The sequence below is a fragment of the Nonomuraea sp. NPDC050202 genome, assembly GCF_040656115.1.
In the GTDB taxonomy this organism is placed as follows: Bacteria; Actinomycetota; Actinomycetes; order Streptosporangiales; family Streptosporangiaceae; genus Nonomuraea.
In genome coordinates, this window is the sequence record NZ_JBFALF010000025.1 from 111745 (window position 1) to 167526 (window position 55782).

Sequence of the window (55782 nt, forward strand, 5' to 3'; positions counted from 1 at the left end):
GTCCCGTCGTGGGCGCACCGCGAGGCGTTCGCCAGGCCCGCCAGGCGCACCCACATCACCCGCCACCCGCTGCTGATCCGCGACCGCATGTTGTGGAACAAGGTCTACCGCCGCTCCTTCTGGGACGCCCTGGGCCTGAGCTTCCCCGAGCGCATGTACGAGGACCAGCCCGTGGCCATGGCCGCGCACATCGGCGCCCGCTCCGTGGACGTGCTGGCCAGGGTCGTCTACCACTGGCGGCACCGCGACGAGCCGGACGCCTCGATCACCCAGCGCCGCCTGGAGCCGGGGAACCTGCGCGACCGGCTGCTGTCCGTGCTGCAGACCGCCGACCTGCTGGCCGCCGGCGCGCCGAAGCTCAAGCCCGACTTCGACCGCGACACGCTGGACATCGACATGTCCGTCGCCGTGGAGGCGCTGGCCACGATGGGCGGCTCGGCCGACCCCGGCCTGGTGGACCTGGCCGTGCGCTACCTCGACGGCGTGTCGCCCGAGGCCTGGCAGAGCCTGCCGTTCGAGCAGCGGCTCCTGGTCCACCTGCTGCACGAGCGCCGCCTCGGCGAGCTGGCGGGCGTCCACGCGCAGGCGGGTGACGGGCGGCTGCGACCCAAGATCGGCTCGGTCGGGCTGCTGCGCAAGCGCTGGTACGGCCGCCACCCGGCGATGCCGGGGCACCTGTCCGAGGTCTCCGACGAGCTGGCGCTGCAGACCAGGCTGGTGAGCGTCGACTGGAGCGACGGCGTGCTGCACGGCTCGGGACGGGTGGCCGTGGGCCGGTTCGACGTGGGGGAGCTGCGCCGGGTGCGGGTGCGTACCTACATGCAGGAGCGGGGGACCGGTGACGTGGTGCCGCTGTCCGACGAGGAGAGCGTGCCCGTCTGGGAGAGCGTGGAGCAGGAGGACGGGGGGCGGCTGCCGGAGCACGCGTTCCCGTTCAGGTTCGCCTTCGACCCCGGCGCCCTGTCGCGGGGGCAGCTCGCCCGGCACGGCCACTGGGACCTGAAGGTGCAGCTCAGGGGGCACGGCCTGCGGCTGGACGGGCGGGTGGCAGGGCCGCGCTGGCTGCCGCCGCTGATCCCGGTGCCGCGGCGCAAGGCCGGGGTGTGGCTGGTGCCGGCGCGCAACGCGAAGGGCGCCTGGGGCGTGCGGCTGCGTACGGCCGACGCGGTCATCGGCGAGTACCGCGTGGACGGCGGCGAGCTGATCTTCTCGGGGGAGATGTCCGACGTCGGCGACGGCGAGCCGGTGCTGCGGCTGCAGCGCAGGAGCGACGGCGAGGAGATGTACTTCCCCGTGGCGCTGGCCGGGCAGGACTTCCACGCGCGGGTGCCGCTGGCCGACATCGACGAACGCGTGGGGCACGAGTCGTGGTGGGAGGTGGTGATCGATCAGGGCACCGCCATCCGGCCCCTCGTGCGGACGAGGCAGCGGGCGGTCGCGACGGTGGACGAGCGGCGCTTCCTGATCGACCGCGGCGAGGACGGCTGCCTGCTGCTGGCCGAGCGCTAGCTACCGGAGGATGCCGGTCAGCGTCTCCACGACGTGCTCCTGCTGGGCGTCGGTCAGGCCGGGGAACAGCGGCAGCGACAGCTCCTCGGCGTAGTACGCCTCGGCGTTGGGGCACAGGCCGCGCCGGTAGCCGAGGTCCTCGAACACCGGGTGCCAGTACGCCGGCACGTAGTTCACCTGGACGCCGATGCCGGCGGCACGCATGCGCTCGTACACCTCGCGCCGCCGCCCGTCACCGACCCTGACGGGGTAGAGGTGCCAGCTCGGCCGCACGTACGCGCGCTGGGCCGGCAGCGTCAGCCCGGGCACGCCGCGCAACATCGCGTGGTACCGCTCGACCAGCTCGGCCCGCCGCTCACGGAAGCGCTCCAGCCTGCGCAGCTGGCTGACGCCGAGCGCGCACAGCACGTCGGGCAGCCGGTAGTTGAGCCCGAACTCGTGCACCTCCTGGTGCCAGCCGCCCTCGCCGGGGTGTCGCTGCTCGGCCGGATCCCTGACCAGGCCGTGGTTCCTGAACCGGGCGGCCCGCCGCAGCAGCGCGGGGTCGGCCGCCGCCACGGCGCCGCCCTCCGCCGTCGTCACGGTCTTGGTGGGGAAGAACGAGAACGTGGTCAGGTCGGCCAGCGAGCCCACCGGCCGGTCCTTGTACGCCGACCCGATCGAGTGCGCGGCGTCGGCCACGAGCACGGCACCGGCCTCGTCGGTGACCTGCCGCAGCTCGTCGTAGTCGGCGGGATGGCCGGCGTAGTCGACCGCCGTGATCGCCCGCGTCCTGGCGGTGACCAGCGCGGCTGCGGCGTCGGGGTCGAGGTTGCCGGTGTCGGGGCGCACGTCGGCGAAGCGCACGCGGGCGCCGAGGAGGGCGGCCGTGGCGGCCGTGGCCACGAACGTAAGCGGCGAGGTGACCACCTCGTCGCCCGCTCCGACCCCGGCCGCCACGTAGGCGACGTGCAGCGCCGCGGTGCCCGACGTGACCGACACGCATGGCACGCCGCCCGTCCAGCGGGCCAGCTCCGCCTCGAACCGGCCGACCGCGGGCCCGGTCGTCAGCCAGTCGCCGCGCAGCACCTCGGTGACCGCCTCGACGTCGGACTCGGCGATCGACTGCCGGCCGTAGGGCAGCATCAGCCGGCCACCATGTCGCGCAGGTCGTCGACCGACAGCCAGTGCTCGTTGGTGTCGGAGCGGTAGGAGAAGCCCTCGGGCAGCAGCTCGCCGGTGTGCGGCGGCTTGTAGCCCCAGGTCGCGATCGTGGGCTGGACGACGTAGCGGTCCTCCAGCCGCAGCGTCCTGCGGCCGTCGTCGGGGCCGATCATCTCCTCGTGCAGCTTCTCGCCGGGCCGGACGCCGATCTCGTAGATCGGGCTGCTGGGGGCCAGCGCCTCGGCCAGGTCGGTGATGCGCATGCTGGGGATGCGCGGCACGTACAGCTCGCCGCCCTGCATGAGGTCGAAGGAGTCGACCACGAACCTGACTGCCTGCTCCAGCGTGATCCAGAACCTGGTCATGCGCTTGTCGGTGATCGGCAGGCTGCCGCCCTGCTGCGCCAGCCGCTGGAACAGCGGGATCACCGAGCCCCTGCTGCCGACGACGTTGCCGTAGCGGACCACCGAGAAGCGGGTCTCGTGGGCGGCGGCGTAGTGGTTGGCCGAGACGAAGAGCTTGTCGGCGACCAGCTTCGTGGCGCCGTAGAGGTTGATCGGGCTGGACGCCTTGTCGGTGGAGAGCGCGACGACCTTGCGCACGCCGCAGTCGATCGCGGCCTCCACGACGTTCTGCGAGCCGGCCACGTTGGTGCGGACGTACTCGAACGGGTTGTACTCGGCGGTGTCGACCTGCTTGAGCGCGGCGGCGTGCACGACGTGGTCGATGCCGTGCATGGCGCGGGTGAGCCGGTCGCGGTCGCGGATGTCGCCGATGAACCAGCGCAGCCGCTCGTCGTCGCCGAAGAGCTGCCTGGTCTCGTACTGCTTGAGCTCGTCGCGGGAGAAGACCACCAGGCGGCGGACCGCGAGCGAGTCGAGCGCGTGACGGATGAACGCCTTGCCGAAGGACCCCGTTCCTCCGGTGATCAGAATCGACGATCCACTGAGAATGCTCACGTGGCCCCCTGGAATCGCGCTTTACGCGCTGTAGTCGTCGTGGCAGGCGGTAGCATAGCGCGATCGGATAATCACGCGCTGTCACACGGGGGAATGGGGCTTCGGTGCGTATTGTCGGGATTGTTCAGGCTCGCATGGGCTCAACACGTCTACCCGGAAAGGTGCTGCGAGAGCTGGGTGGCCGCTCCGTATTGGGCTGGGTGGTCCGCGCCGCGCGCGAGGCGGGAGCGCTGGACGACCTCGTCGTGGCCACCACCACCGAGCCGGCCGACGACGCGGTCGTCGCCGAGTGCCACCGGCTGGGCGTCGCCTGCCACCGGGGGCCCGTCGACGACGTGCTGACGCGGTTCGCGCAGGCGCTGGCGGGGCGGCGGTGGGACGCCGTCATGCGGTTCACCGCCGACTGCCCGCTGCTGGACCCGGAGGTGATCAGGGAGGCGGCCCTGGTCTTCCGCGCCGTGCCGGGGCTCGACTACCTGAGCACGAGCCTGGCGCGTACGCTGCCGCGCGGGATCGACGTGGAGCTCGCGAGCCGGGCCGCCTTCGCCCGGGCCGACGCCGAGGCCACCGGCTACCACCGCACCCACGTCACCTCCTACCTCTACGAGCAGCCGGGCGAGGCGCGGCTGCTCGGGCTCGCCTACCGGCCCGCCGCCGACGACCTGCGGGTCACGCTCGACACCGAGGACGACTGGCGGCTGATCTCGGCGGTGGTGGCCGAGCTGGGCGACCGCTGCGTGCCGGTCAGGACACTGGTGAGCTGGCTGCGCGAGCGGCCCGAGGTGTGCGGGCTCAACGCGCACGTGCGGCAGAAGGCCCTGCAGGACGCGTGAGCGGCGTGGCACGCCCGGCCCGGGTGGGCTTCCGCTGCGATGCCGGGGCGAAGCGCGGGGTCGGGCACCTGGTGCGCTGCGTGGCACTGGCCGAGGAGCTGTGCGCGCGGGGCGCCGGGGTGGTCTTCCTCGGCGAGGTGTGCGGCTCGGCGTGGGCGCGGGCGCAGCTGCGCGAGCGCGGGTTCCCGCTGGTGCCCGCGCCGCGCGAGCCCGACAGGCTGGCCGCGCTGGCCTGCGAGCTGCGCCTGGACGCCGTGGTGCTCGACTCCTACGACCTGCCCGCGCGGACCGGGGCGGTGCTGCGGGACGCCCGCTTCGCGGTGCTGGCCCTGGTGGACGGCGACCCGCTGGGCCAGGAGGCCGACCTCTACCTCGACCAGAACCTCGGCGCCGAGCGGCGGCCCTTCCCGCTGCCTGCCAGGCGGCTGGCCGGAGCCCGGTACGCGCTGCTGCGCGACAGCGTGCGCCGGCGCACCCGGCCGGTCCCGGGCGGGAGCGCGGTGCCCAGCGTGCTGTGCTTCTTCGGCGGCACGGACAGCGGCGGCGTCGCCCCGGCGTGGGCGCGGGCGCTCAACGCCACCGGGCGGCCCTTCCGCGGCACGGTCGTCAGCTCGGCGCCGTTCGAGGCGGGCGGGCCGATCACCGTCATCCCGCCGACGGACCGGCTGCCGGAGCTGATGGCGGCGGCCGACCTGGTGGTGACGGCGGCCGGTTCGGCCATCTGGGAGCTGCTCTACCTGGGCGTCCCGACGGCGCTGACGTGGGTGGCGGACAACCAGCTCATCGGGTACGAGGAGCTGGTGGGCAGGGGCGCGGCGGCCGGGCTCGGGCGCGCGGCGGACCCGGCGGCGACCGGCTTGCTGGCCCGCCTGCTCGCCGACCCCGCCGCCCGCGAGGAGCACGGCCGCCGGGGGAGCGGCCTGGTGGACGGCAGGGGCCGCGAGCGCGTCGCCGACGCCCTCCTGGAGATCTGCTAGATCAGGTCCCAGGTCAGCGGCGTGCCGAACGGCGTGTCGCGGGTGAAGCGCCGGCCCATGACCGCCGCGGCGGCGTCGGGAGGCAGGCCGCCCGCCGGCCGGATCGACCGTACGTTCTCCGGCGTCACGGGCTCGCCGGCGCGCACGTCCCGCACCACGTACAGCGAGCGGCGGAAGCGCAGCCCCTCCCGCTCGGACGGCCGGGGCCCGATCGCCACCTCGCCCAGCGACTCCCAGGCCCGCTCGCTCTCCACCACCAGCGCCGCCAGCTCGGCCGGCTCCAGCGAGAAGGCCGAGTCCACCCCGCCGTCGGCCCGCGACAGGGTGACGTGCTTCTCGATCAGGCAGGCCCCCAGCGCCACCGCCGCCAGCGCGGCGCCGAGCCCGGGCGTGTGGTCGGACAGTCCCACGACCTCGCCCGTGACGGCGGCCAGCAGCGGCAGCGCGCGCAGGTTGCTCTCCGACGGGGAGGCGGGGTAGGACGCCGTGCACGACAGCACGGCGAGCTGCGTGCATCCGGCCTCGCGGGCCGCCGACACCGCCGCCTCGATCTCGGAGACGGAGGCCATCCCCGTGGAGATGATCAGCGGCTTGCCGGTGCCGGCGGCCAGCCGGATCAGCGGCAGGTCCACGATCTCCGAAGACGCGATCTTGTACGCCGGCGCGTCCAGCTTCTCCAGCAGCTCGACCGCCGTCGGATCGAACGGCGCCGAGAACGCGACCAGCCCCCGCTCCCGCGCCCGCGCGAAGATCGGCTCGTGCCACGCCCACGGCGTGTGCGCCCGCTCGAAGAGCCGGTAGAGGCTCTCCCCGCCCCACAGCTCGTGCTCGTCGCCCACCCGGAACGGCGGAGCGTCGCAGTCGATGGTCAGCGTGTCGGGCGTGTACGTCTGCAGCTTCAGCGCGTGCGCCCCCGCGTCGGCCACCGCGTCCACGATGGCCAGCGCCCGCTCCAGGCTGCCGTTGTGGTTGCCGGACAGCTCGGCCACGACGAACGGCGGATGCCCCGGCCCGATCGCCCGTCCTCCGATGGAGATCATCGTTCTTCCTTCCTGATCTCGAAGGTCACGGCCTCGCGCGGCACCCCGTCCACGACCTGCTTGCGCCTGCCCACCTCGACGAACCCGAACCGCCTGTGCAACCGCATGACCGGCTCGTTGCCGTCGAGCACCTCGCCGCGCAGCCTGCTCAGCCCGAGCGGGCCGAAGGCGTGCCCGACGGCCGCCTGCTCCAGCCCGATCCAGGCCCGCAGCAGGCTGCCCTGCCGCTCCAGCGTGTCGAGGTCGAGGTAGTAACCCCAGGTGGCGCTCTCCGGTGTCAGGTCTGAGTAGGTCACCACCCCCGTGGCGACCCCGTGGTGGTCGTAGATCAGCACGCGTCTGCCCGGGTCGGTGCGGACGGCCTCCCACCAGCGCAGATGCTCGTCCTCCGTGATCTCGTGCGTGGTGAAGCTGGCGGCGCGCACGCGCGGATGGTTGCGCCAACGGCGCATATCCGCCAGATCGTCGCCCTGGACCTCCCTCAGCACGTTCCCCCCTTACTCTTTGTGCTTGATCTCTTGCACAACGTAGCGGATTACGCGTCCGGTAAAGAGCTCATCAGGGACAGCCATCGGACACGGAATCCGGTCGACCACCGAGGCATGCTGCCCTCGACCCGGTACCGAGCCAAGGAGCGAATCCGGCATGATCCCCCTGCTCAGCGTCATCGTCCCGATCTACAACGTGGAGCCGTACCTCGCCGAGTGCCTGAAGTCCCTGGCCGCCCAGACCCTGGAGGACCTGGAGGTGGTCCTGGTGGACGACGGCTCCGTGGACGGCAGCCGGCGCATCGCCGAGGACTTCGTGGCCAGGGACGAGCGCTTCGTCCTGATCGGCCAGCGCAACCTGGGGCCGGGGCCGGCCCGCAACCAGGGGATCAGGCAGGCGCGGGGCACGTACCTGGCGTTCGCGGACGGTGACGACGTGGTGCCGCCCGAGGCGTACGAGCTGCTCGTCGGCAAGCTCGCCGAGACCGGCTCCGACCTGGCGTGCGGCGCGGTGCGGCGGCTGGTGGACGGCGAGCTGGAGGAGTCGATCCTGCACGAGAAGGTGTTCAGGCGCCCGCAGCTGTGCACGCACATCACCGACAAGCATGTGCTGGTCAGGGACCGCACGGTGTGGAACAAGGTCTACCGGCGCGACTTCTGGGAGCGCGCGGGCCTGGCGTTCCCCTCGGGCATCTACGAGGACGTGCCGGTCGCCATGCAGGCCCACGTGCTCGCGACCAGCGTGGACATGGTGGGCGAGGTCGTCTACCACTGGCGCAAGCGCGAGGAGGGGGAGACCTCGATCACCCAGCGCCGCTCCGAGCTGCCCAACCTGAGCGAGCGGCTGGCGGCCATCCGCTCGGTGCGCGCGTTCCTGGACGACCGGGCGCCCGAGCTGCTCGACGGCTTCGACGCGCTCGTGCTGGAGAAGGACACCGTCTTCCTGTTCCAGGCGCTGGAGCACTGCGAGGGGGATCCGGGGCCGCTGCTGGAGCTGGCGCACTCGTGGCTGGCGACGCTGGGGCCGCACGTGCTGGACTCCGCGCCGTCGCTGCGCCGGCTGGAGCTGCACCTGCTCAGGCGCGGCCTGATCGCGGAGCTGCGTACGGTGCGCGAGTTCCGGCGCGGGCGCGAGGACGTCACGCGCGTGGTGCCGCGCGGGATGCGCACCACCCACTGGTACGGCGACTACCCCTTCTTCCGCGACCGCCGCCTGCGCATCCCCGACGAGGTGTTCGACGCCCGCGAGGAGCTCAAGCTGATCGCCAGGGTCGAGTCGTGCGAGTGGACCGGCGCCGAGTACCGCCTGCGCGCGTACGTGGCCATCCACCGCGTCGATCGCAAGATCGCCAAGGTCGGCCTGTGGCTCAGCGACGGCCGGCGCCGCGTTCCGCTGGAGACCCGGCGTCGCGGCCGCTACGGCGTCGTGGCCGCCGTCGATCCGGACCGGCTCGAAGGCGGCGGCCCCTGGAGGCTCCAGGTGCGGGCCGAAATGCGCGGGCTCGTCCTCAAGTGCTGGTGCCGGGACGCCGCGGACGGCGCCGTGTGGCGGTTCTCCGTGCCGGGTTGGTCAAGAAGCGGCATGGACATCCCCCAGTAGTTCCAGACAGTAATCGTTCCGGCGCGTCGCGTGGTCATGCTGGGAGGCATGAGGACCTATTCGCTGGATGACGTCTACGAGACACGCAAGCGGAGAGACTCCTGGTGGACCGTGTATTTCGTGGACCCGGTCGCCTGCCGGGTCGCACTTCCCGTCGCCAACCGCACCCGGATGACACCCAACGGACTCACGGTGCTCTCGCTGGTCCTCGGCATGGTGTCGGCCGTCTGTTTCGCGACGAACCACCTCATAGCGGGCGCAGGCTTCTTCTATCTGAGCTTCATGATCGACTGCGTGGACGGCAAAATCGCCCGGCTCAAGGGCACGGGGACGCCGTTCGGTCTCTGGCTCGACTACGTGGGCGACCGGATCAGGGTGGTCCTGTGCGCGGGGGGCCTGGCCTACGGGCAGTACGCGCTGACCGGCGATGTGCGCTACGTGGTGCTCGGCGCGGCGGTGGCGGTCCTGGACCTGTTCAGGTACGTCAACGCGCCGCAGATGAAGCGCGTGCGCGAGGCCGTCAGGGAGGAGCGCCAGGAGCCGGATCCCCTGTCGGACCCGGATCCCCTTCTCGGCCCGGATCCTCTCCTGGGCCCGGATCCGCTTCTCGACCGGGATCCCCTTCTTCACCCGGACCCTCTCACCGGCCCGGACCCTCTTCCTGGTCAGGAGCCCGAGCGGGCAGCGCTGGGGCGGACCTCCCGGCCGCGCGCCTTCTTCCGGCTCTTCAGGCGGGTCAACAGGTTCCTGGCCCGGCACCGCGTGCGATCGCACCTGGTGAGCGGCATCGAGTTCCACGCGGCGGTGTTCGTCATCGCGCCCATAGCGGGGGCATGGGCGCTGATCCCGCTCGCCGCGCTGTCGGGGCTCCTGCTGCTCACCAACGAGGTCTTCCTTGTCTACCGGATGTGGCTCTTCACGCGCAGGCACGGCGCGGGCTCGCCTCAGGAGAGCCGAGAGCACGTTCTCGTCTAGATTTTCGGGGGTTACTACGTCATGTCCGACCGACCAGTCTTCGTCATCGGATGTCCGCGGTCCGGCACCACGATGCTCCAGCTCATGCTCCACTCGCACCCCCGTCTGGCGGTGCCTCCGGAGACGCGCTTCCTCGTTCCCGCTTATTACCGCCGCCGCACGTGGGGCGACCTGCGGGTCGCCCAGCGGCGCCGCGCCCTGGCGGAGTGGATCGCGACCGACCGCAGCACGAAGTTCCGCGAGCTCAAGATCGACAAGAACGAGTTCGTCCGGCAGGCCGTCGAGGGCCCCGGCTCGCTCGGCTCGGTCATCGGCACGGCCTTCCGCATGTACGCCGACCGCTTCGACAAGGCTCGCTGGGGCGACAAGCGGCCCAGCTACGTCAAGCAGGTGGACCTGCTGCTGCGGCTCTTCCCCGACGCCCAGTTCATCCACCTCATCAGGGACGGCCGCGACTGCGTGGCCTCCCTGAAGGAGATGCCCTGGTACACCCTGGACTCCTTCCACGCCGTCTCCACCTGGGCGGAGGCCATCGACGCGGGCGGCCGGCTGAAGCGCACGCTGGCCGCGGACACCTACTACGAGCTGCGCTACGAGGACCTCACGGACGACCCCATGACCGAGCTGAAGAAGCTCTGCCACTTCCTGGAGGAGGACTTCTCGCCGGCCATGATCTCGCCGCGCGAGGCGGCCAGCGTGGCGGTGCCGCAGCACAAGGTCTGGCACAGCAACACGCACCGCGAGGTCACCCGCAGCCGCGTCGGAAGCTGGGCGAACCGGCTCGACGACTGGGAGATCGCGCTGTGCGAGCACATGCTGGGGGATCGGCTGGAGTCGATGGGCTACGAGCTGAGCGGCGTGCCCAAGCCGTCCAAGGAGCACGTGGTGGCGTGCCAGAAGACCATGCAGAAGCGCAAGGCGTCGCGCATGCGCAAGAGCATGCGCGACCGCTTCAACCGGCTCCGCGAGCCCAGCCCGGTCGCCGCGCTGCTCACCACCCGCCAGCGGTCGCTGGCCGGTGTCCCGCAGCAACGCAAGGAGCTCACCGAACCCGTCTGACAGCCCTGTGAACGCCGGCGCTGGGAGTCAGCGTTCGATGTGCGCGAACAGCGACTCCCAGCGGTCCAGCACGTGTTCCAGGCGGAAGGCCTCGACGCGGGCGCGGGCGTCGGCGCCCAGTCGGCGCCGCTCCTCCTCGTCGTCCACCAGCCGCCCCAGCTCCACCGCGAACGCGTCCACGTCCCCCGGCGGCACCAGCACGGGCCCGGCCGACCGCACGCCCCCCGACACGTCGAAGGCCACGGCGGGCAGCCCGTGCGCCGCCGACTCCAGCAGCACCACGGGCAACCCCTCGTACTCGCTGGTCAGCCCCAGCACGGAAGCGCGCAGGTACTCGGCGGGCATGGCGGCGGCAGGCACCCGCCCCCTGAACACCACCCGGTCCTCCACCCCCTCCGCGCGGGCGTGCGCGCGTAGCCGGTCGAGCTCCCCGCCGTCCCCGATGAGGTGCAGCTCCCACGGCTCGGGCGCGCCCGACCGGGCGAACGCGGTGATCAGCCGGTCGAAGCGCTTGACGCCCTCCAGCCGCCCCACCCCCAGCACCCGCGGCGACTCCAGCACGGACATCTCCTCGGGCCAGGCCGCCAGCGGGTTCGGCAGCGCGCTGGCGTTGGGCAGCAGCGCGTGCTCCGAGAACAGCCGGGCGTCGTCCTCGCTCAGGAAGACCGCCTGGTCGAGCCCCGGGTAGTGGCGCCTGATCGAGGCCAGGTGCCAGCAGTCGCGGGCGTGGTCGTACGACCCGTGGTACTGCCCGATCGGCCGCAGCGAGCCCGGCAGCAGCCGCGCGGCCCTGGCCACCACGGACGGCGAGGTCATGACCGCGTAGCCGGGCCCGATCTCCCCGAGCAGCGCCTTGAGCCGCCGGTCGGCCCGCCTGCGCGCCAGGCCGCCCGCCACCGGCCGGCTGCTGATCACGTGATGGTGGTAGAGCGGCCGGTCCACGTACCGGAACGGCGCGGCGGCCCGCTGCAGCCCGATCACGTGCACCTCGTGACCGCGCCGCGCCAGCCCCTGGGCGAGGGTGTGGGTGACCTGCTGGATGCCGCCGAGCGTGTCGGCGTCCAGGCAGGTGAACACGACGGTCATCGCACGGCCTCCCCGAAGAAGTCGGAGACGATCCTGGCCGCCGCGTCCCCGCGCTCGTCGGCGCACCACAGGTCGCGGAAGGCCGCGTACCGCTCGGCGTACGCCTCGCGCACGGCGGGCAGCGCGCGCAGCACCGCCACCAGGTCCTCGGTCGTCGTCAGGCACGGGCCCGGCGCGATGGCCGGCAGGTCGTGGTAGACGCCGCGTTCCGAGAGCCGGTAGTCGTCCCAGTCGTCGATGAAGAAGACCATCGGCTTGCCCGTCAGCGCGTAGTCGCACATGACGGAGGAGTAGTCGGTCAGCAGCGCGTCCGAGGCCAGCATCAGCTCGTTGATCTCGGGGTAGGACCCGGCGTCGCGGACGAAGTGCCGCAGGTGCTCGGGCGGGCTGTACCGCTCGACCGGATGCGTGCGCAGGACGACCACCCACTCGTCGGCCAGCTCCTCGGCCAGCAGCTCCAGATCCACCCGTACGGACTTGCCGCTGTTCTTCGCCCGGTCCCGGTAGGTGGGCGCGTAGAGCAGGACCTGCCGCCCGGGCGGCACCTCCAGCCGCCGCCGCACGTCGTCCGACTGCCGGGCCTGGACGAGCGCGTCGCACCGCGGCGTCCCGCACCGGTACACCTTGCCCGAGTACCCGTTCGACGGCAGGAACACCCGGGAGAACTCCGCGCTCGGCGACACCAGCGCGTCCCACCGCGCCACGGCGGCCCGCCACCGCGCGCGCGGCCCGTCGAAGTCGCCGCGCAGGTCCGGCGCGTCGAACCCGATCGACTTGATGCCCTGCCCGTGCCAGGTCTGCAGGTAGCGGGTGCCGCGGGGCTTGGGGTAGTCCAGCGGGAAGCCGTGGCTGTCGACCCAGATCCCGGCCCTGGCCATGGTGTAGACGTAGCGCCAGCTGCCCCGGCGCACGAGCCGCGCGTCGGGGGGGAAGTTCCCGCGCCCCCTGGCCACCGACCAGACGGCCTCGATCGGCAGCCCGCGCCGCCGGATCTCCTCGTAGATGGCGCGGGGGCTGCCGCTGTACCCCTTGCCGACGTCCGACTCGAACAGCGCCAGGTTCCGGCGCCGCGGCAGCACCCTGATCAGCACCTTGTACGCGCGGAGCTTGTTCGCGGGCGTGCTGACCCGCTTGATCAGCCGGCGCCTGACCCGCCGCCACAACGACCGGGGGGCGGGGTCGGGCCGCACGCACAGGTACGCGGCGTACCCCTCGACCCTGAGCGTGCACCCGGGCAGCTCGATCGGCTCGGTGCGCGGGTCGGCGATGATCCGGTCGGTCGTGGTGTGCCCGTCGGAGGTCCTGGTGAAGCCGATGCGCGGGTCGCACCTGCCCTTGGGCGTGAACGTGACGTCGCTGACGTACCCGCCCTCGCCCGACGGCGCCGGCGAGATCGGCACGCGTTCCCTGCCGAGCTGCAGGAACGCCGTCCAGTCCACCGGCAGCGCGCCGAACGGGTCGTACGTGCGCACGGTCATCCGCACCCGCTCGCCGTCCGAGGACAGGGCCGCGACCTCGTGCCGCAGTCTGGAGGCGCTGAAGGGCAGCTCGGCCAGCCGCAGGGCGGTGATGTCCAGGCGGGGCGAGACCGACGTGCCCCAGTACGTGCGCCCGTCGAGCTGCACGGCCGCCCGGGGCGCGGCCCGCGGTCCGGTCAGCGAGCTCGCCGCGACCCGCAGGTCCTCGGTCCGGTCGTCCAGGATGAGCTGGCAGCAGACCCGGTCCAGCGGGTCGACGCGCTCGAACACCTCGCCGGGGATCTCCTCCAGGTACGGCCGCACGATCGCGGCGAACTCCTTGACCCACACCGCGTCCCGCAGCGGCAGCGGGTTGAGGTAGACCCGCAGGTCCTGGCGGAGGAACCGGTACTGCCTGTGCGGCACCAGGTCCGCGGCCCCGTGGTCGCGCAGGAGGTCGTCGCTCAGGCGGGCCGCGATCACCCGCTGCCGCACGTTCGCCAGGTCGTCGATGCTCAGCGAGATCGAGTCGTTCGTGGCGGCCCGGTGCCAGTGGTAGACCGTCCACGGCACGACCGCGAACCTGCGCGCGACCGCGTACAGCTCGGCGGCGAAGACGTGGTCCTCGTAGTGGATGTCCTCGGGGAAGCGCAGCGCGTGCCTGCGCAGGAAGTCCACGCTGTAGAGCTTGTTGGTGCTGAAGCAGTCGAGGAACAGCTCGGGCTCCTGCCTGATGCCCTCCACCACCCGCCGCCGCTCGAACAGCGACGGGTAGTACGGCCGCAGCCGCCCGCTCGGCTCGAACAGCCGGGAGATCTGTCCCGAGACGAAGTCGGCCCCGGTTCGCTCGATCTCGGTGAGCAGGCTCTTGCACGCGTGCCTGGGCAGCTCGTCGTCGCTGTCCAGGAACATCACGTACGGCGCGGCGGCCGCGTCGATCCCGTCGTTGCGCGGCGCCCCGCAGCCGCCGCTGTTGACCGGCCTGCGCAGGTACCGCACGCGCGGGTCGGCCCGCGCGAGCCGGCGTGCCACTGCCGGCGTGCCGTCGGTGCTGGCGTCGTCGGAGATGATCACCTCCAGGTCGCGCAGCGACTGCCGGAGCACGGAACGCACGGCCCTGGGCAGGCGGTCCGCGTCGTTGTAGGTGATGACGACAACGGTGCAGTCGGGCATCCCGGAAGTCCTCCCCCTAGTTCCCCAGCGGGAGTGACACTTCCCCCAGGGCAGGGGAACCGTCCGGACTTTAGGGAGTATTTGCTGAAAATCAGCGCATAAGCCGACGTATGACCCAAATAAGGACAAGTAGCAGAGCGAGCCCGCCCGCGACGGGCGCCAGCCGCTTCAGCAGCGGCTGCCCCGCGATCTCCAGCAGGTCGAGCGCCTCCTCGTCGGGCGAGCGTGAGGTGCGCAGCGTGCCCGCCGGCCTGGCGTCCTGCTCCGGCACCGCGCTGAGATGCCGCTCCTCCTCCTGCTTGTCCTGCTTGTCCTGGGCGGGCGCCGCCGGCTCGACCATGGGCTCCGAGAGCAGGTCGGCCAGGTTCCCCGCGAACTTCTCGATGAGCCTGCCGCCGACCTCGGCCATCACGCCCCGCCCGAACTGGGCGGGCCTTCCGGTCACGTTGAACGACGTCTCCACCGTCACCAGCGTGGCCTCCTCGCGCGGCTCCATGCGCGCCCTGACCGTGGCGGAGGCCGTGCCCGAGCCCCGGGCCTCCTTGCCCGACGCCTGGATGGTGAGCGAGTAGGAGTCCTTGTCCACGTCCTCGAATCGGGCCGAGCCGCGATAGGTGACCGTGATCGGGCCGACCTTGACCTTCATCCTGCCGGTGAACTCGTCACCCTCGAAGACGTCCAGCGTCGCCCCGGGCAGGCACGGCGCGACCCGCTCGACGTCGAGCAACACGGCCCAGGCCTGCTCGATCGGTACGGGAACAGTGAACTCGTGCTCGAACCGCATCGCCATCGATCCGCTCCTTCTCCGATGCCAGTGACCCTACGACGGCTCGGGGGCGCCCCGGAAGAGGCGCCCCCGACACAGATCAGGGCGATCCGGCCGCCGCCCGTACCGCGCGGTCGGTCAGCACCTTGGCCAGATGCCGCCGGTAGTCGGGCTGGGCGTGCAGATCGGCCGGCGGCGAGGTGTCAGCCGCCGCCTCCGCGCACGCCCGGCGCACCTGGTCGCCCAGCTCCACGCCCTCCAGCGCCGACTCGGTGGCACGCGCGCGCAGCGGGGTCGGGCCCATGTTCGTCAGCCCGATCCGGGCCTCGGAGATCGAGCCGTTCGAGCGCCTGACCGCCGCCGCCACGCCGACGATCGCCCACGCCTGCGCGGTCCGGTGGAACTTCTCGTAGTGGAAGCCCCAGCCCTCGCCCAGCTTCGGGATGCGCACCCCGGCCAGGATCTCGCCCTGCCGCAGCGACGACTCCAGGTAGTCGACGAAGAACTCCGCCGCCGGGATCTCCCGCTCGCCGTCCGCCGAGGCCGCCACGAACACCCCGTCCAGCGCCAGCACCACGGCCGGCAGGTCACCGGCCGGGTCCGCGTGCGCCAGCGAGCCGCCGAACGTGCCCCGGTGCCGGATCGCCGGATCGGCCACGTGCGCCGCGGCCAGCGCCACCAGCGGGCAGCCCGCCGTCACCACGGGGGAGCGCATGACCTCGTCGTGCGTGGTCATCGCGCCGATGTAGACGTGGTCGCCGCGGTCGTGCACGCCCCTCAGGCCGGCCAGCCGGCCGATGTCCACCAGCTTCGACGGGTAGGCCAGCCGCAGCCGCAGGAACGGCAGCAGCGACTGCCCGCCCGCCAGGACCTTGGCGTCCTCGTCCGAGCCCAGCTCCCGGCACGCCTCGGTCAGCGAGCCCGGCCGGACGTAGTCGAACTGTGCGGGGATCATTGCCTGACTCCTTCCAGGGCTCGCCAGACGCGCTCCGGCGTGCACGGCATCCGGACGTCGTTGACGCCGCGCGGGCGCAGGGCGTCCACGATCGCGTTCACCACGGCCGGGGTCGAGGCGATCGTGCCCGCCTCGCCCACGCCCTTGACGCCCAGCGGGTTGCTGGTCGCCGGGGACTCGGTCCTGTCGAGGGCGAAGTCCGGCAGGTCGGCGGCCGACGGGAGCAGGTAGTCGGCCATCGTGGTGGTCAGCAGGTTGCCGTCGGCGTCGTACACGGCCTCCTCGAACAACGCCTGCGCGATGCCCTGCGCGATGCCGCCGTGCAGCTGGCCGTCCACGATCAGCGGGTTGACGACCTTGCCGACGTCGTCCACCGCCACGTACGAGCGGATCTTCACCATGCCCGTCTCGGTGTCCACCTCCACGGCGCACAGGTGGGTGCCGTGCGGGAAGGAGAAGTTCTCCGGGTCGAACGTGACGTCGGAGTCCAGCCTCGCCTCCACCCCGTCGGGCAGGTCGTGGCCCGCGAACGCGGCCAGCGCCAGCTCCTGGATGGTCTTCCGCGAGCCGGTGCCCCGCACCGTGAACGCGCCCGCCTCGAACTCCAGGTCCTCCGGCGAGCACTCGAGCACGTGCGCGGCCAGCTTGCGGGCCTTGTCCCTGACCTTGTCACACGCCTTGAGGACCGCGATGCCGCCGATGGCCAGCGAGCGCGAGCCGTAGGTGTCCAGGCCCTTGGGCGAGATCGCCGTGTCGCCGTGCAGCACCGTGACGTCCTCGAACGGCACGCCGAGCGCGTCGGCCACGATCTGGCTCCACGCCGTCACGTGGCCCTGCCCGTGCGGCGAGCTGCCGGTGACGACCTCCACCTTGCCCGTGGGCAGCAGCCGCACCGAGCCGTGCTCCCAGCCGCCCGCTCCGGCGTTCTCGCTGCCGAACCACCTGGACGGGCCCAGCCCGCACATCTCCGTGTACGTGCTGACGCCGATCCCGAGCTGGACGGGGTCGCCCCTGTCACGCCGGTCGTTCTGCTCCGCGCGCAGCTTGTCGTAGCCGAACAGGGCCATCGCGCGGTCCGTCGCCGCCTCGTAGTTGCCCGAGTCGTAGGTCAGGCCGGAGATCGTGGTGTAGGGGAACTCCTCGTGCCTGATCCAGTTGCGCCGCCGCACCTCCAGCGGGTCCATCCGCAGCTCGGCGGCCAGCTCGTCCATCATCCGCTCGATGCCGAACGTGGCCTCGGGCCGTCCCGCGCCGCGGTAGGCGTCCGTCGGCATCTTCGTGGTGAACACGCCCGTGCAGGCGAACTCGTAGGCGTCCATCTTGTAGATGGCGTTGAACATCTGCGCCCCGAGCAGCGGGACCGCCGGCGTCAGCAGCACCAGGTAGGCGCCCATGTCGGCCAGCAGCTCCACCTGGAGCCCGCGGACGCGCCCGTCGGCGTCGGCCGCCAGCCGCAGGTGCTGGATCTGGTCACGGCCGTGGTGCACCGTCAGGTTGCCCTCCGAGCGCGACTCCACCCACTTCACCGGCCTGCCCAGCCTGCGCGCCAGCAGCAGGCACAGCACCTCCTCGGCGGTGACCTGCAGCTTCGAGCCGAACCCGCCGCCCACGTCGGGCGCGACCACGCGGAGCTTGTGCTCGGCCACGCCGGTCACCAGCGCCAGCATGGTGCGCAGGATGTGCGGGATCTGGGTGGAGGTCCACATCGTGAACGAGTCGCCGTCGGTGTCGCACAGCACCGCCCGCGGCTCCATCGCGCTCGGGATCAGCCGCTGCTGCACGAACGTGCGGTCGATCACCACGGGAGCGTCCCTGAACGCGGCCTCCAGGTCACCCGAGGCCGCCCTGTAGGTGAAGGCCCGGTTGCCCGTCTCGTGCACCTTGGCGGCGGACTCGCCGAGCGCCTCGTTCATGTCGAGCACCGCGGGCAACTGCTCGTAGTCGACCTCGATCGCCTCCAGGGCGTCCGCGGCGCGGTACCGGTCGGTGGCCACCACGCAGGCCACCGCCTCGCCGACGTAGCGCACCTCCGAGACCGCCATCGGCGGGTGGTCGGGGACGACCGTGTCGCCGCTGCGTGGCCACGCGCACGGCAGGCTGCCCTGCTCGGCCCCGAAGTCCTGGCCGCTGAAGGCCGCCACGACTCCCGGCAGGCCGCGTGCCCCCGACACGTCGACCCTGGTGATCCTGGCGTGCGCCATCGGGCTGCGCAGGAACATCACGTGCAGCGTGCCCGGCCGCGAGAGGTTGTCCGTCCACTGCGTGCGCCCCGTCAGCAGCCTGGCGTCCTCTTTCCGCTTGCGCGGCCGGCCTACCTCTTGCGTGGTCATGGCGTGCGCACCGCCTGACCCATCTCCTGCGCGCCCCTGCGTACCGCGCGCACGATGTTGCAGTATCCGGTGCAGCGGCAGAGGTTGCCCTCCAGCCCCCGCCTGATCGTCTCCTCCGACGGATCGGGGTCCTCCCTGAGCAGGTCTATCGCGGCCATGACCATGCCGGGCGTGCAGTAGCCGCACTGCAGCGCGTGCTCTTCGTGGAAGGCCTGCTGCATCGGATGCAGGGAGCCGTTGGCGCCCAGGCCCTCGATGGTGACGACGTCGCAGCCGTCGGCCTGGACGGCGAGCACCGAGCAGCTCTTGACGCTCTTGCCGTCGAGCATGACCGTGCAGGCGCCGCAGTTGCTGGTGTCGCAACCCACGGGGGTGCCGGTCTTGCCCAGGCGTTCTCGTAGCAGGTGGACGAGCAGGAGCCGCGGCTCGACGTCCTCCTCGTACTGGATACCGTCGACAGTGACGGTGATTCGGGGCATACGTCCTCCCTCAGGAGCAGGGGGAAAGGCGGACACTCCGAACCTACGCCGGTGTTTTTCCCGGTCAAGGGTTACTTACCGCGGACCACCCGAGCGACGATCGCCACCAGCCCCGCGGAGGCCAGTCCCAGCACCATCACCCCGACCAGGACCAGCGGATCCCTGATCGCGCGTGTCACCACCAAAATGCCCAGAACGACGAAGAGCACGCCGCTCAGCAGGGCCATCCAGTCCGTCCGGTGCAGGCGACGGGGCCGCTCGACGTCACGCGGCACGCCGCACCTCCATGTCGCCGAGGCCGCCCTTGAGGTTGAGCACGAGGGTGGGGACCTTGCCGCTCGGCTTCACCACCGGCTCCAGCACCTTGGACGTACGCACGTCCACGCCGCCCCTGAGCGACTGGTCGATCACGATGTCGCCGATCTTGTTGCTCGCGTGCACCTCGACCCGCGCCGTCGGCGGCACGATCACCACCAGCTCGCCGGCCGAGATCGCGGCGTTGACCGTCACGTTCGAGCCCGGTGGCAGCGCCAGCTCCGACAGGTCCAGCGTGCCGTCGCCCACTCCGACGTCGAAGACCCGGCCGACCTCCGCGAGGCTGGTCGGCGCCCACTCGGCCGGGCCGATGTTCCTCGGCATGCCGCCGAGCATCAACCCCATGCCCACGATCAGCGTCACCGCCGTGCCCGCGGCCACCAGCCCCGCGCCCCGGCCCCACCAGGCGGCCACCAGCAGGCCGGCGCCGATGGTGATGAGCATGGCGCCGCCGACGATGGTCGGGCTCACTCCCGCCGCAGACCTTGCTTGGACGGCCACGACGATCCCTCCGATGATCAATGTGAGCAGGATGGTGATGAGGCCGATGACCGACCTCGGACGCCGCCGTTTCTGGACGGGACGGGCGTACATGCTCGGGTCGTACGGCGAGTAGCCGCCTGGCCTCCTGGCCGGGTCCAGCGGCTGGTAGGGGCCGTTCGGGGCGAACGGCTCGCCGTAGCTGCCGTAACTCACGGTGGTCGGAGGGCTGGGGCGGTAGGGGGGAGGTGGCTCGTGCGGGGGCACCGGGTGCTGCGCGGTGATCGCGAACGGGGAGACCGGCTCCTCCTCCCGCTGCTCCTGCTTGTGGACGGCCGCTTCGGGGACGTCCTGCTGGGCGGGTGCGTGCTGCTCGGCGGGGAGCTCCGCCGCGCCTGCCGACGTCACCGGCTCGTCGGCCGTGGCCGCGTCAGGGTCCCGCGCGGGCTGCCCGGACTGCCCAGGCTGCCCGGACTGCGCGGGCGCCGGTGTCTCGGCCCGGGGCACGAAGGCGGTCGGCTGCGCCGGTGCGGCAGGCGCCGGCGTCTGCTCGGGTGCCTGCGGTGGCTCGGGTGCGGCGGTCGCCGCCATGGGCGGCGCCGTCGCCTGGGGCGGCTCGGGAGCGCGTACGGGGGCGGCGCTCTCGTAGGAGGCGGCGGGCCGCTCCGTGCCCGGCCGGCGGCTCAGCCGCTCGGGCATCGACCGGGCCAGCGCCCGCAGGTCCACCCCGCTGGAGTGCGCGGCCAGCAGCGACACGGCCAGGAACACCCCCACCACCAGCGTGCCCGTGTCCAGCCACACCGTCGCCAGGTTGATCGCCAGCCCGAACCCCAGCACCGCCGTCAGCAGCGCCATCACGGTCTCGGCGTCGAAGTCGCGCCGCGTCCACTGCTCGATGATCCCCGGCCGCCCGTTCGGCTCCTTCATCAGCAGGAACGCCGCGAGATAGAGGAACAGCCCGATGCCGGAGCCGAGCAGGAGCACCGTGAAGCCCGCGCGGAACACCACGGGGTCGATGCCGGTGCGCCGCCCGAGGCCCGCGCACACTCCCATGAGGAAGCGTCCCTCGCTGCTGCGTCGCAGCTCCCGGGGAGGAGAGGCCGGCTGCCTGGGCGGAGCTTCTGTCATGCGTACCATCGTGGACCTACACGTAGTGTGCTCGCATCCGGGACACCCCTGAGCCGACCCGGGGGTTGTTCCCTGATGCCCGCATGGCCCCCGACATGTGACTATGGCCATGTTATGGCTGACCAGAAGACACTCGCCGAGCAGAGCGGCGACAAGCCCTACCGCCGGATGATGCGCCCCATGGAGGGGCGCCTGCTCGGCGGTGTCGCCCAGGGGCTGGCGGCGCAGCTCAAGCTTGATCCGGTGGTGATCAGGCTGATGTTCGTGCTGCTCACCGTCCCCCAGGGGGCCGGCGCGGTGGCGTACGCGGTGTTGTGGATGGTGACGCCGCGCCAGCCTTACCAGGGGCAGGCGCCGCAGCGCGACTGGAGCCAGCTCGCCGCGTTCAGCGCGATCGGGGCGGCGCTGTTCTCGTTCGGCTGGCTGACCGGGGCCAACCAGGGCGGCATCGGCATGTTGCCGTTCGCGGTGGGCGGGATCGGCGCGCTGATCCTGTGGCAGCAGGCAGACCCCGAACGCCGCAGCAGCTGGGTGAGCGGAGCCTCGCGCAGCATCAGCAAGAACAGCGTGCGCACGCTGCTCGGCATCATCCTGGTCGTGGTCGGCGCGACCGGCTTCCTGGCCGCGGAGGGCGAGCTGCCCCAGATCAGGGACAGCCTGCTGTTCACGGTCGTGGTGGTCGGCGGCTTGCTGGTCATCGCCGCGCCGTGGCTGGCCGGCCTGTGGAAAGAGCTGCAACTGGAGCGGCGCGAGCGCATCAGGCAGGAGGAACGGGCCGAGGTGGCCGCCATGGTGCACGACTCGGTGCTGCACACGCTCACCCTGATCCAGCGCGTCGCGCACGACCCGCGCGAGGTCTCCCGCCTGGCCCGCTCCCAGGAGCGCGAGCTGCGCAACTGGCTCTACCAGCCGAAGCAGGACGCCGACGCCACGGTGGCGGCCGCCGTACGCAGGATCGCCGCCGAGGAGGAGGACGCGCACGGCGTGCCCATCGAGGTCGTCTGCGTCGGCGACATCGCGCTCGACGCGTCCGGCAAGCTGGCGGCGATGCTGAAGGCGTCCAGGCAGGCGATGGTGAACGCGGCCAAATACTCTGAGAGCCCCTCTATTTCGGTTTATGCGGAGGTAGAGGGTGAAGAAGTCACGATTTTCGTGAAGGATCGGGGCAAGGGGTTCGACCTCGAGGCGGTGCCGCTCGACAGGATGGGGATCAGGGAGTCCATCATCGGGAGAATGGAACGTCACGGAGGTACGGCCCGGGTGCGTACCGAGCCCGGTGAGGGCACGGAAGTGATGTTGACGATGAAGGTGGAGAAGGCATGACGCGCGTACTGATCGTCGATGACCACCGGTTGTTCCGATCGGGCGTGCGCGCCGAACTGGGCGACTCCATCGAGGTCGTCGGCGAGGCCGAGGACGTGGAGACGGCGGTCCAGGCCATCGCCGCGCACCAGCCCGACGTGGTCCTGCTCGACGTGCACATGCCTGGGGGCGGCGGCCAGGAGGTGCTGCGCCGGGTCCTGGGCTCCGGCTCGCAGGTGCGGTTCCTGGCGCTGTCGGTCTCCGACGCGGCCGAGGACGTCATCGGCGTCATCAGGGGCGGGGCCCGCGGCTACGTGACCAAGAACATCAGCGGCAAGGAGCTGACGGACGCCATCAACCGGGTGGCCGAGGGGGACGCGGTGTTCTCGCCGCGGCTGGCGGGCTTCGTGCTCGACGCGTTCGCCTCGTCGGAGGCGCCGTCGATCGACCCCGAGCTCGACTCGCTGACGCAGCGGGAGCGTGAGGTGCTGCGGCTGATCGCCCGGGGGTACGCGTACAAGGAGATCGCCAAGGAGCTGTTCATCTCCGTCAAGACGGTGGAGACGCATGTCTCGTCGGTGCTGCGCAAGCTGCAGCTCTCCAACCGCCACGAGCTGTCCCGCTGGGCGACCGCGCGCCGGCTCGTCTGAGCTTTCACGCGCTGCCCGGCCGCCGTTACGCGCGCCCAAAGTTGCCCGCTTATGCGGGTTTTTGGACCGTTACAGGATAGTTATCAGCATTTCGCGCACGAATCACCGCTCACAGTTGTCACACAAGGAGGTAGTCGAAGCACAAGTCCAGGAGTAACCCCTTGATGCGCGTCACCCGGATGCTTCCGGCACTGGTCGCACTGATCGCCGCGACAGCGTGCGCGGCGGAGAGCGCCCCCGTCCCCCAGGCCACGGCCCAGGTCACCACCGTTCCCGCTGCCGCCGCAGTGGCTCCCACGCCGTCGCCCACCCCGACTTCTTCCGGGAAGAAGATCAAGGTCGGCATCGCCGACATCACCCCCATGGGGGAGAAGACCGAGAAGGTGGGGGTCGGGTTCCCGATCATCGTCACCTTCGACCGGGACGTGAAGGACAAGGCGGCCGTCGAGGCGGTGCTGGGCGTCGAGTCCGAGGAGGCGCACGAGGGCGCGTGGCGCTGGGTGTCCGCCCGCAAGGTGATCTACCGGACGAAGACGTACTGGAAGCCGTACCAGAAGGTGCTCTTCACGGCGCGGCTGTCGGAACTGCCCGGCAACACCGGCGCCAAGAACGTCTCCCGCAGGTTCGCCGTCGGCGCGAAGAACATCTCCGTGGTCGACACCCGCAAGCACCAGATGAAGGTGTACCGGAACGGGAAGCTGGCCAAGAAGATCCCGATCAGCGCCGGCAAGGGCGGCCTGATCAGGAACGGCGTGGACGTCTACCTGACCACCAGCGGCGTGCACCTGACCATGGGCAAGAAGGCCGTGGAGACCATGACCTCCTCCTGGATGGGCGTGACGGACCCCAAGGACCCGCGCTACTACAAGGAGGAGATCCCGTGGGCGGTGCGCATCTCCGACAGCGGTGAGTACGTCCACCAGAGCGCCGGCTACTACCAGTACCTCGGCCGCTCCAACCAGAGCCACGGCTGCGTCCGCGCCACCCCGGCCGGGGCCAAGTGGTTCTACACGATCGCCCAGCGCGGCGACGTCGTGAAGATCACCGGCACCAAGCGCAAGCTCCAGTGGAACAACGGCTGGAGCTACTGGCAGCTCAGCTACAGCCAGTGGAAGAAGGGCAGCGCGCTGAAGGGCTGACCCTTCGGGAAACGACGAGGGCCGCTCACGGGGTGAGCGGCCCTCGGCCGTTCTAGAGCTTCTCCAGCGGCGCGTACGCCAGCAGCAGCGTCTTCTCCCCGCCGCTGCCGAAATCGATCTTGACCTTGGTCTTCTCCGCGACCCCGTCCACGGACACCACCGTGCCCAGCCCGAACGCGTCGTGCGAGACCCGGTCGCCGGGCGCCAGCGAGGGCACCTTGCGCCCGCCGCCCGAGGCGCTCTTGGCGGGGGTGGCGGGGCGGGCGGGCTCGCGCCGCGTGGCCGCGCTCCAGGCCGACTTCTCCGGGTCGGTGCGCCACTCCATGAGCTGGCCCGGCACCTCGTTCACGAAACGGGAGGCGGGGTTGAACGACGGCGCGCCCCAGGAACTGCGCACGGCCGCCCGCGTGAGGTAGAGCCGCTGCTGCGCCCTGGTGATGCCAACGTAGGCCAGCCGCCGCTCCTCCTCCAGCTCCTTGGGCTCGCCCAGCGAGCGGACGTGCGGGAACACGCCGTCCTCCATGGCCGTCAGGAACACGACCGGGAACTCCAGCCCCTTGGCCGTGTGGAGGGTCATCAACGTGACGACCCCCTGCCCGCCGTCGGTGTCGGGGATCTGGTCGGCGTCGGCCACCAGCGACACCTGCTCCAGGAACTCCACCAGTGTGCCCTCCGGATTGGCCTCCTCGAACTCGGAGGCCACGGAGACGAGCTCGTTGAGGTTCTCCAGGCGGGACTCGTCCTGCGGGTCCTCCGACGCCTCCAGCTCGGCGCGGTAGCCGGTGGCCACCAGCACCTCCTCGGCCAGCGCCGACGGCGGCACCCCCTCGCCCTTGGCGATCAGCTCCTCGACCAGCGCGACGAACTCCTTGACCGCGTTGAGCGAGCGCGTGGCCATGCCGTACGCCTCGTCGGCCCGGCGCAGCGCGTCCCAGAAGGTGATGCCCTCGCGCGAGGACAGCGCCTCGATCATGGCCTCGGCCCGCTCGCCGATGCCGCGCTTGGGCACGTTCAGGATGCGCCGCAGCGACACCACGTCGGCCGGGTTGGCCAGCACCCGCAGGTAGGCCAGCAGGTCCTTGACCTCCTTGCGCTCGTAGAAGCGCACGCCCCCGACCACCTTGTACGGCAGCCCGGTGCGGATGAAGATCTCCTCGAACACGCGGGAGGCGGCGTTGGTGCGGTAGAAGACCGCCACGTCGCCTGGCTTGACGCCCTCCTCGTCGCTGAGCCGGTCGACCTCCTGGGCCACGAACATGGCCTCGTCGTGCTCGTTGTCGGCTACATACCCCACGATCTTGGGGCCGTCGCCCTGGTCGGACCAGAGGTTCTTGGGCTTGCGCGACTCGTTGCGCGCGATCACGGCGTTGGCGGCGGCCAGGATGTTCTGCGTGGAGCGGTAGTTCTGCTCCAGCAGGATCGTGCGGGCGTCGGGGTAGTCGCGCTCGAACTCCAGGATGTTGCGGATCGTCGCGCCGCGGAAGGCGTAGATGGACTGGTCGGCGTCGCCCACCACGCACAACTCCGACATGTCGGCGCCCGAGCGCACCAGCTCGCCGTCGTTCGTGCGCAGCTCGGGGTGCCCGACCAGCTCCCTGATCAGGATGTACTGGGCGTGGTTGGTGTCCTGGTACTCGTCGACCAGCACGTGCCTGAACCGCATCCGGTAGTGCTCGGCCACGTCGGGGAAGAGCTGGAACAACGTCACCGTGTTCATGATGATGTCGTCGAAGTCCATCGCGCCGGCCTCGGTCAGCTTGAGCTGGTAGGCCTTGTACGCCTGCGCGAGCGTCTTCTCCAGGTGCGAGCCCGCCCGCTCGATCGCCGTCTCGTAGTCGATCAGCTCGTTCTTGAAGTTGCTGACCTGCGCCGAGAACGAGCGCGGCGGGTAACGCTTCGGGTCGAGCTCCATCTCCCTGCAGACCATGGCCATCAGCCGCTGCGAGTCGGCCTGGTCGTAGATCGAGAAGCTGGACGGGAAGCCCAGCCGCTTGGCCTCGCGCCGCAGGATGCGCATGCAGGCGCTGTGGAACGTCATCACCCACATCGCCTTGGAGCGCGGCCCGACGAGCTTGTCGATGCGCTCCTTCATCTCCCTGGCGGCCTTGTTGGTGAAGGTGATCGCCAGGATCTCGCCCGGATGCGCCTCGCGCTCGGCCAGCAGGTAGGCGATGCGGTGCGTGAGCACCCGCGTCTTGCCCGACCCCGCTCCGGCCACGATGAGCAGCGGACTGCCATGATGGATCACGGCCTCGCGCTGCTGCGGGTTGAGGCCATCGAGCAACGGGTGGTCAACAGAGACTTGGGTCGGCACCCACCTAGGTTAAGACGCTCCACCGACAATCGGCGCCCGGAATGCCGCCGGAGGGGTTCCGGTTGTCCTCCACGTACGGACCGAAAGGGGAGCCATGCTGCCGGAGACCGAGATCAACCGCGTACTCGTCGTGACCGCCCACCCCGACGACGCCGACTTCGGCGCCGCGGGAAGCGTGGCACTGTTCGTGGACAGGGGCGCGGAGGTCACGTACCTGCTGGTCACGGACGGTGACGCGGGCGGCAACGAGCGTACTCTGGACAATTCCGGCATGGCGGAGCTGCGCAGGACCGAGCAACTGGCCGCCGCCAAGGCGGTCGGCGTGACGGACGTGCGCTTCCTCGGTTACTCCGACGGCCAGGTGGTGCCCTCGCTGGAGCTCAGGCGGGCCATCGCCAGAGTGATCCGCCAGGTCAGGCCGGACCTGGTCATCACCCACCACCCCGACCGCAACTACCAGTTCATCGCCCCCAGCCACCCTGACCACCGTGCCGTGGGCGGCGCGACCCTGGACGCGGTCTATCCGGACGCGCGCAATCCGTACGCGTTCCCGGAGCTGATCAAGGAGGAGGGGCTGGAGGCGTGGACCGTACGTGAGGTGTGGTTGAACGGCGGCTCCACGCCCAACCATTGGGTGGACATCACCGAGTCCATGGACCGCAAGCTCGCGGCCTTGCAGTCGCATGTGAGCCAGGTCGCGCACGTGGAAGGCTTCACCGACTTCGTCAGGAGCCGCTTCGCAGCCTGGGCCGAGCAGGCCGGGTTCGGCGAGGGCCGCTACGCGGAGGGCTTCCAGGTGGTCCCGACGGCCTGAGCTCGCGTGGCTCCTGGGGCTATGGCACCGAGCCGGGCGGCACCACCCACAGCGAGGGCTGCCCCGTCACCTCCGAGATGATGTCGAAGGAGTGCCCGTAGTGCAGGATCGTCGCCCCGTGCACCTCGGCGCAGGCGGCGATCAGCAGCTCGTTCGGGCCGATGCCGCGGTGCTGGGAGATCTCCACGAGCTGCCGCTGCACGGCCATGGCGCGGGCCTGCACCTCCTGGTCCACCGGGAGCAGGACGCACTGGCGCTGGGCGTGCAGGATGCGCTGGTAGTGGGCGTAGTCGCGGGCGCTGTAGAGCACCTCCAGGTCGATGACGCTGCAGGTCGCCACCGCCCGCGCGGCGAAGAGCGGCTGCAGCGCCCTGGCGATCACCTCGCTGACGCGGATGCGGGCCAGGGCGCTCCTGTCGAGGAGATACATCAGTCCTGTCGTTGCCACGCATGCTTCGTGATCTCCGGATCCAGCAGATCCGGGCTCCCCTCCGTGCGCCAGAACTCGAACGCCCTGATCGCACACGCTCTTTCCGCGTCCCTGTCCACGACCGCTCGCAGCGCGGCGTGGACCGTTTCTCTCATGGTCGGCGTACCCAGCGTTTGCTGGGCCGCTTCCAGGAGCTCCTTGTCGATGTCGATTACCGTACGCATGCAGCACCACCTCCGTACCTCCGGCTTGACGAGAATTGCGCTCTACGGGGCAGGCGCACATCTCAAGGAGGCGCGGCCTTGAAATGAGGCGCCTCGGAGACGGTAAGGCCTGCGGCGTCGCAGGCCACGGCCTGATACGGAGGCAGGGGGAGAAAACGATGCCGCGGGGCGAAAACCTTCATCCCGCGCCGGTCGAATGATCCACCGGATCGGGCGTGGTGCTTACGTTTCGTGCTCGCAATCCTGGGCCGGGCGGGACGGAACGCTCATTTCGGGTGGGAGAGATTTCGCGGGCCCCGGGGCCGGCAGCTTGGCCGCGATCCGCGCGAAGGCGTAGCCGAGAGAGTTGGTGGCCAGGTGCAGCATGACGGGGGTCACGAGGCCGCGGCGGCGGCGCAGCTCGCAGAACAGCACCCCGGCCGCCGCCGTGGACACCACGCTCCCCGCCACGACCCGCGCGGCGTCCAGATGCCCCGGGGACTCGCCTGCGGTCAGGGCGGCGCCGAGAGCGGGGTTGGCGCGCGCCATGTCGATCGCCGGCAGGATGTGCCAGAGGCCGAACAGGGCGGAGGAGACCGCCGTGGCCGCGGCCGTACCGTGGCGACGGCGCAGCATCCCGTACAGCGCGCCACGGAAACCCACCTCCTCCAGCAGGACCGTGCCGAGCGGGACCTGGAGCAGCGCCTCCTCCAGGACGCGGGCGCGGGAGAGCGACAGGGCGCGGTCGTCGTGGAAGAGCGGCCTGGTGCGGGGCAGGGCGATGCCGGCCGCGTAGACCCCGGCCACCGCGGCCGCCAGCACGCCACCGGCGACGGCGCCGCGCCGGCCATGCTCGAACCCGAGCTCCTGCCAGGACACGCCGGACCTGCGCGCCATCGCGACCAGCGCGGCCGTGGCGACGGTGGAGGTCAAGGGGCCCAGCCGAGGGGCGATCTTGTTGTTCAGGACGTTGGCGGCGGTGAGGACGGCGATCGAGCGCAGCAGCACCCTTGCAAGGCTACGTCCCGCTCGGCACCGGCTCGATCGGAACGTCGGGAAACGAGCCGTCACCGAACAGGACCCGCGCCGCCAGGGCCCGGCCGGCACGGCTGCGCAGCACGGTGATCGCGGCCTCCGCCGCGGCGGGGGAGCGGATGCCGGCGAACGCGCGGCGCAGCAGCAGGCGACCGCGGAAGCGGGCTCTCAACGCGTTCCCGTCGTAGCGGTCCAGCAGGCTCCGGTCGCCCGTGCGCAGGTACCCGGCCGTGACCGCCGCGGCCAGGTCGGACATGCGCAGGCACGGGTCCAGCCCGCCGGCCGTCAGCGGCGACACCGCACCCGCGGCGTCTCCGACGAGCAGCCCGGCCGGGCACGCCAGCCGTCGCAGCACACCGCCCACCGGAATGGGGCCACCGCGACGCTCGACCGGACCGGCCGGCGGCGCGTGACCGGGAGCGTCCGTGGCGAAAATGTCCAGCAGGTGGCGGAGGCCGCTCCGCATGGCGCCCGGATAACCCGCCACGCCGACGTGCGCGTGCCGGCCGTCGTCCACGGCCCACCCCAGGTACCCGGGAGCGATCCGCGGATCCAGCACGCAGTGGAACGCCGGGGTGGTCGTGCCCGGCGCGATCGGGTGGACGAGCTCGGCGCCGACGATGAAACGCCGGTTGAGGTCGAGGCCCAGATCGCGCGCCACCCGGGAACGGGCGCCGTCCGCGCCGACGATGAACCGGGCCGTCACCGGCTCCGCGCCCGCCAGCCGTACCAGGCCCGCCGCGGCGCCGGCGTACCGGACGCCCAGGACGACCTGCGCCCCCGCCGACTCCGCCTCGCGGCGCGCGTGCCGGTAGACGGCCGCCATGTCCGCCACGCGGTACTCGACGCGGTCGCTCGTGAGCCGGATCGGCGCCCGCCTCGACGGCGGGTACAGCAGCACGTCGCGGATGCCGGGCCCCAGCAGGTGATCCGGCAGGTCGAAGTCGTCCAGGGTGCGCCGCACGAAGATCCCCGTGGTGCGGATGCCCGCCGACAGCGACCTGCGGCGATCGACCACCATCACGTCCAGCCCGCGGCCCGCGAGCAGGCCCGCCGTACGCAGACCGGCCAGGCCCGCACCCACGACCAGTACGTCCACTCTTCGCATACCTGGCGACGCTAGGCGGGAGGCCCGGGCCCACGCGATGCTTTGCACGGTACCTCCACAGAGCTGCACTGAAAGGCCTGGGTTTCGCCACCGTCGCACCCCGGACGGCGTCCTCCCGGCGCCATGAGCGCCCGTTCCGTGCGGAGCGCTTCCCGCCGCCTTCGCGAGCACGTGGCCGCGGCACCGCCGCCGGGCGGGTCTCAGCTCACCGCCCGCTTGACCAGCTCGCTGATCCGCGCCTCCACCTCGGGCGTCACCTCGGTCAGGGCGAAGGCGGCCGGCCACATCGTGCCGTCGTCCAGGCTCGCCTGGTCGCTGAACCCGAGGGTCGCGTAACGCGTCTTGAACTTCGTCGCGGGCTGGAAATGGCAGACGATCTTGCCGTTCAGCGCGTAGGCGGGCATCCCGTACCAGAGCTTCGGCGCCAGGGCCGGGGCGCTCTCCAGGATGACGGCGTGGACGCGCTCGGCCATGACCCGATCGGAGTCCTGCATCTCAGCGATCTTCGCGAGCACGTCCCGGGCCGCCTCCGCCGCCTTGTCCGCGGGGGAGCCGCGGCGCGCCGCCTTCTTCTGGTCCTGGGCGTGCTCCTTCATCGCGGCCCGCTCCTCGGCCGTGAATCCCTGGTACGTGGTGCTCATGGCAGTCTTCTCCTTCTGCGGATGTGCTCGGGTGTTCGAAGTCGGGTGAGGGGATCACCCCTCGGCCTGTCTCAGGCGGATGCGCTCTCCCAGACGAACCCGTCCAGGTCGGTGAAGGGGCCGGTGTCGCCGCTGAGGACGATCCGGTGCGATCCGGTGCCCTCCTGGGCGACGCCGGTGTCCTTGGCGAGGGCTCGGCGCGGGTAGAGCGCCAGCTTGACGTCCGTGGACGGGGTGTCGAACTCGACGTACTTGCCGCCGAAGCTCTTCCCGACGGCCAGGCCGCGCTCGACGTAGAAGCGCTTGCTCGCCTTGACGTCCGCCACCCCCAGCAGGAGCGCGACCTGGTCGATGTGCCGGGTGGCGGGCCCTGAGTCCTTCTTGTTCGAGGTGGCGACCTTGCAGATCGTCCCGTCCGGGGCGCGGACGACGCCGCCGTACCCCCAGAAGCTCTTCGTGGCCGGCTTCAGCGTGGTGGCGCCGGCGTCGAGGGCGGCGGCGATGAGGGCGTCGACGTTGCCCGGCTGGGACACCACGAGCGACAGGGCGAACCCGCGGAAGCCGGTCGTCGGCGCGTCCGAGGAACGTACGCGGACGTAAGGGTCCAGACCGAAGGCCTGGTAGAAGGCCTGCGCGGCGGCGGGGTCGGGAACTTCCAGGGTGACGGATGCGAAGGAGGTCATGGCGGATCCTTGTCAGAGTGGACGGAAGCGGTCGATCGGTCGGGCAGGCGGATCGGCGGCGTTCACCGGTCCGGCGGGAGGGGGAGGACGTTGCCGCCCGGCAGGGAGGCCGGGGCGTTGCCTTCCGGCGGCGCTCAGCGGTCCTGCAGGAGGCCGAGGACGTTGCCGTCGGGGTCCACGACGGTGGCCACCACGCGGCCGGCGCCGACCTCGTGCACGGCCTCCTTCACGGTGCCGCCCGCGGCGGTCATCTCGGCCAGCGTCGCCTCGATGTCGTGCACGTGCCAGTAGGCCACCGGCGAGGTCATGCCCTGCGGTCCACCGCCCGGCACCAGCCCGATGTGCTGCCCCTCGGCCTCGAAGCCGACGTAGTAGGCCGTGTCGACCTGCGGCGCGATGCCGAGCAGGGCCGCGTACACCGCCTTGGCCCTGGCCAGGTCGGACACGGGGTGCAGGACGGTCTTGATGCCCTGGGTGGAAGAGCCGGTCACGGTCGCTCCTCGTGGTCGGGGGTCGCATCGACCCGGTGGTCGTGGGTCGCGTCGACCCGCTGGGAAGGTGCTCATAGCTTCGCGTCCGGCCCTGGCGGCCCACATCCGTGGCGGCCACGGAATCGCTCCACGGATCGACACCACGGACCGCGCACGGTGGCCGTCACGGATGGGCACTACGCAGGGGATAGGGCAGACTGGGACAGTGTTGGCAGCAGTGGACATCTCGCCCCGTGAAGCCGAGGTACTGGAACTGGTCGGCGCTCATCTGAGCAACGCCGAGATCGCCGCCCGGCTGTGCATCTCGGTGCGTACCGTGGAGAGCCACGTCTCCTCCCTCCTGCGCAAGCTGGACGTGCCGGACCGGCGGGCGCTCGCCCAGCGGGCACCCGAGCCGGCGGCCGGCGCCGCCCCGTCCCGCCCGGCGCCGGTGCTGCCGTCGCTGCTGACCTCGTTCATCGGCAGAGTGAACGAGCGGGCCGAGCTGGCCGAGATGATGAAGACGCACCGCCAGGTGACCGCGGCCGGCCCCGGCGGAGTCGGCAAGACCCGGCTCGCGCTGGCCGTGGCCGCGCATGCGGCCGGCGACTACTCCGACGGGGTGTGGTTCGTCGACCTGGTCCCGGTCACCGACCCGGGCATGGTCGCGACCGCGGTCGCCGGGGCGCTCGGCCTCGGCGAGCAGCCCGGCCGCGACATGACCGAGTCCGTGGTCGCCGCGCTGGCCGACCGCCATGCGCTGCTGGTGCTGGACAACTGCGAGCAGGTCGCGGACGGGGTGGCGCTGTTTCTCGAGCGGCTGCTGGCGGCGTGCCCCCGGGTGACCGTGCTGGCGACCAGCCGGGCCCGGCTGATGGTGCCGTTCGAGCGGGTGTATCCGGTCCCGCCGCTGTCGCTGCCCGCCGACGGCGGGTCGGACGCGGTCACGTTGTTCATGGAGCGGGCGGCGGCGGTCGGCTGGCCGCTGGATCCCGCACTGCGCGACCAGATCGCCGCGATCTGCGAGCGGCTCGACGGCATGGCGCTGGCCATCGAGCTGGCCGCCGCCCGGTATCCCACGCTGGGGCTGGACGGCATCACCGCCGCCCTGTCGCACCCCCTCCGCATGCTCACCGGCGGCTCCCGGGCCGATCAGCGGCACCGTTCGGTGCGGGCGGCGCTGGACTGGAGCCATGCCCTGCTGGAGCCGGCCGACCGGGCGCTGCTGCGCCGGGTGTCGGTGTTCGCGGCACCATTCACGGCCGCGGCGGCGGCGGAGGTGACCGGTGACGACGAAGGCCTGGTCACCGACGGCCTGGCCCGGCTCGCCGAACAGAGCCTGCTGGTGGTGTCGGCGTCCCCGGGCGGCACGGAGTACCGGGCGCTGGAGACCATCCGCCAGTACGGGACGGAACGGCTCACCGAGGCCGGTGAGCTGGCCGACATCCGATCCCGGCACCTTCGCTGGTGCCTGGCCAAGGCCGCCGGCCTGGCGGTCGTGCGGGAGAACTGGCGGGCCGGGTTCGACCTGGTGGCCAACGATCTCCGCGCGGCCCTGGCGTGGGCGGCCGACCAGCCGGAGCGGCGCGCGGAGGCGTACGAGCTCGCCCGGAACCTGGCCGGGCTGACCTTCACCCGCAATCTGGTCGGCGAGTCCCAGAGACGCCACGAGCAGGCGGCCGCGCTCGCCGAGGACCCGGGCTCGGCCGCGCCGGCACTCCGGCACGCCGCCGTCGTGGCCGGCTGCCGGATGCGCGGCGATGACATGTTCCGCCTCGGCCGCGCGGCCGCGGACGCCGCCCGCAGGTCCGGTGACACCGCCGGCGCAGCCGCCGACCTGGCGGCGGCCGCCACCGCCACGTTCCGGTTCGCGACCACGTTCGTGCGGCTCCCGGCCCCTGAGGAGGTGCTCGCGCTGATCGCCGAGGCGCGGGAGCTGGCCGGCGACGATCCTGCCGCGCAGGCCGCGGTGGCGACGGCCGAGGCCGGCTGGACGCTCCACTCCGCGGTCACTGCCGGCCAGGCGCCGGGTGACGCGGGCGGAGGGCCGGTGCCCGGCGACGCCGTCGGGGATGGTCAGGGCGAACCTGGCGACTCCGTGCCGGAGACGATCGCGCGCGCGGAACGGGCGGTCGAACTGACCCACCGTACGGGCGATCCGCTCGCCGAATCCACCGCGCTGGACGTGCTGACCGGAGCCCTGAGCTGGGCGGGTGACACGTATGCCGCCGCCGCCACGACCCGGCGCCGGATCACGCTGCTGACGTCCGCACCCGATACGCCGGCCACCACCCACGAGCTGATCGAGGCGCTCGGCGAGGCCGCCGAGGCCGGCCTCGGCACCGGCGACCTGCCCGCGGCCCGCCGGTGGGCACGACAGCTCGCCGAACATCCGTTGCTGGTCGAGGTCGGTCATCGCGCCACGAACTGGCTGCTGGTCGCCGACGCGCTGGCGGGCAACGTGGACGAGGTGCTCGCCGGCAGCGTCCGGTTCCTCGACGCGTGGCACCGGGCGGGCAGCCCCGCCCAGTCGTACCTCGGGCGGGCGATGGCCGCCGTGGCGATGGTCCACGGCCTGCGCGACGACCATGACGGCCGGCGCGAATGGCGGGAGGCCCTGGACCGGCTCGGCCCCCTTCCTGGACACGCCTACGGCTACGGGGCGATCTTCGACGCGATGCTCCTGCTGCACCGCGGGCAGGCCGCGGAGGCGCTGGAGCGGATGGCTCCCGAGCCCAGGCAGGTGTGGAAGTGGGTCACCTGGATCTGGCACCACTGGTACGTCGCGCTGCGCACCGAGGCCGCCGTGCTCGCCGGGAGCCCAGGCGCTCGCGACTGCCTGGCGGAGGCCCGGACCATCGTGGCCGGCAACCCCGTCGCGGGCGCCATCGTGGAGCGAGCCGCCGCCCTGCTCGACGGCGACGAGCAGGCGCTGCTCGCCACGGCGGGCGCGTTCGAGGCCGCCGGCTGCCGCTACCAGTCGGCGCGCACCATGGTGCTGGCCGGCGGCGACCACACCGGGCGCGGCGCGGCCGTGCTCGCCGACCTCGGCCTCGCCCCGATGGCCCCTCGCCGGTGACGTCCGCCCTGACGGCCTCTCGCCGGTGATGTTCGCCACGACGGCCTCTCATCGGTGACGTCCGCCCCGACGGCTGCTCGCCGGGTGATGTTCGCCACGACGGCCGGCCAGCCCCGCCAGCCCGGGGCCAGGCGGCGTCAGGAGGCGGCCGGGCGGCGCCAGCCCTCCGGGAAGCGGGTCCGGCGGCGTTCCTCAGGGGTCAGGCCGCCCCAGATGCCCTCCGCCTCGCCTGCGCGTAAGGCGTAGGAGCGGCACTCCTCCACCACCTGGCAGGTCGCGCAGACCGCCTTGGCGCGGGCCTCCTGCAGGGGAGTGGGCGCGAGGGGGAAGAAGAGGTCGGGGTCGCTGGATCTGCATGCGCCCCTGCGCAGCCAGCTGATCTCCTCCGGTGCCATGGGTCAACGGTAGAGCCAGGTCATGATCGGTTACATCATCCTGTGGGCTGACCTGTCGATACGACCGCAGGTTCGACCGGACCCAGGCTCGTACGCCCTCAGCAGGCCCCTACCCCGCCCCGGTACCCCCGCACGAACGACGTCTGCCGTTGCTCCGCCGTCCCGTGGGCCGCCGGGTCGAGCCAGTCGTCCGTCGGGTCGCCCGCCGCCGCCAGGCTCGCGAACAGCTCGTACTCGTCCCCTTCGTCCGCCGTCAGCGCGCCCGAGCCGACCAGCGCGGACAGGGCGCCGCCCGCGTAGCAGTCGGCCTGGAGCTCCATCTGAACGTTCAGCGTGAAGTCGGTACGGAGCTGCGCCTGCACCGCGTGCCCGAGCTCATGCGGGATGATGACATAGACCGACCCGTCGCCCATCTCGTTCCACAGCGCCTCCAACCAGCCCTGGTCGAAGGCGATGAAGTGGCCGAGCGGGCAGTAGAAGGCGTTGTTCGGGACGGCGGGCTCGCCGCCGCAGCTCGGGCCGGCGTCGCCCGAGTACGGGATGAAGTCGCCGATGGGGCGGTACGTGCGGCCGAGCTGCCGGAACTGCCGGCTCCAGAACTCCTCCGTCAGCGTGCGTGCCGTGACGACGTCGTCCTCGAACGAGTCGGCTCCCCGCTGGTCCATGGACGGCGACCGGACGACGCCGCAGGCGGCCACCAGGGCGAGGACGGCCAGGCCGGCGAACAGCCTGGTGAGCGGGGGCAGGGCACGGGTCACGGCTTCACGCATCCGAAGAGGTCATGGGCTTCAGACGTCCCAGGTGTGTACGGGTTCGTTGGTGTGCATGCGCTCGATGTACTCCAGTGTCATGCCCCGCAACGCCTCGTGCCGGTCATCACCGGAGCGGGCCTGCGCCCGTACCCGGTCCACCTGCCAGCTCGCTCCCGTGCGGCCGGACAGGCAGCGGCCCTCGATGACGGACAGCAGCCGGTCCGCGACCGGGCCGTGCACGCCCCACATGGCCAGCCCGTGCCGGGCCATGGGCAGCAACCGCCGCAGGATCAGCTCGGACGCCGACACCTCGCCCATCCCCGGCCAGTACAGCCGCGCGTCCAGCCCGTGCCGCGCCGCCGCCCCCAGGTTGTCCTCGGCGGCCTTGAACGACATCTGGCTCCAGATCGGCCGCTCGTCGTACGGCAGCACGCGCATCAACCCGTAGTAGAACGCGGCGTTGGCCGCGATGTCGGCCACGGAGGGCCCGGCGGGCAGCACGCGGTTCTCCACGCGCAGGTGCGGCACCCCGTTCACCACCGCGTACACGGGGCGGTTCCACCGGTAGACGGTGCCGTTGTGCAGGGTCAGCTCGTGGAGCTGGGGGATGCGGCCGCGTTCGAGCTCGGCGCGCGGGTCCTCACCGTCGCAGAGGGGCAGCAGGGCCGGGTAGTAGCTGACGTTCTCCTCGAACAGGTCGAACACGCTCGTGATCCACCGCTCCCCGAACCACACCCTGGGACGTACGCCCTGCGCCTTCAACTCCGCCGGCCGCGTGTCCGTGGCCTGCTCGAACAGCGCGATCCTGGTCTCCCTGTGCAGTTCCCTGCCGAACAGGTAGGGCGAGTTGGCCGCCACCGCCACCTGGGCGCCCGCGATGGCCTGGGCCGCGTTCCAGTGCGCGGCGAACGTCTCGGGGCTGACCTGGAGATGGAGCTGCACGCTGGTGCAGGCCGCCTCGGGGGCGACGCTGTCGGCGTGCGTGTCGAGGTGTTCGACGCCCTCGATGGACAGGTGCAGGTCCTCGCCCCTGGCCGCGAAGATCTGCTCGTTGAGCAGGCGGTAGCGCGGGTTCGCGGAGAGCGTGCCCTCGCCGATGTCCTGCTCGCGCAGGGTGGGCAGGATGCCGATCACGACCAGGTGGCCACCCTCGGAGCGGGCGCGTTCCTCGGCGTGGTTGAGCCGGGTCCTGACGTCGTTCTCCAGGCGCAGCGCGCCGTCGCCCGCCAGGTCCTGGGGCTCGATGTTGATCTCGACGTTGAACTGGCCCAGCTCCGTCGCCCAGTCCGGCTGCGCGATCGCGGCGAGCACCTGGGCGTTGCGCATGGCCGCCTCGCCGCGCGAGTCCACGATGTTGAGCTCGATCTCCAGGCCCGCCAGGGGGCGCTCGAACTCGAAACGCGATTCGCGCAGCATCTGGGCGAAGACGTCGAGGCATCGGTGTACTTTTTCACGATATTTCCGGCGGTCTTCCCTGCTGAACACGACCACTGGCACGTCCCTGCCCATAGCACGAAATGTCGCACGCAAAGGCCGACTAAGCCATAGTGCGAACGCCACAGGATTCCGTCCCGCGACGGGCCGCCTGAACCGGACCGGGGTCGGGGCCGCCCGGACGGCGGGGCAGGGGACGCGGCCCTCTGGAGCGCCGGCGATCCGGTCTCGGCTCCACGCCACGCACCCCGCCGCCACGCACCCCGCCGCCACGCCGCCGCCACGCCGCCGCCACGCCCGCCGCCACGCCCGCCGCCACGCCTGCCGCCACGCCCTCTGCCGCTGCTGCCGCCATCGTCGTCGACGTTATCCACAGGCTGCTCACACCGATGGTCGCGGCTGGCTAGGGTTCAGGAATGCGCGTTTTGATTACTGGCGGGGCGGGTTATATCGGCAGCACGATCGCGTCGGCGTGCCTGGACGCCGGGATCGATCCCGTGATTCTGGACAGCCTCGTGACGGGCCGGCGGGAGTTCGCCGACGGGCGGGTGTTCTATGAGGGAGATATCAGCGACGGTCCGCTGATTGACAAGATATTCGCCGAAAATCCGGATATCGAGGCCGTCATCCACTGCGCGGCTCTCATCGTGGTCCCCGACTCCGTGGCCGACCCCATCGGCTACTACCGCGCGAACGTCACCAAGAGCCTCGAGTTCGTCGACCACCTGCTCCGCAACGGCTGCACGCGGATGATCTTCAGCTCGTCCGCGTCGATCTACCGCGCCGGCGCCGACCACACGGTGGACGAGGAGTCCCCGCTCGACCCCCAGAGCCCGTACGCGCGGACGAAGGCGGTCTGCGAGGGCATGTTCGCCGACATCGCCACCGGCCGGCCCATCAGGATCCTGTCCCTGCGCTACTTCAACCCGATCGGCGCCGACCCTCAGATGCGCACGGGCCTGCAGCTCCGCCGTCCCAGCCATGCCCTGGGCAAGATGATCGAGGCGTACGAGGACGGCGTCCCGTTCCAGATCACCGGCACCGGATGGCCCACCAGCGACGGCACCGGCATCCGCGACTACATCCACGTCTGGGACCTGGCCACCGCCCACGTGGCGGCGCTGCGGCGCTTCGACGAGCTGGAGACCGACGTGATCAACCTGGGCACCGGCGCGGGCACCACGGTCCGCGAGCTGGTCGACGCGTTCAACCGCGTCGTCGAGCACCCCATCGAGGTCGTCGAGGCCCCGGCCCGCCCTGGCGACGTGGCGGGCGCCTACACCCGCAGTGACCGTGCCCACCGCCTGCTGGGGTGGCAGGCCCGCTATTCGATCGAGGAGGGGATCAGGCACTCCCTGGAGTGGGCGGGCATCCGCGACTCCCGGCTGAGCTGAGCGACGGCGCCCCGGAAGCCCGCGGCCCCGTTGCCCCGGCCGCCGGACGTGGCATCCCATGAGCTGCTGACCCCCGCATCAGCACGTGAGCACCCATCGGCCACGGTGCCCGCCGGCGCGGAGGGCGCGGTACGCGTACGCGGTCTCGTCCAGGGGCACCGTGCCCGTCCGGCGCGGTTCCAGGATGCCCTGCGCGGTCAGCGCCAGCATCTCCCGCGGGAGGGCGCCGTCGGGGGCCACCACCCCCGAGGTGACGGTGATACCGCGTTCGGACGCGGGTTCGAGGCCGGGGAAGACTCCCACGTAGGCTCCCTGGTCGCGGACCGGCCGCAGCGCCGCCTCCTTCAGCAGGGCGGTGTCCAGCACCGCGTCGAAACCGGCCGCCCCGTCGAGGGTTGTCCTCGCCTCCGCTGCTCCGGCCCTGGTCAAGAAGTCCTCGTCCGTCGCGGGCGAGCCCGGTGACCCTCCAGCCGGCGCGCGCGGCGAGCGCTGCCGGCCTCGGGCCCGGGGCCGAATCCCGGGGTCACGGCCGAAGCCGGCCGCCTGCACGGGCGCGACGCCGAGCAGGGCCTGCGGCGGCCACCGCCGCCGCGGGCGCCTTCTTCATGCGATGTCCGCAATGAAAAAGTCCTCCCCCGCCGGACGGCGGAGGAGGACTCGATCGATCAGGTCAGCCGGCGATGCTGCCGAGCGGCAGGTCGAGGGTCTCGGAGATGTCGTTCTCGCCGTCCTTGAACGTGGAGGTGACCTCCTCCGCGGGCGGCGCCTTGATCGACACCGCGGAACCCCAGCCGGTGTAGCTGGTGTCCACGCTCACGGTGCCCTTGCCGCCGACCCCGAGCGCGGACATCGGGAACGTCGTCACGAGCCGGGTGGGCAGGCCCGCCTTGTTCACGGTGATCCGCCAGCTGATGGCGGCCTTCTGCGTCTTGGCGGAGGGCTTGTCCATCCAGGTGGCGCGCAGCCAGGGCGACGCCTTCCACAGGTCGCGGACGAGCGTCTTGCCCGCGTAGCCGCTGCCGGTGGCCTTGGCGCCCTTGAGCAGGGTCTTGAGCGTGGAGGGCTCGGCGAGGTTCAGCGGCTGGCCGAACGTGCCGAGGAGGCCGCCGGTCGGGCCGTTCGGGGCCTTGAACCAGGTCTTGCCCTCGGGCATCTGGGTCGCCCAGATGTTGCCCGAGACGTACGACGTGGTGCCGATCCTGATCGTGCGCTCGGGCTGGGCCATGGCCTTCAGCATCGAGGCGAGCTCGGCGTCCTCGCCGCTCTCGTCGAGGCCCTGCAGGTCGCTCGCCGAGATGTTCAGCTTGCCGGTGATGTCGGACGCGGCGACCCCCGACTTGCTGAACTGGAGGGTGCCCGAGCGGCGCAGGAACACCTGGCGAGCGTTGCCGTCGTCCACGGTCGTGCGCTCGGTGAACTTCACGCCCTTGCCGGCGGAGAGCTGCTTCTTGACGGCCACCACCGGGTCCTTGGGCGCTGCGGCCAGCGCGGGCGTGGCGGTCACCAACGCGGCGGTCGTGGCTAACGCCACGCCCGTCAGGATTCGCTTCATGCGGATTTCCTTCAGATGTTGAGGGGGAGTTGCGGTGTCGCCCGGGGCCGGAAGGCCGGCTCCGGGAAACGGCCCGGCGGGTCGAGGGCTACTGGACCTTGCCGAGCGAGTCCAGCGAGCCGTTCGGGATCTCCTGCGGCACTTCCGTGTCGGCCCCGAGCTCGCTGTGGTCGACCACCTGGTCGGATGGCGGGGCCTTGATGGTGATCTTGGCACCCCAGCCCGTGAACCGGGTGTTCACGGTGGCGGTCGTGCTCCCGAGGACGCCGAAGTCCATCGTGTACTCGCTGCGGACCCCGGTGATCAGGCCCTTGGAGTTCAGGTCGAGGGCATAGTTGATCTTGATCTTGCCCAGCCGCTTGTCGATCTTCTCGCCGTACAGCTTGCTGACGTCGGCGAACGTCAGCGAGCCTCGGTACGTTCCACCCTTGGCGCTCTTGGCCTTCGAGACGAGCGCCTTGAGCACCTTGGAGTCGAAGACGTCGAGCGGCTGGCTGGTGTGGATGACCGAGGGGTCCGCGTAGCGGATCCACTTCTTGCCCTCCGGCAAACCCTCGCTGTATATCCCGCCCTGGACATAGGTGTGCTTGCCCACGGTGATACTCCGGGACGGTGAGAGGCCGGATACCCCGCCCTTCTCCCGGAAGCGAAGATCTGCGGCGACCACCCCCGACTTGCCGAATCCCAGGGCGCCGGTCGTCGTCCTGACCTGCCCGGTCTTCCCGTTCATGGTCGTACGGGACGTCTCCGAGACCCGCACCCCGTGCCCGGCCACGTACTGCTTCTTCAGGGCCTTCACCGGGTTCACGGGCGCGGCCTGCGCCGGCGTGGCGGCCATGAGCGCGGCGCACGACGCCAGCGTCAGACCCGCGAGAATTCGCTTCATTCGGGTTTCCTTCAGCATTACCAAGGGGAGCGGGGGGCAAGCCTGCCATTGGAAGATCACGACCATATATCGAGCGTCGGGTCTTACGGCGACTAATTCATGCAATTTCCGTGCAGATGTCATCCTGAGGAAGTGAGATCACCGTCACATAGCGGAAGAACCGCGACCCGGTGACCTGGGCAGGTCAAGCTTCGGGCTAGGCTTCACTGGCGGAAACGCCCGGCACGCACGGGTTGCCCGGGGCGTCGAACATCAGTCGGATAAGCAAGGACGGACCCTCGTGGACCTGTTCGAACATCAGGCGAAGGAGCTCTTCGCTGACTACGGCATCCCTGTGCCGCGCGGCATCGTCGCCCACACTGTGGAGGAGGTCCGGTCGGCCGCCGAGGAGCTGACCGGCCGCGTTGTCGTCAAGGCCCAGGTCAAGACCGGTGGCCGCGGTAAGGCCGGCGGCGTGAAGGTGGCCGACGACGCCGCCGACGCCGTGACCAAGGCCGAGGCCATCCTCGGCATGGACATCAAGGGCCACACGGTCCACAAGGTCCTCGTCGAGGAGGCCAGCGCGATCGCGGAGGAGTACTACTTCTCCTTCCTGCTCGACCGCGCCAACCGCACGTTCCTCGCGATCTGCTCCGCCTCCGGCGGCATGGACATCGAAGAGGTCGCTCACACCGCGCCGGAGAAGGTCGCCAAGGTCCCGGTCTCCGCCCTGACGGGCATCGACCGCGCCAAGGCCCGCGAGATCGCGGTGGCCGGCGGCCTGCCGGAGAAGGCGCTCGACGGCGCCGCCGAGCTCATCGAGAAGCTCTGGTGCTGCTTCGTCGACGAGGACGCCACGCTCGTCGAGGTCAACCCCATGATCCTGTCGGCCGACGGCCAGGTGAAGGCGCTCGACGGCAAGGTCACGCTCGACGACAACGCCGGCTTCCGCCAGACCGACCACGAGGCGCTGGCCGACAAGGCCGCCGAGGACCCGCTCGAGGCCAAGGCCAAGGAGAAGGACCTCAACTACGTCAAGCTCGACGGCAACGTCGGCATCATCGGCAACGGCGCGGGCCTGGTCATGTCCACCCTCGACGTGGTCGCCTACGCCGGCGAGGCGTTCCCCGGCAAGCCGTCGCCCGCCAACTTCCTCGACATCGGCGGCGGCGCCTCGGCCGAGGTGATGGCCGCGGGCCTGGAGATCATCCTCTCCGACCCGAGCGTCAAGTCGATCTTCGTGAACGTCTTCGGCGGCATCACCGCCTGCGACGCCGTCGCCAACGGCATCGTCTCGGCGTTCAAGCTGCTGGAGAGCCGCGGCGAGGCCGTGACCCACCCGCTGGTGGTCCGCCTCGACGGCAACAACGCCCAGCTCGGGCGGCAGATCCTGGCCGACGCCGCGCTCCCGCGCGTCGAGCTGGTAGACACGATGGACGAAGCGGCCAAGCGTGCCGCCGAGCTCGCTGCGGTAGGTGCGTGACCCATGGCCATCTGGTTGACTGAGAACAGCAAGATCATCGTTCAGGGCATGACCGGTGGCGAGGGCACCAAGCACACCCGCCGCATGCTCGCCTCCGGCGCCAAGGTCGTCGGCGGCGTGAACGCCCGCAAGGCCGGCACCACGCACGAGGGCCTGCCCGTGTTCGGCACGGTCAAGGAGGCCATGGAGGCCACCGGCGCCGACGTGTCGGTCGTGTTCGTGCCGCCGAAATTCACCAAGGACGCGGTCAAGGAGGCCATCGACGCCGAGATCCCGCTCTGCGTCGTGATCACCGAGGGCGTGCCCGTCCACGACTCCACCGAGTTCTGGGCGTACGCGGTCGAGAAGGGCAACAAGACCCGTATCATCGGCCCCAACTGCCCCGGCATCGCCTCGCCCGGCGCCTCCAACGCCGGCATCATCCCCGCCGACATCACCACCGCCGGCCGCATCGGCCTGGTCTCCAAGTCCGGCACGCTCACCTACCAGCTCATGTACGAGCTGCGCGACTTCGGCTTCTCCACGGCCGTGGGCATCGGCGGCGACCCCGTGATCGGCACCACGCACATCGACGCCCTCCAGGCCTTCCAGGAGGACCCGGGCACCGACGCCATCGTCATGATCGGCGAGATCGGCGGTGACGCCGAGGAGCGGGCCGCGGCCTACATCGAGCAGCACGTCACCAAGCCGGTCGTGGCCTACGTGGCGGGCTTCACCGCGCCCGAGGGCAAGACGATGGGCCACGCGGGCGCCATCGTGTCCGGCTCCGCCGGCACCGCCCAGGCCAAGAAGGAGGCCCTGGAGAAGGTCGGCGTCCGCGTCGGCAAGACCCCCTCCGAGACGGCCCGCCTCATGCGCGAGATCATGCAGGCCCGCTGACCGTCCTTCTCTCCGCGAAGCCCCGCCCGGCCTGTCCGAGCGGGGTTTTCGCATGCGTGGGGGTCGCGGGCCGGTCGAGGGGGGGCGTGGCGGCTGCGCGAGCGGTTCGAGTGTCGCCGCACGCCAACGGCTCACATGTCGCCACGCCAACGGCTCACATGTCGCCACGCCAACGGCTCACATGTCGCCACGGCACCGGCCCGCTGTGCGTCGTAACGGCGGCGCGCCACTGAACGGGTCAGAAGCGTCTCCCTGGACAGAGGCGAGCCGGCGGCGGCGTGTGGGGCAAGCCGGCGAAGCCGTAACACATGAAACGCTTGTCCCGGCGCGTCAACCAAGCTTTGGTTGGGAAAGATTGAGAAAATCGCCGTGTGACGGCGATCCTCGACCAGCTGCGTACAGGCCCCCGGTCGATGCTTGGCAAGCTCGCGGGCGACGACGACGAGACCAGGCGTCCGCTGCCGGTCTCAGGCATGCTGGCCGCCGTCTTCACGCTCGGCGTCGGCCTGGCCGCGCTCACCACGCTCACCCTGGTCGGGTGGATCGCCGCGCCGCGCGGCACGCTGGGCGCCGGGCTGCCGGGTGTGTTCCGTACGGCGGCGCAGTTGTGGCTGGCCGCGCACCACGCCGGGTTCGCCATCCCCGGCGGGCGCATCGGGCTGCTGCCGCTCGGGCTGATGATCCTGCCCGCCGTGCTCCTCTACCGCGCGGGCCGGTGGATGGCCCGCGACGCCGACCTGCGGCTGCGCCTGCCCGCCCGGCTGCCGAAGAACAGCCCCAAGGAGCAGGCGGGGGCTCGCCGCCGCGCCCAGCTCGTGCTGGTGGCGCAGGCAGGGGTGTCGCTGGCGGCCCCGTACGCGCTGCTCGCGGGCCTGATCGCGCTCGTGACGAGCAACGAGATCACGCAGCCGTTCATCGGGGAGGCGTTGCTCAGCCACTTCGTGCTGGCGTTCCTGGCGGGCTCGCTGGCCACGGCGCGCATGATCGGGCCGTGGCGGGTGATGCTGCGGCTGCTGCCCGAGCGCGTGCGCGCCCTGACGGTCGGTACGGCGGTCGCCACGGCGCTGCTGCTCGTGGCCGGGTTCGTGCTGGTGCTGATCGCCTTCGTGCTCAACTTCGACCAGGTCGAGGAGCTGTCGGGGGTGCTGTCGCCCGGGTTCGTGGGCGGCGTGCTGCTGGCGCTGCTCCAGCTGCTCTACCTGCTGAACGCCGTCGTCTGGGCCTTCTCCTACATCGCCGGGCCCGGGTTCGCCGTCGGCGCCGGCACCCTGGTCGCGCCCACGGGCGTGCAGCTCGGCACCGTGCCCAGCCTGCCGTTGCTGGGTGCGCTGCCGGAGAGCGGGCCCGTGCCGGCGTGGATGATGGCGGTGGTCGCGGTGCCGTTCGCGGCCGGGGCCGTGGCGGGTGTGATGGTGGCCAGGATCTCGCCCTCGCCGTCGTACGAGGCGGCGCCGCTGTGGGGGTTCCTCACCGGGGTCACGACGGGGCTCGTGGCGGGGGTGCTGGCGGCGCTGTCCGGCGGGCCGATCGGCGGTGGGCGGCTGGCCGCGGTCGGGCCCTCGCCGTGGGAGGTGGCGTTGTCGGTGGCGCTGGAGGCCGGCGTGGCCGCGGGCATCTCGGCGGGCGTGACCAACCTGCTGCTGCTCAACAAGAAGGCCAGGGCGCCGCTCGACAAGGCGGCCGCTCCCGTACGCAAGGCGGGCGCCGCCCTGGCGAAGGCGGCCAGCAGGGTGGGCCTGGCCGAGTCGGACCCGCGCCCGCTGCCCGGCCACTGGATGGACGCCACGGAGGCCGACACCCAGGAGATCCCGGTCATCAGGGACGACTGGCAGGACGAGCACGCCTCGGCCGAGGCGGAGACCCAGGCCCAGGCCCGCCCGCGCCCGCCGGAGCCGGCACCGGTCGCCCGGCCGCCCCGCAAGGACATCGTGGACGAGTCCGACGACCGCGGGGGTCACGTCATCTACGTCGACCCGTACGCCTGGGACCGCGACTGAGCGGTGTCCGCGGCCTCGGGCGGTTACGGTTGCATGGCTCCGAGGACTTCCAGCACGTCCGCCGGGAGCTTGCGCTGCGCGGCGTCCCTGAACTGGGTGAAGCACTCGCCCTGCGCAGAGACCGTGCCGGCGCCCTTCATGCACTCCTGGTAGGCGGAGTATTCGTCCATGAGGTAGAGCTGCATTCCCGTGGCCCCTGCCGACAGGGCCAGTGCGAGCGCAGAGACGGTTATGCCGCCCACCGCGATGCCCGTGGGCCTGCCCGCGCCCTTCAGCAGGGGTAGCGCCCGGATCCCCGCCATCAGCGCGAACAGCGCCATGACCAGGCCGGCCAGCGGCAACATGAACGTCATGGCCAGCGCTGCGATGGACAACCAGATCGCTCGGCGGCCCGCCGAATCCGCGGGCTGCTGGCCTGCCGGTGCCTTCACCGGTGTCGACACCTGACCTCCTCTGCGTCGCCGGGCGATGAACAGATACCCTGTGACCCCCACCCTGTTTTCCTCATTGGAGTGTGTGTGTCTAAGGCTGGGCGGCTCGTCGTCCTCGTCTCCGGCTCTGGAACCAACCTACAGGCCCTGCTGGACGCTTCTGCCGACCCGTCGTACGGGGCTCGCGTGGTCGCGGTCGGCGCCGACAGGGATGGGATCGAAGGGCTGGCGAGGGCTACCAGGGCGAATGTCCCGACTTTTGTCGAAAAAGTGGGCAATTATGCGACGCGGGCGGAGTGGGATGCGGCCATCGCGGCCAAGATCGCATCTTACGAGCCCGACCTGGTCGTGTCCGCGGGCTTCATGAAAATTTTGGGTACGCCGACACTCGACGCGTTCCCCGTGCTGAACACGCATCCGGCCTTGTTGCCGTCGTTCCCCGGCGCCCACGGCGTGCGGGACGCGCTGGCCCACGGGGTCAAGGTGACCGGCTGCACGGTGATGCTGGCCGACGAGGGGATCGACACGGGGCCGATCGTGGCGCAGGAGGCGGTGCCCGTGCTACCAGACGACGACGAGGCGGTCCTGCACGAGCGCATCAAGACGGTCGAGCGCCGGCTGCTCGTCGAGACCGTCGGCCGGATGGTCCGCGAGGGCTGGACGGTCAGCGGGCGTACCGTCCGCATCGGCAACCACACAGGAGGGGAATCCACGTGACTCGCATCGCCATCCGGCGCGCGCTGATCGCTGTTTACGACAAGTCCGGGCTCGAAGAGCTGGCCAGAGCCCTCGACGGCGCCGGAGTGGAGATCGTCTCGACCGGTGGCACGGCCGCCGCGATCTCCTCCTACGGGATTCCGGTGACGAAGGTGGAGCAGCTCACCGGGTTCCCCGAGTGCCTGGACGGGCGGGTCAAGACGCTGCACCCGCGCGTGCACGCCGGGCTGCTGGCCGACGTCACCAAGCCGCACCACGTGGCGCAGCTCGACGAGCTGGAGATCGATCCGTTCCAGCTCGTCGTGGTGAACCTGTATCCGTTCCAGGAGACGGTGGCCTCCGGGGCGTCCGACGAGGAGTGCGTCGAGCAGATCGACATCGGCGGTCCCGCCATGATCCGCGGCGCAGCCAAGAACCACAACACCTGCGCGGTCGTGGTGAACCCGAGCTTCTACGGCGACGTGCGCAACGCCCTGTCCGAGGGCGGCTTCACGCTGACCGAGCGGCGGCGGCTGGCGGGCATCGCCTACGCGCACACGGCGTCGTACGACGTGGCCGTGGCCAACTGGTTCGCGGGCACGTACGTGGGCGACGGGGAGGAGTTCCCCGAGTTCGCCGGTACGGCGTACGAGCGCAAGGCCACCCTGCGCTACGGCGAGAACCCGCACCAGCGCGCGGCACTCTACGCGGGCGGCACGGCCGGGACCGGCGGGCTGGCGGGCGCCGAGCAGCTGCACGGCAAGGAGATGTCGTACAACAACTACCTCGACGCCGACGCCGCCTGGCGGGCCGCGTGGGACTTCTCCGAGCCCGCCGTGGCCATCATCAAGCACCAGAACCCGTGCGGCATCGCCGTGGGCGCCGACGTCGCCGACGCGCACCGCAAGGCGCACGCCTGTGACCCCGTCTCGGCGTACGGCGGCGTGATCGCCGTGAACCGGCCCGTCACGGTGGAGCTGGCCCGGCAGATCGCCGACGTGTTCACCGAGGTCGTCATCGCTCCCGCGTACGACGAGGAGGCGCTGGAGGTGCTGCGGGCCAAGAAGAGCCTGCGCCTGCTGTCCTGCCCGGAGGGGCCCTCCTCGCCGACCGAGTTCCGCAGGATCGACGGTGGCCTGCTCGTGCAGAGCGTGGACCGCGTGGACGCGCCCGGCGACTCGGCCGCGCAGTGGGAGCTCAAGGCCGGCGAGCCCGTCTCGCCGGAGGTGCTGGCGGACCTGGAGTTCGCCTGGCGCGCCTGCCGCTCGGTGAAGTCGAACGCCATCCTCCTGGCCAGCGGCGGCGCCACCGTGGGCGTCGGCATGGGCCAGGTGAACCGGGTCGACTCCTGCCGCCTGGCGGTCACCCGGGCAGGGGAGCGCGTGGCCGGGTCGGTGGCGGCCTCCGACGCGTTCTTCCCCTTCCCTGATGGGCTGGAGGTGCTGCTGGAGGCCGGGGTGCGCGCGATCGTGGAGCCCGGTGGGTCCATCAGGGACGAGCTGGTGATCGAGGCGGCGAAGAAGGCCGGCGCGAGCCTGTACTTCACCGGCACCCGTCACTTCTTCCACTGATCACCACCAGATTTCCGATAAGGGGTGACATGATCAATATGTCGCCCCTTATCCGTTTTTGCGGCAAGCACTCCTGAGGTCGGGCTAACCTGAATCACTTCCCGGTCCTCGTCCCCCGGAGTTCACCTATGGCGCTCGACGCGATCCTGCAGGCATTCGTCACCCTGAACGGCCTGGCCACCAGCCCCTTCGTGCTCCTGGTCCTCGCCTTCATCGGCGCCTACCTCGGCAGCCGCGTCGTAGAGGTCATCCCCTACACCCGCCGCATCATCGAGCGCCGCGAGGCCCAGGCGGCGGCCGAGCGCGACTGACCGCGCTCCCTCCGCACCCGGTCCACACCGCTCCCTCCTCACCCACCGGCCGCTGCACGTCCGGTCGCTGCACGTCCGGCCGCTGCACGTCCGTGGACGTGACCTCCGGCCGGGCCGTCCAGCGCCGCACTTGTCCGCGACGGCCACCCGCACGCGATCACTTGCACGCGACCGATGCGCTTTCGGCCACCACACGCGATCACCGCACGGCGGCCGATGTGGCTTGCCCACCGCGCGCGGGCACCGTACGCGGTCGCCGCGCGCGGCGGCGGCCTCGACCACCGCGCGCGGCTGCGGCCGCGATCACCGTGCGCGATCACCGTGCGCGATCACCGTGCGCGATCACCGTGCGCGATCACCGTGCGCGGCTGTGGCTTCGGCCACCGCGCGGCCGATGTGGGTTGGCCACCGCGTGCGGCCATTGCCTTCAAGCACCGCGCGCGGCCGCGTCGTGCCAGCGCGCACGCGGCCGCGCTCCGGCGTCGAGCCTGACGCCGCGTTCCTCCTCTGGCGCTGAGCTGAGCCATGACGCCGGATCGTCACCGCAATCCCGGGTCTGCCTCTCCTACCTGCAAGCCCGGCCTCCGGTGGCGAGCTAGGGGAGCCCTCGCCAGGCGAGCTGAGCCGCTCCGGCAAGGCTGGCCCGCACGCCCAGGGTGCTCTGCTTGACCTGCACCGCCCGTACGAAGGGCAGCCCGGAGACGTCGTCCAGCGCGTTCCTCAGCGGCTCGAAGAGCACCTCTCCGGCGGCCGACACGCCGCCGCCGATGACCACCGCCGTGAGCTCGACGGCCGCCGCGGTGGAGGCGATCATGCCGGCCAGGGCCCTGGCGCTCCGCTGGAAGGCGGCCACCGCGATGGGGTCTCCCGCGGCGGCGTCCTGGGCCAGCGTCCGCGCGTCCGCCTGAGCCGCGTCCGCCTGAGCCGCGTCCGCCTGAGCCGCGTCCGCCTGAGCCGCGTCCGCCTGAGCCGCTTCCGGATGTCTTGTCGACTCGCCGTGGTGGCCTTGGGTCCCTTCCGCGAGTTTTGTCGGGCTGTCGTGGTGGCCGTGAGGTCCTCCAGCGAGGTTCATCGGGCTCTTCAGGTGATCTTGCGTCCGTTCCGGGCGGTCTGTCGGGCCATCCTGGCCGCCCTGCACTGGGAGGTTCGTGCGGACGGACCCGTTGGCGAGGGAGGCGGCACCCGGTGACCAGCCGTTCTCCAGCGCCCAGCGGGCCATGTTGGGGCCGCTGGAGTAGCGTTCGACGCAGCCACGGCCGCCGCATTCGCAACGCTCGCCATAGGGGTCGATGCTCATGTGGCCGACATGTCCGGCGTTCCCGGTCGGGCCGAGGAGCGGGACTCCGTCGATCACCAGGCCGCCGCCGATGCCGGTCGACACGACGATGCCCAGCAACGACGTGCAGCCGCGGCCGGCTCCCAGCCAGTGCTCCCCGAGGGCGAAGCACTGCGCGTCGCCGGCCAGCACGGTGGGGAGCGTGGTCAGCTTCTGTACCTCCTCGCGCAGCGGGAAGCCGCGCCAGCTCGGCATGTTCACCGGGCTCACGGTGCCCGAGGCAAGGTCGACGGGGCCCGCGCAGCCGATGCCGGCGGCCTGGGGCGGCGGGCCGCCGTCCATGACCTCCGTGATGAGGGCCGCCAGGGCGGACATGACCTCCTCCCGAGGCGTCGGACGGGTGGCGGAACGCAGGATCGAACCGGCCTCGTCCACCAGCGCGGCGGCGAGCTTGGTTCCTCCGATGTCAATGGCAAGTACGCAGGTCATCAGTGTTTGTGGTGGTTGTCGGGCTGGCGGGGGTCGCCAGGGTGCTCCAGTCCGGGCATGAGTCTTACTTTCTTGGCGCGCAGGTCGTCGAGCCACCGCGCGAAGGCTTTTCGCCGGGCGGCCCGTAGGAGGTCGTGTTCTTGACCGCTCGGCCCCCGGGCCGGCCGGGGCTCGGGGACGGCGATCGCGACGTGCCAGCCGAGGGCGTCCTCGACCGGGCCGACGAGGGTGCCGTCCGGGTGACGCCGGAGGGCGTCGGCGATCGCGCTCGGCAAGGAACCGAGCGTGACCGCGCCGAGGGGCTCCAGGTCGGCCGGGCTCGCTCCCTGGGCCCGGGTGCGGTCGGTGAACAGCCGGTGTCGTACGAGGTGGCGCGGTTCGGGCTCCGGCGCCGGCCGGGGCCGCCATTCCGGAGGGATCGTCACCGCGGCCGTGACGTGCTCGAACACCGCACGCACCCAGGGGTTGCCGGTGTAGGCGGCGGCGTTGATCGAGCCCAGCTCCACGGCGGCCACAGGGTCCAGGAGGGGATTTTCCGGGATGGCGGCTCCAGGTGCGGGGACGGGTGCATGTCGTGGAGGCAGGTTCTCGCCTCCGGGGGATTGCAGGCCGAGCTCGGTGGCGGCCCATTCGCAGAGGCACTCCGTGAGGATGACCTGGGTCAGCCAGCGGGCCAGCTGACGGTCCTCGGAAGTGCCCGGCCTCGGCAGGGTGGAGCTGAGCGGACCGCTGCGCAGGTCGGCCAGGCGCCGGTCGAGACGCTCACGCGGAACCGGCCGGCCGACGACCCAGCCGATCGTCTCCGGTGGCGAATGCTCGTGGGGTGACGGCGTGGTGGGGGTGGGGGTGCCGATGGTCGGGGTGGGTGTCTCGGTCAACGGGTGACCTCCAGGCGGATCGCCGGCGAGTACTGGCAGCGGCCGAACCACATGACCTTGGCCAGCGCCCACGAGTGGCCGGGTGGCTGGTCGGCCGGGACCTCCACCGGGAATGTCACGTCGATCGCTTCTCCTGCCGCCACGGTGAAGCCCTGGATGACCTCGGGGAGCATGGTCCACGTACCCCAGGGGGAGGCCAGCTGGGACTCGCCGCGGATCTCGTCCGAGGTGGTGTTGGTGAGCCGCAGTGTCAGCGAGGCGCGCTCTCCTGGGCGGAGGGAGAGGGCGTCGGTGGGGGTTTCCAGCGACAGGCCGGTGGGGCGGGAGCCGGTCGACTTGGTGCCGCGGATGGCGGTGCCGGGCTTCGAGGGCTGGTCCGTGACGGGAAGTTCGGGGAGGTCGCCGATGGCCACGGTGGTGATGTCCTCGATGAGCTGGCCGCCTGCTGATGTGCGGGCCGAGACGAAGGACAGGCCCGGTGCGGGAGCGGGGGTGATCGTCACCGGGAAGCGGAGGTGGCCGCTGGGGGGCAGCCGGAAGGGGCGCTGGGACGGGGTGGCGGTCCAGCCGTCAGGGACCCGGATGTCCACCACGCCCTCGTGCGGATCGTTCGTGAGGTGGGAGGCGAGGACCACCTCCACCTCGAACGGGCCCTCCGGCGAGGCGACGAGGCCCGGGGTGAGGGCGATGGAGATCGGCAGGTAGCCCAGCGGGGCCGGGCCCTTGTTGTGGAGCCAGTAGCGGCTGTAGACCGGCTGGGCTCGTTCCGTGGTGCGGGCGGATTCCTGGCCGGCCGCTGGGGGTGGCGTGGTGGCGAGGTAGGTGGCGATCTCGAAGCCGGTGAGGGTGAGCTCGTGGGGGTCCGCGGTTGTGGGGCTCGGGCGTTCCAGGAGGTCGGAGCGGGTGAGCGTGTCGAGTTGGAGGACAGGGGAGGTGAGCCCGGCTCGGGAGCCCAGACCGGTGGATTCGGCCAGGCGGATGGTCACAGCGTGCTGCGGGCCTTCCGGTGTTCCGGTGGTCGGCCCGTGCTGCGGGGTTTGTGGTGTTCCGGTGGTCGGTCCGTGCTGTGCGGCTTGCGGGGGCGTGAGCCGGTCTGGCGTTGTGGCGGCTGGCTCATGGTGCGGGATTTCGCCGGTGGTGGCGTGCACTGAGGGCGCGGGGGTGGAGGCGTGCGCTGAGGGGGCGGGGTTGGAGGGGTGCCCTGGAGCTGCGGGGGTGGAGGCATGCTCTGGAGCTGCTGGGGTGGAGGGACGCCTTGTAGCCGTGGGGGTGAGGCCGTGGGCGAGGGGGTTGCCGGTGGCCTTGAGGGTGCTCAGGAGGACGTTTCGGGGTGGGGTGAGGGTGAGGAGGGAGTGGGTCGAGGGGAGAGGGCCCTGCTGGGCGGAGGGGAGGAGGCGGGGGAGCAGCGGGGTGATGTGTTCCTGGGCCGCGGCCGGGAGCTGGAGGGTGCGCCAGTCACCCTCTCCGGACACCAGGGAGTAGGAGAACTCGTGCGTCCAGTGCTGGAGCTGGAAGCCGGAGCCGTCAGGGGCGGTGCGGTGGGGTGGGTCCAGCCAGATGCCCGACGGCCAGCCGGTGCAGGAGCGCATGAGCGACAGGTGGAGCGCGCCTGACGGGTCCACGGCGAAGCCCGGCAGACCGTACGTGAGCAGGGCGACAGTACGGTTCTCCAGCCGCTCGGCGCCGAGGGGGCACTGCGCCTCGATCGTGGCGTCGGCCAGGTCGGACACCAGGTCGGCGACGGGGTCGGTGACGATCAGGGCAGGGAGGGCTCGGAGGTCGCGCAGGTCGGCGCTGGGCTGCCAGACCTCCTGGAGCGGGCGTTCTGCCGGGATCCAGACGCGGGTGGCGCCCGCCCGCAGGGCCTTGGCGTAGGACTCGTCGGCTCGGGCGAGCAGCTCGGCGGCCAGCGGGTTGGTGTCGGGGCCGCCGAGCACGATGCGTACGTCGGGCAGGTTGGAGTCGACGTCGAGCCAGCCGTACCGGGTGCCGGGCGCGGATGAGGTGGTGGCCGTCACCCCGGCCCTGGCCAGCGCCACCACCAGGTCGCGGGCCTGAGGGGCGTCCTCCAGGGTGGGGACCACGACCTCTGCGACGCCCAGCGCCCGCGCGCCCGCCTCGCCGAGATCGACCTTGGCCGTGGCCGACAGCCCGAACCAGGTGTTGGCCGGGTTGTCGAGTGTCCACGGGTGCTCGGCCGTGTCCACGTCCGGCAGTGCGAAGCCGCGCCCGACCACGGCGCCCGAGACGTCGGAGACTGGGAGCGCACCTTCGACCCGGGCAGGGAAGCGGACCCGGAGGAGGCGGTCCGCGCCGGTGTGGTCGAGCACGCGGGTGGTGAAGTCGATGCGGTCGGAGCCGGTCAGGAGGGTGACGGTCTGCTCGTAGGTGATCTCGCCGACCCGGCCGGTGACGGTCAGCCGCCGGCCCAGCGGGCTGGTCTCGGCGGTGGCGGAGGTCGCGTGGTCTTCGGCGGAGCCGACGACGTGGCCGGTGGGGATGAGGTGCCACGGGCCCTCGCCCATGTCGGGGTGCTGGGGATATTCGTCGTAGAGGCGCAGCTCGTTGCCGGGGCCGGTGAGGAGTTCCTGCCCGGTGCGGCGGTCGAGGATCGAGGCCAGCACCCCGCCCCGGGCGGGATCGGCGGTGATCTGCCAGCGGTCGTTGTGGATGGTGACCGGCGCGGGGACGGCGGCACTGGGCGTCGCCGTGGTGTGGTGCCAGGGCTGCGGGGTGCCCGGGACGACGTGGTACGTGCGCCAGCCCATGGACGGCACGTCACGGGCGAGGAAGGTGAGAACGCCGTTCTCCGTGACGGCGGGGACCTCGGCGCCCGACGGGGCCGCGACGGTGTGGCCCGCGGGGAGGGTGACCCGGACGAGGCCGTCGCGGGCGAAGGGGAGCGTGTTGGTGACCACGACGCTGCGGCCGTCCACCGCGATCTGGCCGGTCAGGGCCGCGAGGGCGGTGTCGCGGGCCTCCGTGGCCAGGTCGTGGGCCTCGCGCCAGCCGGTCAGCAGGTCGATGTAGACCTGGTCGGACTCCGAGCCGGTGATCGCGTCGTGGTGGGCGCCGTAGGCGAGCTGGCGCCACACCTTGTCGAGCGCCGTGTGCGGGTAGCCGCCCAGGCCCAGGAGCGACGCGAACGTGGACAGGCGCTCGGCGTCCAGGGCCGCCACCTCGGCGGCGCGCTGGGCCTGCTTCGTGTCGATGTAGGAGACGTCCTTGCCGGTGTAGACGGGGTTCATGTCGCGCGTCTGGGGGCTGAAGGACGAGCGGCCGGCGCGGACGGCGTCGAGGAAGTCTCGCGGGGTGGCGCAGACGAACCTGGGCCAGACGTAGCGGGACGCCCACTCGCGGTGGATGTCGGTGACCCACTTGTTGGGCGGGGTGTAGTCGGTGCCGACCGGGAGCAGGATGTTCCTGGTCGCGGCCACGGGCTTGAGCGAGCGGTAGAGGTCGTGGACCGCCCGGCAGGCCTCGTCGAGGGAGGGCGCGGAGTCCGTCCACCAGCCCGCCGAGTAGTGGGCCGGCATGTAGTGGGTCAGCACGCCCTGCCCCGACGGCGCGATCCACTCGAACTCGCTGGGGAACTGCATCAGCGTCGCGTCGTTCTTGGCCTGCTTGAAGTTCTTGCTGATCGGCCCCCACTGGTGGAACGGCCCGCGCGCCCACGCGCTGCCCGTCAGCCCCGCCGCCGCGAGGTAGCCGGGGAACTGCGGGTCGTGGCCGAACACGTCGAGCTGCCACGCCGTGCGCGGATCGCCACCCAGGATGTCGCGCTGGTAGCCGATGCCGTGGACGAGGTTGCGGATGGTGGTCTCGGCGCCGGTCAGGTTGGTGTTGGGCTCGTTGTACGTGCCGCCGACCAGCTCGGCCCGGCCCTCGGCCAGCAGGGCGCGCAGGTCGGCCCGGCGTTCGGGACGGGTGTCGAAGAACGGTTTGAGATAGTCGACCTCAGCCAGCACGAAGCGGTAGTCGGGGTCGCGCAGGGCCAGCTCTATGTGCGCCTCCACCAGGGCGAACGCGTTGCGCTCCCACAGCGGCCTGGTCGTGGCGTCGCTGGACAGGAGCTCCCACGGGCTGGTGTAGGCGGCCTGCGTGTTCCACCACACCGGGTCGTAGTGGAAGTGCGACACCATGAACATCGTCCAGCCAGGCTCCTCGGCCGTGACCGGGACCTCCAGCGTCTCCTCGCCCAGGGTGAGCAGGCACGGCACGGTGGTGCCCGGGGGCGCCGACACGATCAGCGGGATCTCGAGGGTCGCGGCGGCGGGGGGAACGGTGATCTCGCCGGCCAGGCGGACGCCCGCGCCGCGCAGCTCCAGCGACGATGCGTGATCTCCCTGGGCGACGGTGACGCGCAGCACCTGGTGCGGCTCGTCGGGCGTGCCCACGAACAGGTCGGTCGACTCTGCGGACAACAGGCGGAAAGGCAAGGGAACCTCCGTGCACTTGTTGCTGGCGCCCGTAACACTAAGCCCTTCCAAGATCAATGACAACGATGTCAGCGCGAGGCTGTGGATAACTTGGATCGACTGCCTGGGGCCTGTGGATAACTAGGCACGGCAGGGTGTGGCGAGGGTGGGCGTGGTCCGGTGCGGAGGAGCGGGGCGGGCATGGAAGGATTGCGGCATGAGCGCAGTGAAACTCGATGGCAAGGCGACCGCCGCCAAGATCAAGGCAGACCTCACGAACCGGGTGGCAGCGCTCAAGGAACGCGGCATCACCCCCGGCCTCGGCACCGTGCTCGTGGGCG

Annotated in this window: 48 protein-coding genes and 1 pseudogene (1 of these 49 only partly in view); 19 read left to right on the top strand and 30 right to left on the bottom strand. The window is 71.5% G+C overall.

Annotation, left to right across the window (positions count from 1 at the left end; all coding sequences use genetic code 11):
* A protein-coding gene (locus AB0I79_RS43955) for a glycosyltransferase family 2 protein (protein WP_357886371.1) crosses the window boundary here: on the top strand, positions 1 to 1509 show its 3' portion. Its footprint begins 378 nt before the window's first position; only the last 1509 of its 1887 coding nucleotides appear in the window; the start codon falls outside the window, past its left edge; its stop codon occupies positions 1507 to 1509.
* On the opposite strand, the gene AB0I79_RS43960 is transcribed toward AB0I79_RS43955, so the two are convergent.
* Together AB0I79_RS43960 and pseB are read right to left on the bottom strand one after the other, a co-directional pair.
* Complete coding sequence (locus tag AB0I79_RS43960) at positions 1510 to 2634, bottom strand: aminotransferase class V-fold PLP-dependent enzyme (protein WP_357886373.1); 1125 nt, start codon at positions 2632 to 2634, stop codon at positions 1510 to 1512.
* Positions 2634 to 3611: a UDP-N-acetylglucosamine 4,6-dehydratase (inverting) gene (pseB, locus tag AB0I79_RS43965; protein WP_357886375.1), complete on the bottom strand. Its 978-nt coding sequence runs from the start codon at positions 3609 to 3611 to the stop codon at positions 2634 to 2636. Before pseB ends, AB0I79_RS43960 begins: the two co-directional genes overlap by 1 nt.
* Before the next feature lie 104 nt (positions 3612 to 3715).
* On the opposite strand from pseB, the gene AB0I79_RS43970 reads away from it, so the two are divergent.
* Positions 3716 to 4444, top strand: coding sequence for an NTP transferase domain-containing protein (locus tag AB0I79_RS43970; protein ID WP_357886377.1), 729 nt, complete (start codon positions 3716 to 3718; stop codon positions 4442 to 4444).
* A complete protein-coding gene (locus tag AB0I79_RS43975; RefSeq protein WP_357886379.1) occupies positions 4441 to 5421 on the top strand; it encodes a hypothetical protein in 981 nt (326 codons plus the stop codon). Before AB0I79_RS43970 ends, AB0I79_RS43975 begins: the two co-directional genes overlap by 4 nt.
* Here AB0I79_RS43975 and pseI read toward each other — a convergent pair.
* Entirely contained in the window at positions 5418 to 6461 is a 1044-nt protein-coding gene (pseI, locus tag AB0I79_RS43980) for a pseudaminic acid synthase (protein ID WP_357886381.1), read from the bottom strand. The two genes, AB0I79_RS43975 and pseI, sit on opposite strands and share 4 nt — an antisense overlap.
* Complete coding sequence (locus AB0I79_RS43985; RefSeq protein ID WP_357886383.1) at positions 6458 to 6949, bottom strand: GNAT family N-acetyltransferase; 492 nt, start codon at positions 6947 to 6949, stop codon at positions 6458 to 6460. The genes pseI and AB0I79_RS43985 overlap by 4 nt, the downstream gene beginning before the upstream one ends.
* Positions 6950 to 7106: 157 nt before the next feature.
* Here AB0I79_RS43985 and AB0I79_RS43990 point away from each other — a divergent pair, with 157 nt between their 5' ends.
* From AB0I79_RS43990 to AB0I79_RS44000, 3 genes are read left to right on the top strand one after another with little or no spacing between them, the layout of a single operon-like run.
* Positions 7107 to 8549: a glycosyltransferase family 2 protein gene (locus tag AB0I79_RS43990; RefSeq protein WP_357886385.1), complete on the top strand. Its 1443-nt coding sequence runs from the start codon at positions 7107 to 7109 to the stop codon at positions 8547 to 8549.
* A gap of 48 nt (positions 8550 to 8597) precedes the next feature.
* A complete protein-coding gene (locus AB0I79_RS43995) occupies positions 8598 to 9524 on the top strand; it encodes a CDP-alcohol phosphatidyltransferase family protein (RefSeq protein WP_357886387.1) in 927 nt (308 codons plus the stop codon).
* 21 nt (positions 9525 to 9545) lie between these two features.
* Entirely contained in the window at positions 9546 to 10583 is a 1038-nt protein-coding gene (locus AB0I79_RS44000) for a sulfotransferase (protein ID WP_357886389.1), read from the top strand.
* Positions 10584 to 10610: 27 nt separating this feature from the next.
* Here the strand turns inward: AB0I79_RS44000 and AB0I79_RS44005 are convergent, their stop codons facing one another.
* From AB0I79_RS44005 to AB0I79_RS44040, 8 genes are all read right to left on the bottom strand, one after another.
* Entirely contained in the window at positions 10611 to 11669 is a 1059-nt protein-coding gene (locus AB0I79_RS44005; protein ID WP_357886390.1) for a glycosyltransferase, read from the bottom strand.
* On the bottom strand, positions 11666 to 14299 hold the full coding sequence (locus AB0I79_RS44010; RefSeq protein WP_357886391.1) for a CDP-glycerol glycerophosphotransferase family protein: 2634 nt from the start codon (positions 14297 to 14299) through the stop codon (positions 11666 to 11668). The genes AB0I79_RS44005 and AB0I79_RS44010 overlap by 4 nt, the downstream gene beginning before the upstream one ends.
* Positions 14300 to 14390: 91 nt before the next feature.
* On the bottom strand, positions 14391 to 15089 hold the full coding sequence (locus AB0I79_RS44015) for an SRPBCC family protein (protein WP_357886393.1): 699 nt from the start codon (positions 15087 to 15089) through the stop codon (positions 14391 to 14393).
* A 76-nt stretch (positions 15090 to 15165) separates the two neighbouring features.
* The gene (locus AB0I79_RS44020) at positions 15166 to 16020 is read right to left on the bottom strand and encodes a xanthine dehydrogenase family protein subunit M (RefSeq protein ID WP_357886395.1); all 855 of its coding nucleotides are present in this window, start codon (positions 16018 to 16020) and stop codon (positions 15166 to 15168) included.
* On the bottom strand, positions 16017 to 18350 hold the full coding sequence (locus AB0I79_RS44025; protein ID WP_357886397.1) for a xanthine dehydrogenase family protein molybdopterin-binding subunit: 2334 nt from the start codon (positions 18348 to 18350) through the stop codon (positions 16017 to 16019). The genes AB0I79_RS44020 and AB0I79_RS44025 overlap by 4 nt, the downstream gene beginning before the upstream one ends.
* Positions 18347 to 18829: a (2Fe-2S)-binding protein gene (locus AB0I79_RS44030; RefSeq protein WP_357886399.1), complete on the bottom strand. Its 483-nt coding sequence runs from the start codon at positions 18827 to 18829 to the stop codon at positions 18347 to 18349. Before AB0I79_RS44030 ends, AB0I79_RS44025 begins: the two co-directional genes overlap by 4 nt.
* A gap of 71 nt (positions 18830 to 18900) precedes the next feature.
* Entirely contained in the window at positions 18901 to 19104 is a 204-nt protein-coding gene (locus tag AB0I79_RS44035; protein WP_357886401.1) for a hypothetical protein, read from the bottom strand.
* Positions 19094 to 20752: a PspC domain-containing protein gene (locus tag AB0I79_RS44040; RefSeq protein ID WP_357886403.1), complete on the bottom strand. Its 1659-nt coding sequence runs from the start codon at positions 20750 to 20752 to the stop codon at positions 19094 to 19096. The genes AB0I79_RS44035 and AB0I79_RS44040 overlap by 11 nt, the downstream gene beginning before the upstream one ends.
* 114 nt (positions 20753 to 20866) lie before the next feature.
* Between AB0I79_RS44040 and AB0I79_RS44045 the strand changes: the two genes are divergently transcribed.
* The 3 genes from AB0I79_RS44045 (at position 20867) to AB0I79_RS44055 (ending at position 23843) form a co-directional block, all read left to right on the top strand.
* Complete coding sequence (locus tag AB0I79_RS44045) at positions 20867 to 22075, top strand: PspC domain-containing protein (RefSeq protein WP_357886405.1); 1209 nt, start codon at positions 20867 to 20869, stop codon at positions 22073 to 22075.
* Positions 22072 to 22704, top strand: a complete 633-nt coding sequence (locus tag AB0I79_RS44050; protein ID WP_080043096.1) for a response regulator transcription factor — start codon at positions 22072 to 22074, stop codon at positions 22702 to 22704. The genes AB0I79_RS44045 and AB0I79_RS44050 overlap by 4 nt, the downstream gene beginning before the upstream one ends.
* A 164-nt stretch (positions 22705 to 22868) precedes the next feature.
* A complete protein-coding gene (locus tag AB0I79_RS44055; RefSeq protein ID WP_357886407.1) occupies positions 22869 to 23843 on the top strand; it encodes a L,D-transpeptidase in 975 nt (324 codons plus the stop codon).
* Positions 23844 to 23895: 52 nt separating this feature from the next.
* On the opposite strand, the gene pcrA is transcribed toward AB0I79_RS44055, so the two are convergent.
* Complete coding sequence (gene pcrA / locus AB0I79_RS44060; protein WP_357886467.1) at positions 23896 to 26127, bottom strand: DNA helicase PcrA; 2232 nt, start codon at positions 26125 to 26127, stop codon at positions 23896 to 23898.
* 124 nt (positions 26128 to 26251) lie between these two features.
* Here pcrA and AB0I79_RS44065 point away from each other — a divergent pair, with 124 nt between their 5' ends.
* On the top strand, positions 26252 to 26971 hold the full coding sequence (locus AB0I79_RS44065; protein WP_357886409.1) for a PIG-L deacetylase family protein: 720 nt from the start codon (positions 26252 to 26254) through the stop codon (positions 26969 to 26971).
* Positions 26972 to 26990: 19 nt separating this feature from the next.
* Here AB0I79_RS44065 and AB0I79_RS44070 read toward each other — a convergent pair whose 3' ends face one another.
* The 7 genes from AB0I79_RS44070 to AB0I79_RS44100 all read right to left on the bottom strand — a co-directional run bounded on the left by AB0I79_RS44070 (position 26991) and on the right by AB0I79_RS44100 (position 31562).
* Positions 26991 to 27419 carry a PIN domain-containing protein gene (locus tag AB0I79_RS44070; protein ID WP_357886411.1) on the bottom strand — a complete coding sequence of 143 codons (429 nt, stop codon included), beginning with the start codon at positions 27417 to 27419 and terminating at the stop codon, positions 26991 to 26993.
* A complete protein-coding gene (locus tag AB0I79_RS44075) occupies positions 27401 to 27625 on the bottom strand; it encodes a type II toxin-antitoxin system VapB family antitoxin (protein WP_357886413.1) in 225 nt (74 codons plus the stop codon). The genes AB0I79_RS44070 and AB0I79_RS44075 overlap by 19 nt, the downstream gene beginning before the upstream one ends.
* Positions 27626 to 27847: 222 nt before the next feature.
* Complete coding sequence (locus AB0I79_RS44080; RefSeq protein ID WP_357886415.1) at positions 27848 to 28612, bottom strand: CPBP family intramembrane glutamic endopeptidase; 765 nt, start codon at positions 28610 to 28612, stop codon at positions 27848 to 27850.
* Positions 28613 to 28622: 10 nt separating this feature from the next.
* Complete coding sequence (locus AB0I79_RS44085) at positions 28623 to 29747, bottom strand: NAD(P)/FAD-dependent oxidoreductase (RefSeq protein WP_357886416.1); 1125 nt, start codon at positions 29745 to 29747, stop codon at positions 28623 to 28625.
* Positions 29748 to 29947: 200 nt separating this feature from the next.
* Entirely contained in the window at positions 29948 to 30388 is a 441-nt protein-coding gene (locus AB0I79_RS44090) for a DUF1801 domain-containing protein (protein WP_357886418.1), read from the bottom strand.
* A gap of 71 nt (positions 30389 to 30459) precedes the next feature.
* Positions 30460 to 31071 (bottom strand): glyoxalase, encoded by a 612-nt coding sequence (locus tag AB0I79_RS44095; protein ID WP_357886420.1) that lies wholly within the window; start codon positions 31069 to 31071, stop codon positions 30460 to 30462.
* A 134-nt stretch (positions 31072 to 31205) separates the two neighbouring features.
* Positions 31206 to 31562 carry a VOC family protein gene (locus AB0I79_RS44100; protein ID WP_357886422.1) on the bottom strand — a complete coding sequence of 119 codons (357 nt, stop codon included), beginning with the start codon at positions 31560 to 31562 and terminating at the stop codon, positions 31206 to 31208.
* A gap of 205 nt (positions 31563 to 31767) precedes the next feature.
* Here AB0I79_RS44100 and AB0I79_RS44105 point away from each other — a divergent pair, with 205 nt between their 5' ends.
* The gene (locus AB0I79_RS44105; protein ID WP_357886424.1) at positions 31768 to 34620 is read left to right on the top strand and encodes a LuxR C-terminal-related transcriptional regulator; all 2853 of its coding nucleotides are present in this window, start codon (positions 31768 to 31770) and stop codon (positions 34618 to 34620) included.
* 137 nt (positions 34621 to 34757) lie between these two features.
* Here the strand turns inward: AB0I79_RS44105 and AB0I79_RS44110 are convergent, their stop codons facing one another.
* The 3 genes from AB0I79_RS44110 to AB0I79_RS44120 all read right to left on the bottom strand — a co-directional run bounded on the left by AB0I79_RS44110 (position 34758) and on the right by AB0I79_RS44120 (position 37276).
* Positions 34758 to 35015, bottom strand: a complete 258-nt coding sequence (locus AB0I79_RS44110) for a WhiB family transcriptional regulator (RefSeq protein WP_225271452.1) — start codon at positions 35013 to 35015, stop codon at positions 34758 to 34760.
* A gap of 98 nt (positions 35016 to 35113) precedes the next feature.
* On the bottom strand, positions 35114 to 35785 hold the full coding sequence (locus AB0I79_RS44115) for a neutral zinc metallopeptidase (protein ID WP_357886426.1): 672 nt from the start codon (positions 35783 to 35785) through the stop codon (positions 35114 to 35116).
* Between the two features lie 18 nt (positions 35786 to 35803).
* Complete coding sequence (locus tag AB0I79_RS44120) at positions 35804 to 37276, bottom strand: glutamate--cysteine ligase (protein ID WP_357886428.1); 1473 nt, start codon at positions 37274 to 37276, stop codon at positions 35804 to 35806.
* 341 nt (positions 37277 to 37617) lie between these two features.
* Between AB0I79_RS44120 and galE the strand changes: the two genes are divergently transcribed.
* Entirely contained in the window at positions 37618 to 38595 is a 978-nt protein-coding gene (gene galE, locus AB0I79_RS44125) for a UDP-glucose 4-epimerase GalE (RefSeq protein ID WP_357886430.1), read from the top strand.
* 78 nt (positions 38596 to 38673) lie between these two features.
* Here galE and AB0I79_RS44130 read toward each other — a convergent pair whose 3' ends face one another.
* The 3 genes from AB0I79_RS44130 to AB0I79_RS44140 form a co-directional block, all read right to left on the bottom strand.
* Complete coding sequence (locus AB0I79_RS44130) at positions 38674 to 39024, bottom strand: zinc-binding dehydrogenase (RefSeq protein ID WP_357886432.1); 351 nt, start codon at positions 39022 to 39024, stop codon at positions 38674 to 38676.
* Between the two features lie 241 nt (positions 39025 to 39265).
* Positions 39266 to 40147 carry a hypothetical protein gene (locus tag AB0I79_RS44135; RefSeq protein ID WP_357886434.1) on the bottom strand — a complete coding sequence of 294 codons (882 nt, stop codon included), beginning with the start codon at positions 40145 to 40147 and terminating at the stop codon, positions 39266 to 39268.
* Positions 40148 to 40235: 88 nt separating this feature from the next.
* Entirely contained in the window at positions 40236 to 41033 is a 798-nt protein-coding gene (locus AB0I79_RS44140) for a hypothetical protein (protein ID WP_357886436.1), read from the bottom strand.
* A gap of 280 nt (positions 41034 to 41313) precedes the next feature.
* Here AB0I79_RS44140 and sucC point away from each other — a divergent pair, with 280 nt between their 5' ends.
* The 3 genes from sucC (at position 41314) to AB0I79_RS44155 (ending at position 45371) form a co-directional block, all read left to right on the top strand.
* Complete coding sequence (gene sucC / locus AB0I79_RS44145; RefSeq protein ID WP_357886438.1) at positions 41314 to 42495, top strand: ADP-forming succinate--CoA ligase subunit beta; 1182 nt, start codon at positions 41314 to 41316, stop codon at positions 42493 to 42495.
* Positions 42496 to 42498: 3 nt separating this feature from the next.
* On the top strand, positions 42499 to 43374 hold the full coding sequence (sucD, locus tag AB0I79_RS44150; protein WP_357886440.1) for a succinate--CoA ligase subunit alpha: 876 nt from the start codon (positions 42499 to 42501) through the stop codon (positions 43372 to 43374).
* A 371-nt stretch (positions 43375 to 43745) separates the two neighbouring features.
* Positions 43746 to 45371, top strand: a complete 1626-nt coding sequence (locus AB0I79_RS44155; RefSeq protein ID WP_357886442.1) for a DUF6350 family protein — start codon at positions 43746 to 43748, stop codon at positions 45369 to 45371.
* A gap of 23 nt (positions 45372 to 45394) precedes the next feature.
* Here AB0I79_RS44155 and AB0I79_RS44160 read toward each other — a convergent pair whose 3' ends face one another.
* Positions 45395 to 45814: a hypothetical protein gene (locus AB0I79_RS44160; protein WP_357886444.1), complete on the bottom strand. Its 420-nt coding sequence runs from the start codon at positions 45812 to 45814 to the stop codon at positions 45395 to 45397.
* 75 nt (positions 45815 to 45889) lie between these two features.
* Here AB0I79_RS44160 and purN point away from each other — a divergent pair, with 75 nt between their 5' ends.
* From purN to AB0I79_RS44175, 3 genes are all read left to right on the top strand, one after another.
* Positions 45890 to 46519: a phosphoribosylglycinamide formyltransferase gene (purN, locus tag AB0I79_RS44165; protein ID WP_357886446.1), complete on the top strand. Its 630-nt coding sequence runs from the start codon at positions 45890 to 45892 to the stop codon at positions 46517 to 46519.
* On the top strand, positions 46516 to 48069 hold the full coding sequence (gene purH / locus AB0I79_RS44170; protein ID WP_357886447.1) for a bifunctional phosphoribosylaminoimidazolecarboxamide formyltransferase/IMP cyclohydrolase: 1554 nt from the start codon (positions 46516 to 46518) through the stop codon (positions 48067 to 48069). Before purN ends, purH begins: the two co-directional genes overlap by 4 nt.
* A 128-nt stretch (positions 48070 to 48197) precedes the next feature.
* Complete coding sequence (locus tag AB0I79_RS44175; protein WP_357886449.1) at positions 48198 to 48380, top strand: hypothetical protein; 183 nt, start codon at positions 48198 to 48200, stop codon at positions 48378 to 48380.
* A 595-nt stretch (positions 48381 to 48975) separates the two neighbouring features.
* Here the strand turns inward: AB0I79_RS44175 and AB0I79_RS44180 are convergent.
* From AB0I79_RS44180 to AB0I79_RS44190, 3 genes are read right to left on the bottom strand one after another with little or no spacing between them, the layout of a single operon-like run.
* Complete coding sequence (locus AB0I79_RS44180; RefSeq protein WP_357886451.1) at positions 48976 to 50145, bottom strand: ROK family protein; 1170 nt, start codon at positions 50143 to 50145, stop codon at positions 48976 to 48978.
* Entirely contained in the window at positions 50145 to 51023 is an 879-nt protein-coding gene (locus AB0I79_RS44185) for a hypothetical protein (RefSeq protein ID WP_357886453.1), read from the bottom strand. Before AB0I79_RS44185 ends, AB0I79_RS44180 begins: the two co-directional genes overlap by 1 nt.
* Positions 51020 to 55447, bottom strand: coding sequence for a glycoside hydrolase family 38 C-terminal domain-containing protein (locus AB0I79_RS44190; RefSeq protein ID WP_357886455.1), 4428 nt, complete (start codon positions 55445 to 55447; stop codon positions 51020 to 51022). Before AB0I79_RS44190 ends, AB0I79_RS44185 begins: the two co-directional genes overlap by 4 nt.
* Before the next feature lie 211 nt (positions 55448 to 55658).
* On the opposite strand from AB0I79_RS44190, the pseudogene AB0I79_RS44195 reads away from it, so the two are divergent.
* Positions 55659 to 55782: pseudogene (locus AB0I79_RS44195) on the top strand (bifunctional methylenetetrahydrofolate dehydrogenase/methenyltetrahydrofolate cyclohydrolase); the annotation flags it as partial.

Excerpts from the sequence above, each read along its gene's own strand:
- AB0I79_RS43960 (WP_357886373.1), bottom strand. The coding sequence starts at position 2,634 with ATGCTGCCCTACGGCCGGCAGTCGATCGCCGAGTCCGACGTCGAGGCG.
- pseI (WP_357886381.1), bottom strand. The coding sequence starts at position 6,461 with ATGATCTCCATCGGAGGACGGGCGATCGGGCCGGGGCATCCGCCGTTC.
- AB0I79_RS43990 (WP_357886385.1), top strand. The coding sequence starts at position 7,107 with ATGATCCCCCTGCTCAGCGTCATCGTCCCGATCTACAACGTGGAGCCG.
- AB0I79_RS43995 (WP_357886387.1), top strand. The coding sequence starts at position 8,598 with ATGAGGACCTATTCGCTGGATGACGTCTACGAGACACGCAAGCGGAGA.
- AB0I79_RS44000 (WP_357886389.1), top strand. The coding sequence starts at position 9,546 with ATGTCCGACCGACCAGTCTTCGTCATCGGATGTCCGCGGTCCGGCACC.
- AB0I79_RS44005 (WP_357886390.1), bottom strand. The coding sequence starts at position 11,669 with ATGACCGTCGTGTTCACCTGCCTGGACGCCGACACGCTCGGCGGCATC.
- AB0I79_RS44010 (WP_357886391.1), bottom strand. The coding sequence starts at position 14,299 with ATGCCCGACTGCACCGTTGTCGTCATCACCTACAACGACGCGGACCGC.
- AB0I79_RS44015 (WP_357886393.1), bottom strand. The coding sequence starts at position 15,089 with ATGGCGATGCGGTTCGAGCACGAGTTCACTGTTCCCGTACCGATCGAG.
- AB0I79_RS44020 (WP_357886395.1), bottom strand. The coding sequence starts at position 16,020 with ATGATCCCCGCACAGTTCGACTACGTCCGGCCGGGCTCGCTGACCGAG.
- AB0I79_RS44025 (WP_357886397.1), bottom strand. The coding sequence starts at position 18,350 with ATGACCACGCAAGAGGTAGGCCGGCCGCGCAAGCGGAAAGAGGACGCC.
- AB0I79_RS44030 (WP_357886399.1), bottom strand. The coding sequence starts at position 18,829 with ATGCCCCGAATCACCGTCACTGTCGACGGTATCCAGTACGAGGAGGAC.
- AB0I79_RS44040 (WP_357886403.1), bottom strand. The coding sequence starts at position 20,752 with ATGACAGAAGCTCCGCCCAGGCAGCCGGCCTCTCCTCCCCGGGAGCTG.
- AB0I79_RS44045 (WP_357886405.1), top strand. The coding sequence starts at position 20,867 with ATGGCTGACCAGAAGACACTCGCCGAGCAGAGCGGCGACAAGCCCTAC.
- AB0I79_RS44050 (WP_080043096.1), top strand. The coding sequence starts at position 22,072 with ATGACGCGCGTACTGATCGTCGATGACCACCGGTTGTTCCGATCGGGC.
- AB0I79_RS44055 (WP_357886407.1), top strand. The coding sequence starts at position 22,869 with ATGCGCGTCACCCGGATGCTTCCGGCACTGGTCGCACTGATCGCCGCG.
- AB0I79_RS44065 (WP_357886409.1), top strand. The coding sequence starts at position 26,252 with ATGCTGCCGGAGACCGAGATCAACCGCGTACTCGTCGTGACCGCCCAC.
- AB0I79_RS44075 (WP_357886413.1), bottom strand. The coding sequence starts at position 27,625 with ATGCGTACGGTAATCGACATCGACAAGGAGCTCCTGGAAGCGGCCCAG.
- AB0I79_RS44085 (WP_357886416.1), bottom strand. The coding sequence starts at position 29,747 with ATGCGAAGAGTGGACGTACTGGTCGTGGGTGCGGGCCTGGCCGGTCTG.
- AB0I79_RS44090 (WP_357886418.1), bottom strand. The coding sequence starts at position 30,388 with ATGAGCACCACGTACCAGGGATTCACGGCCGAGGAGCGGGCCGCGATG.
- AB0I79_RS44095 (WP_357886420.1), bottom strand. The coding sequence starts at position 31,071 with ATGACCTCCTTCGCATCCGTCACCCTGGAAGTTCCCGACCCCGCCGCC.
- AB0I79_RS44110 (WP_225271452.1), bottom strand. The coding sequence starts at position 35,015 with ATGGCACCGGAGGAGATCAGCTGGCTGCGCAGGGGCGCATGCAGATCC.
- AB0I79_RS44115 (WP_357886426.1), bottom strand. The coding sequence starts at position 35,785 with ATGCGTGAAGCCGTGACCCGTGCCCTGCCCCCGCTCACCAGGCTGTTC.
- AB0I79_RS44120 (WP_357886428.1), bottom strand. The coding sequence starts at position 37,276 with ATGGGCAGGGACGTGCCAGTGGTCGTGTTCAGCAGGGAAGACCGCCGG.
- galE (WP_357886430.1), top strand. The coding sequence starts at position 37,618 with ATGCGCGTTTTGATTACTGGCGGGGCGGGTTATATCGGCAGCACGATC.
- AB0I79_RS44135 (WP_357886434.1), bottom strand. The coding sequence starts at position 40,147 with ATGAAGCGAATCCTGACGGGCGTGGCGTTAGCCACGACCGCCGCGTTG.
- AB0I79_RS44140 (WP_357886436.1), bottom strand. The coding sequence starts at position 41,033 with ATGAAGCGAATTCTCGCGGGTCTGACGCTGGCGTCGTGCGCCGCGCTC.
- sucD (WP_357886440.1), top strand. The coding sequence starts at position 42,499 with ATGGCCATCTGGTTGACTGAGAACAGCAAGATCATCGTTCAGGGCATG.
- AB0I79_RS44175 (WP_357886449.1), top strand. The coding sequence starts at position 48,198 with ATGGCGCTCGACGCGATCCTGCAGGCATTCGTCACCCTGAACGGCCTG.
- AB0I79_RS44180 (WP_357886451.1), bottom strand. The coding sequence starts at position 50,145 with ATGACCTGCGTACTTGCCATTGACATCGGAGGAACCAAGCTCGCCGCC.